Annotated in this window: 56 protein-coding genes, 1 pseudogene and 1 other annotated feature (2 of these 58 only partly in view); of the genes and pseudogenes, 13 read left to right on the top strand and 44 right to left on the bottom strand. The window is 43.8% G+C overall.

Translation table 11 applies throughout. From position 1 onward, the window contains the following. On the bottom strand, positions 1-2,088 hold the 5' portion of the coding sequence (dnaE, locus tag NFU07_RS12125; protein ID WP_251478787.1) for a DNA polymerase III subunit alpha. 969 nt of this gene lie to the left of the window's left edge; 2,088 of the gene's 3,057 nt are visible here — the first part of the coding sequence; the start codon lies at positions 2,086-2,088; its stop codon lies off the left edge, out of view. Positions 2,089-2,110: 22 nt separating this feature from the next. Further along, positions 2,111-3,049 carry a DHH family phosphoesterase gene (locus NFU07_RS12120; protein ID WP_251478506.1) on the bottom strand — a complete coding sequence of 313 codons (939 nt, stop codon included), beginning with the start codon at positions 3,047-3,049 and terminating at the stop codon, positions 2,111-2,113. Between the two features lie 94 nt (positions 3,050-3,143). On the opposite strand from NFU07_RS12120, the gene NFU07_RS12115 reads away from it, so the two are divergent. After that, a complete protein-coding gene (locus NFU07_RS12115; RefSeq protein ID WP_251478504.1) occupies positions 3,144-3,443 on the top strand; it encodes a YtpI family protein in 300 nt (99 codons plus the stop codon). Positions 3,444-3,634: 191 nt separating this feature from the next. Here NFU07_RS12115 and NFU07_RS12110 read toward each other — a convergent pair whose 3' ends face one another. Continuing rightward, on the bottom strand, positions 3,635-4,942 hold the full coding sequence (locus tag NFU07_RS12110) for a DRTGG domain-containing protein (RefSeq protein WP_251478503.1): 1,308 nt from the start codon (positions 4,940-4,942) through the stop codon (positions 3,635-3,637). A 118-nt stretch (positions 4,943-5,060) separates the two neighbouring features. Beyond that, a complete protein-coding gene (locus tag NFU07_RS12105) occupies positions 5,061-5,741 on the bottom strand; it encodes a metal-dependent hydrolase (protein WP_251478501.1) in 681 nt (226 codons plus the stop codon). 90 nt (positions 5,742-5,831) lie between these two features. On the opposite strand from NFU07_RS12105, the gene NFU07_RS12100 reads away from it, so the two are divergent. Next, a complete protein-coding gene (locus NFU07_RS12100) occupies positions 5,832-6,932 on the top strand; it encodes a M24 family metallopeptidase (protein ID WP_251478499.1) in 1,101 nt (366 codons plus the stop codon). A gap of 45 nt (positions 6,933-6,977) precedes the next feature. Here the strand turns inward: NFU07_RS12100 and ald are convergent, their stop codons facing one another. After that, the gene (gene ald, locus NFU07_RS12095; RefSeq protein WP_251478497.1) at positions 6,978-8,093 is read right to left on the bottom strand and encodes an alanine dehydrogenase; all 1,116 of its coding nucleotides are present in this window, start codon (positions 8,091-8,093) and stop codon (positions 6,978-6,980) included. 299 nt (positions 8,094-8,392) lie between these two features. On the opposite strand from ald, the pseudogene NFU07_RS12090 reads away from it, so the two are divergent. Further along, positions 8,393-8,836: pseudogene (locus NFU07_RS12090) on the top strand (universal stress protein); the annotation flags it as partial. A 204-nt stretch (positions 8,837-9,040) separates the two neighbouring features. On the opposite strand, the gene NFU07_RS12085 reads toward NFU07_RS12090, so the two are convergent. The 11 genes from NFU07_RS12085 to NFU07_RS12035 all read right to left on the bottom strand — a co-directional run bounded on the left by NFU07_RS12085 (position 9,041) and on the right by NFU07_RS12035 (position 18,889). After that, entirely contained in the window at positions 9,041-9,382 is a 342-nt protein-coding gene (locus NFU07_RS12085; RefSeq protein ID WP_235198901.1) for a hypothetical protein, read from the bottom strand. A gap of 194 nt (positions 9,383-9,576) precedes the next feature. After that, complete coding sequence (locus NFU07_RS12080; protein WP_251478495.1) at positions 9,577-10,305, bottom strand: alpha/beta fold hydrolase; 729 nt, start codon at positions 10,303-10,305, stop codon at positions 9,577-9,579. 29 nt (positions 10,306-10,334) lie between these two features. Next, on the bottom strand, positions 10,335-10,673 hold the full coding sequence (locus NFU07_RS12075; RefSeq protein ID WP_251478493.1) for a zinc ribbon domain-containing protein YjdM: 339 nt from the start codon (positions 10,671-10,673) through the stop codon (positions 10,335-10,337). Between the two features lie 100 nt (positions 10,674-10,773). Continuing rightward, positions 10,774-12,159, bottom strand: a complete 1,386-nt coding sequence (gene nhaC, locus NFU07_RS12070; RefSeq protein ID WP_251478492.1) for a Na+/H+ antiporter NhaC — start codon at positions 12,157-12,159, stop codon at positions 10,774-10,776. 409 nt (positions 12,160-12,568) lie between these two features. Continuing rightward, positions 12,569-12,952 carry a hypothetical protein gene (locus tag NFU07_RS12065; protein WP_251478490.1) on the bottom strand — a complete coding sequence of 128 codons (384 nt, stop codon included), beginning with the start codon at positions 12,950-12,952 and terminating at the stop codon, positions 12,569-12,571. A gap of 139 nt (positions 12,953-13,091) precedes the next feature. Then, positions 13,092-14,645, bottom strand: a complete 1,554-nt coding sequence (locus NFU07_RS12060) for an AMP-binding protein (RefSeq protein WP_251478488.1) — start codon at positions 14,643-14,645, stop codon at positions 13,092-13,094. Beyond that, the gene (locus NFU07_RS12055) at positions 14,642-15,490 is read right to left on the bottom strand and encodes an SDR family NAD(P)-dependent oxidoreductase (protein ID WP_251478486.1); all 849 of its coding nucleotides are present in this window, start codon (positions 15,488-15,490) and stop codon (positions 14,642-14,644) included. The genes NFU07_RS12060 and NFU07_RS12055 overlap by 4 nt, the downstream gene beginning before the upstream one ends. 14 nt (positions 15,491-15,504) lie before the next feature. Further along, entirely contained in the window at positions 15,505-16,398 is an 894-nt protein-coding gene (locus NFU07_RS12050) for a DMT family transporter (RefSeq protein ID WP_251478484.1), read from the bottom strand. A 55-nt stretch (positions 16,399-16,453) separates the two neighbouring features. After that, entirely contained in the window at positions 16,454-16,990 is a 537-nt protein-coding gene (locus NFU07_RS12045) for a GNAT family N-acetyltransferase (RefSeq protein ID WP_285835960.1), read from the bottom strand. A 27-nt stretch (positions 16,991-17,017) separates the two neighbouring features. After that, a complete protein-coding gene (locus tag NFU07_RS12040) occupies positions 17,018-17,509 on the bottom strand; it encodes a GNAT family N-acetyltransferase (RefSeq protein ID WP_251478482.1) in 492 nt (163 codons plus the stop codon). A gap of 129 nt (positions 17,510-17,638) precedes the next feature. Continuing rightward, positions 17,639-18,889 carry an MDR family MFS transporter gene (locus NFU07_RS12035; RefSeq protein WP_251478480.1) on the bottom strand — a complete coding sequence of 417 codons (1,251 nt, stop codon included), beginning with the start codon at positions 18,887-18,889 and terminating at the stop codon, positions 17,639-17,641. A 98-nt stretch (positions 18,890-18,987) separates the two neighbouring features. On the opposite strand from NFU07_RS12035, the gene NFU07_RS12030 reads away from it, so the two are divergent. Beyond that, positions 18,988-20,655, top strand: coding sequence for an ABC transporter substrate-binding protein (locus NFU07_RS12030; protein WP_251478478.1), 1,668 nt, complete (start codon positions 18,988-18,990; stop codon positions 20,653-20,655). Between the two features lie 103 nt (positions 20,656-20,758). Here the strand turns inward: NFU07_RS12030 and NFU07_RS12025 are convergent, their stop codons facing one another. From NFU07_RS12025 to ezrA, 15 genes are all read right to left on the bottom strand, one after another. Beyond that, a complete protein-coding gene (locus NFU07_RS12025) occupies positions 20,759-21,544 on the bottom strand; it encodes a nucleotidyltransferase domain-containing protein (RefSeq protein ID WP_251478476.1) in 786 nt (261 codons plus the stop codon). 51 nt (positions 21,545-21,595) lie between these two features. Then, positions 21,596-22,282, bottom strand: a complete 687-nt coding sequence (locus NFU07_RS12020) for a tetratricopeptide repeat protein (protein WP_251478475.1) — start codon at positions 22,280-22,282, stop codon at positions 21,596-21,598. 111 nt (positions 22,283-22,393) lie between these two features. Then, positions 22,394-22,990, bottom strand: a complete 597-nt coding sequence (locus NFU07_RS12015; RefSeq protein ID WP_251478473.1) for a histidine phosphatase family protein — start codon at positions 22,988-22,990, stop codon at positions 22,394-22,396. A gap of 153 nt (positions 22,991-23,143) precedes the next feature. Then, positions 23,144-24,139 carry an S-layer homology domain-containing protein gene (locus NFU07_RS12010; protein WP_251478471.1) on the bottom strand — a complete coding sequence of 332 codons (996 nt, stop codon included), beginning with the start codon at positions 24,137-24,139 and terminating at the stop codon, positions 23,144-23,146. A gap of 73 nt (positions 24,140-24,212) precedes the next feature. Continuing rightward, a complete protein-coding gene (locus tag NFU07_RS12005; protein ID WP_251478469.1) occupies positions 24,213-25,088 on the bottom strand; it encodes an alpha/beta fold hydrolase in 876 nt (291 codons plus the stop codon). Between the two features lie 166 nt (positions 25,089-25,254). Further along, positions 25,255-25,440 carry a hypothetical protein gene (locus NFU07_RS12000; RefSeq protein ID WP_235198884.1) on the bottom strand — a complete coding sequence of 62 codons (186 nt, stop codon included), beginning with the start codon at positions 25,438-25,440 and terminating at the stop codon, positions 25,255-25,257. Positions 25,441-25,515: 75 nt separating this feature from the next. Next, a complete protein-coding gene (locus NFU07_RS11995) occupies positions 25,516-26,439 on the bottom strand; it encodes a class I SAM-dependent methyltransferase (RefSeq protein ID WP_235198883.1) in 924 nt (307 codons plus the stop codon). A gap of 54 nt (positions 26,440-26,493) precedes the next feature. Next, positions 26,494-27,000, bottom strand: a complete 507-nt coding sequence (gene tpx, locus NFU07_RS11990; protein WP_235198882.1) for a thiol peroxidase — start codon at positions 26,998-27,000, stop codon at positions 26,494-26,496. A gap of 35 nt (positions 27,001-27,035) precedes the next feature. Beyond that, the gene (locus tag NFU07_RS11985) at positions 27,036-27,614 is read right to left on the bottom strand and encodes an RDD family protein (RefSeq protein ID WP_251478467.1); all 579 of its coding nucleotides are present in this window, start codon (positions 27,612-27,614) and stop codon (positions 27,036-27,038) included. A 14-nt stretch (positions 27,615-27,628) separates the two neighbouring features. Then, complete coding sequence (gene sppA / locus NFU07_RS11980; RefSeq protein ID WP_251478466.1) at positions 27,629-28,642, bottom strand: signal peptide peptidase SppA; 1,014 nt, start codon at positions 28,640-28,642, stop codon at positions 27,629-27,631. Positions 28,643-28,720: 78 nt separating this feature from the next. Next, positions 28,721-29,638, bottom strand: a complete 918-nt coding sequence (gene rarD / locus NFU07_RS11975) for an EamA family transporter RarD (RefSeq protein WP_251478464.1) — start codon at positions 29,636-29,638, stop codon at positions 28,721-28,723. Positions 29,639-29,857: 219 nt separating this feature from the next. Then, a complete protein-coding gene (mbcS, locus tag NFU07_RS11970; protein WP_251478462.1) occupies positions 29,858-31,432 on the bottom strand; it encodes an acyl-CoA synthetase MbcS in 1,575 nt (524 codons plus the stop codon). Between the two features lie 111 nt (positions 31,433-31,543). Continuing rightward, positions 31,544-32,746, bottom strand: coding sequence for a tRNA uracil 4-sulfurtransferase ThiI (gene thiI / locus NFU07_RS11965; protein WP_251478460.1), 1,203 nt, complete (start codon positions 32,744-32,746; stop codon positions 31,544-31,546). 62 nt (positions 32,747-32,808) lie between these two features. Then, positions 32,809-33,906 (bottom strand): cysteine desulfurase family protein, encoded by a 1,098-nt coding sequence (locus NFU07_RS11960; RefSeq protein WP_251478459.1) that lies wholly within the window; start codon positions 33,904-33,906, stop codon positions 32,809-32,811. A gap of 59 nt (positions 33,907-33,965) precedes the next feature. Next, positions 33,966-35,669 (bottom strand): septation ring formation regulator EzrA, encoded by a 1,704-nt coding sequence (gene ezrA / locus NFU07_RS11955; protein ID WP_251478457.1) that lies wholly within the window; start codon positions 35,667-35,669, stop codon positions 33,966-33,968. A 154-nt stretch (positions 35,670-35,823) separates the two neighbouring features. Between ezrA and hisJ the strand changes: the two genes are divergently transcribed. Together hisJ and NFU07_RS11945 are read left to right on the top strand one after the other, a co-directional pair. Continuing rightward, positions 35,824-36,615: a histidinol-phosphatase HisJ gene (hisJ, locus tag NFU07_RS11950; RefSeq protein WP_251478455.1), complete on the top strand. Its 792-nt coding sequence runs from the start codon at positions 35,824-35,826 to the stop codon at positions 36,613-36,615. Between the two features lie 45 nt (positions 36,616-36,660). Continuing rightward, positions 36,661-37,140: a GAF domain-containing protein gene (locus NFU07_RS11945; RefSeq protein ID WP_251478453.1), complete on the top strand. Its 480-nt coding sequence runs from the start codon at positions 36,661-36,663 to the stop codon at positions 37,138-37,140. A 331-nt stretch (positions 37,141-37,471) separates the two neighbouring features. Here the strand turns inward: NFU07_RS11945 and megL are convergent, their stop codons facing one another. Then, entirely contained in the window at positions 37,472-38,680 is a 1,209-nt protein-coding gene (megL, locus tag NFU07_RS11940) for a methionine gamma-lyase (RefSeq protein WP_251478451.1), read from the bottom strand. Positions 38,681-39,007: 327 nt separating this feature from the next. Here megL and rpsD point away from each other — a divergent pair, with 327 nt between their 5' ends. Beyond that, positions 39,008-39,610: a 30S ribosomal protein S4 gene (gene rpsD / locus NFU07_RS11935; protein ID WP_235198873.1), complete on the top strand. Its 603-nt coding sequence runs from the start codon at positions 39,008-39,010 to the stop codon at positions 39,608-39,610. Between the two features lie 99 nt (positions 39,611-39,709). On the opposite strand, the gene nadR is transcribed toward rpsD, so the two are convergent. The 3 genes from nadR to NFU07_RS11920 all read right to left on the bottom strand — a co-directional run bounded on the left by nadR (position 39,710) and on the right by NFU07_RS11920 (position 42,604). After that, entirely contained in the window at positions 39,710-40,750 is a 1,041-nt protein-coding gene (nadR, locus tag NFU07_RS11930) for a multifunctional transcriptional regulator/nicotinamide-nucleotide adenylyltransferase/ribosylnicotinamide kinase NadR (RefSeq protein WP_309296777.1), read from the bottom strand. 1 nt (position 40,751) lies between these two features. Then, the gene (pnuC, locus tag NFU07_RS11925) at positions 40,752-41,489 is read right to left on the bottom strand and encodes a nicotinamide riboside transporter PnuC (RefSeq protein ID WP_251478448.1); all 738 of its coding nucleotides are present in this window, start codon (positions 41,487-41,489) and stop codon (positions 40,752-40,754) included. A gap of 266 nt (positions 41,490-41,755) precedes the next feature. Next, positions 41,756-42,604: an STAS domain-containing protein gene (locus NFU07_RS11920; RefSeq protein WP_251478446.1), complete on the bottom strand. Its 849-nt coding sequence runs from the start codon at positions 42,602-42,604 to the stop codon at positions 41,756-41,758. 259 nt (positions 42,605-42,863) lie between these two features. Here NFU07_RS11920 and NFU07_RS11915 point away from each other — a divergent pair, with 259 nt between their 5' ends. Beyond that, positions 42,864-43,670 carry a cobalamin-binding protein gene (locus NFU07_RS11915; protein WP_251478444.1) on the top strand — a complete coding sequence of 269 codons (807 nt, stop codon included), beginning with the start codon at positions 42,864-42,866 and terminating at the stop codon, positions 43,668-43,670. Between the two features lie 47 nt (positions 43,671-43,717). Here NFU07_RS11915 and NFU07_RS11910 read toward each other — a convergent pair whose 3' ends face one another. From NFU07_RS11910 to NFU07_RS11880, 7 genes are all read right to left on the bottom strand, one after another. Continuing rightward, positions 43,718-44,299, bottom strand: a complete 582-nt coding sequence (locus tag NFU07_RS11910) for a general stress protein (RefSeq protein WP_251478441.1) — start codon at positions 44,297-44,299, stop codon at positions 43,718-43,720. Positions 44,300-44,404: 105 nt separating this feature from the next. Continuing rightward, complete coding sequence (locus NFU07_RS11905; RefSeq protein WP_251478439.1) at positions 44,405-45,688, bottom strand: FtsW/RodA/SpoVE family cell cycle protein; 1,284 nt, start codon at positions 45,686-45,688, stop codon at positions 44,405-44,407. 6 nt (positions 45,689-45,694) lie between these two features. Then, a complete protein-coding gene (locus tag NFU07_RS11900; protein ID WP_251478435.1) occupies positions 45,695-46,102 on the bottom strand; it encodes a PadR family transcriptional regulator in 408 nt (135 codons plus the stop codon). A 3-nt stretch (positions 46,103-46,105) separates the two neighbouring features. After that, positions 46,106-46,627 (bottom strand): sigma-70 family RNA polymerase sigma factor, encoded by a 522-nt coding sequence (locus NFU07_RS11895; protein ID WP_251478781.1) that lies wholly within the window; start codon positions 46,625-46,627, stop codon positions 46,106-46,108. A 161-nt stretch (positions 46,628-46,788) separates the two neighbouring features. Beyond that, on the bottom strand, positions 46,789-47,136 hold the full coding sequence (locus NFU07_RS11890; protein ID WP_251478433.1) for a hypothetical protein: 348 nt from the start codon (positions 47,134-47,136) through the stop codon (positions 46,789-46,791). Positions 47,137-47,160: 24 nt separating this feature from the next. Then, positions 47,161-47,778: an NUDIX hydrolase gene (locus NFU07_RS11885; RefSeq protein ID WP_251478430.1), complete on the bottom strand. Its 618-nt coding sequence runs from the start codon at positions 47,776-47,778 to the stop codon at positions 47,161-47,163. Between the two features lie 134 nt (positions 47,779-47,912). Further along, positions 47,913-48,554, bottom strand: a complete 642-nt coding sequence (locus NFU07_RS11880) for an FMN-dependent NADH-azoreductase (RefSeq protein WP_052652054.1) — start codon at positions 48,552-48,554, stop codon at positions 47,913-47,915. 183 nt (positions 48,555-48,737) lie between these two features. Between NFU07_RS11880 and NFU07_RS11875 the strand changes: the two genes are divergently transcribed. Then, entirely contained in the window at positions 48,738-49,232 is a 495-nt protein-coding gene (locus tag NFU07_RS11875) for a hypothetical protein (RefSeq protein WP_251478429.1), read from the top strand. A gap of 53 nt (positions 49,233-49,285) precedes the next feature. Here the strand turns inward: NFU07_RS11875 and tyrS are convergent, their stop codons facing one another. After that, entirely contained in the window at positions 49,286-50,551 is a 1,266-nt protein-coding gene (gene tyrS, locus NFU07_RS11870; RefSeq protein ID WP_251478426.1) for a tyrosine--tRNA ligase, read from the bottom strand. Positions 50,552-50,603: 52 nt separating this feature from the next. Then, positions 50,604-50,795 (bottom strand) — a binding site (T-box leader). A gap of 107 nt (positions 50,796-50,902) precedes the next feature. Between tyrS and NFU07_RS11865 the strand changes: the two genes are divergently transcribed. Then, positions 50,903-53,866 (top strand): transglycosylase domain-containing protein, encoded by a 2,964-nt coding sequence (locus NFU07_RS11865; protein WP_251478423.1) that lies wholly within the window; start codon positions 50,903-50,905, stop codon positions 53,864-53,866. 221 nt (positions 53,867-54,087) lie between these two features. Here NFU07_RS11865 and acsA read toward each other — a convergent pair whose 3' ends face one another. Then, a complete protein-coding gene (gene acsA, locus NFU07_RS11860; RefSeq protein ID WP_251478421.1) occupies positions 54,088-55,806 on the bottom strand; it encodes an acetate--CoA ligase in 1,719 nt (572 codons plus the stop codon). Between the two features lie 170 nt (positions 55,807-55,976). Between acsA and NFU07_RS11855 the strand changes: the two genes are divergently transcribed. The 3 genes in view from NFU07_RS11855 to NFU07_RS11845 are tightly spaced (at most 21 nt apart) and all read left to right on the top strand, a layout consistent with a single transcriptional unit that may run on beyond the window. After that, positions 55,977-56,609 carry a GNAT family N-acetyltransferase gene (locus NFU07_RS11855; protein ID WP_251478417.1) on the top strand — a complete coding sequence of 211 codons (633 nt, stop codon included), beginning with the start codon at positions 55,977-55,979 and terminating at the stop codon, positions 56,607-56,609. Positions 56,610-56,630: 21 nt separating this feature from the next. Beyond that, positions 56,631-57,275, top strand: a complete 645-nt coding sequence (locus NFU07_RS11850; RefSeq protein WP_251478414.1) for an acetoin utilization AcuB family protein — start codon at positions 56,631-56,633, stop codon at positions 57,273-57,275. Next, positions 57,272-57,671 carry the 5' end (the start) of an acetoin utilization protein AcuC gene (locus NFU07_RS11845; RefSeq protein ID WP_251478779.1) on the top strand. It continues 752 nt past the right edge of the window, so the window shows 400 of its 1,152 coding nt (coding positions 1-400); it begins with the start codon at positions 57,272-57,274; its stop codon lies off the right edge, out of view. Before NFU07_RS11850 ends, NFU07_RS11845 begins: the two co-directional genes overlap by 4 nt.

The raw sequence follows: 57,671 nt of genomic DNA, 5'->3' as shown, positions 1-57,671 counted from the left end.
CGGTTCAGTAAACCCTTTCTTCACGGCACCTTGTGTAAAATGGACTCGTTCTTCATCCAGTATTTCCCGCTTTTTCTTGCTGACTGCCCGTCTCAGCAAATCCGCTTCGCCAAGTGAAAACCCAGCGATGCGGGAAGCAATCTGCATGATCTGCTCTTGATACACAATGATGCCGTAAGTTTCGCTTAAAATCGGCTCAAGCATCGGATGGATATAATCCACTTTTTCCTGGCCATGTTTCCGTCTCGCATATAAAGGGATAAATTCCATCGGACCTGGACGGAAAAGCGCGTTGACTGCCACGATATCACCAAAAGCAGTCGGTTTGATCTGCCTTAAAGCACCGCGCATGCCATCCGATTCCAATTGGAAGATCCCCGTCGTATCCCCTTGCGCCAAAAGAGCATAGGTTTCTTTATCCATCAAAGGCAGCTTGCGGTAGTCGATCCATTTTTTCGTATCATGATAAAGCAAGCGCCGGATCTGCTCAAGAATCGTCAAATTGCGGAGTCCGAGAAAATCCATCTTCAATAATCCGACGGCTTCAAGTTCAGCCATTGGCCATTGGGTGATATAAATGCCTTCGCTTCCTTTTTCAATCGGCACATGGTCGACAAGCGGCGTCGGGCTCAAAATCACTCCAGCAGCATGGGTAGAGGCATGGCGAGGCAGCCCCTCCAATTTCAAAGCTGTTTTAAACCAACTTTTGCGTTCTTCCTTTTCGACGATCCAATCATTCAAGCGCTGATTTTCTTTCAAGGCGGACCGCAATGTAGTTCCCGGCCGGTTCGAAATCATTTTCGAGATGGCATCGAGCTCTTCCGGTTCAAAACCAAATACGCGTGCCGTATCGCGGGCTACCGCTTTTGCTGAGAGAGTACCGAATGTAATGATTTGGGCAGTCCGCACTTCTCCGTATTTTTTAGCGACATATTCCACGACTTCATGGCGCCGATGATCGGCGAAGTCAATATCGATATCCGGCAATGTTACCCGTTCCGGATTCAAAAAACGTTCAAATAGCAAATCGTGTTCCAACGGATCAACATCCGTAATCCGCAAGCTGAACGCAACAAGTGAACTGGCTGAAGAGCCCCGGCCCGGCCCTGTCAGAATTTCGTTGTCCCTTGCGAACTTCATAAAATCAGAAACGATTAGAAAATAATCAATAAAGCCCATTTTCCGAATGACTGAGAGTTCGTATTTCAACCGCTCAATGTAGTGTTCACCATAATTCGGAATTCGCTCGGACAATCCAGCCATACAAAGATCCCAAATGTAGACTGAGCGGTCTGTACCGTCCGGCAATGGAAATACCGGCAGCAGCTGCTGATGCAGAGGAATTGTCACTTTGCAGCTTTCAAGCATATTTTTTGTTTCCTCAAGCCATTCGGGCCGCTCTGAAAACCAAGAGGAAAATTCTGCTGCAGAAGGAACGTACGCTTTTTGATGCTCTGGCCGCTTGCGTTCCGGATCGTTCATTTTCTGTCCTTGGCCGATTGCAGAAGCGACTTCGTAGGAAAAGGCGTCGCTTTCGTGCAAATAGCGGCTTTCTTGTGTTGCCATGATGCGCAATTTTTCATTTTCGCATAAAGCGATAAAGTTCTCTTCTTGCTCCATGCGCTGTCCTCCGGGCCGCTCGATGCTGCCATAGCAAAAGCTGCCGAAGATTTCATGGAGAAAGTGGATCGCTTCGCTTCTATCGGTCATCACCCATTCCGCTTTACTCGGAATAACACAGATCAAGCCTTGCCGGTAGGCTTTCAGCCATTGTTCCGGTATCGCCGCTTTGTCCCGAGTTGATAAAGCGGACGTTATTTTAAGCAAATTTTTATAGCCGATATTTGACTGGGCATACAGCACCGCTGGATACTCCTGCCCTTCAAATTCGATAAACACAGAAAGGCCGACCACCCCATGGATGCCGGCCTTATGGCAAGCTTCCCAAAAGGGGAGGATGCCGTATAATTTGGAATTGACAATCGCTGCAGATGCCGTTCCCTGTTCTTTTAGAAAAGGGAAAAGTTCATCAAGGCGAACCGTACTTTTCAGCAAATCTGCCGAGGTGCTTATATGCGGGTATACCATTGACAATCCAATCCCTCCTTTATTATGAAGCGCAAATTTTTGTTAAACGTTCGATGACTTGTTCGGCTTCTTCCCATGAATAAGCTGTTGCTCCTGAAGCCATCGGATGTCCTCCGCCGCCGAATTCTTTGGCAAGGCCATTGATGACCGGCCCTTTTGAACGCAGGCGAACGCGGATTTCTGTATCTTCTTCGATAAAGATGACCCATGCTTTCAAGCCTTTGACATTGCCAAGAGATCCAACTAATAAAGAAGTTTCTGATGCCGTTACATCAAATTCGCTTAAAACGTCTTTTGTGATTTTCACATACGCGGCACCGCTTTCGTTCATCACGAAATTCTGGTAGATATAGCCTTGCAAATGAAGCAGTTTCCGCTCCATTTCATACATGCCGTTATGCAATTCATCGCGGTTGAAATTGTATTTGATCAATTCTCCGGCAATTTTAAACGTTTTTTCTGTCGTGCTCGGGAATAGGAACCGCCCGGTATCCCCGATGATCCCAGCATATAAAAGACGGGCAGCCATATCCGGCATTTCCCAGTTTTCCTGTTCATGGCCGTATGTATACAATTCGTAGATCAACTCGGATGCTGAACTCGCATTCGTGTCCACATGCAATAAATCGCCGTATGCGTCGTCATTTGGGTGATGGTCGATTTTTATGATTTTCTCGCCAGTTTTATAGCGTTGATCGTCGACCCGCTCCGTATTCGCAGTATCCGTCACAATGACCAAAGCTCCGTTAAAATCGGCGTCTTCCACTTGATCCGGAAAATCCAAAAAGTCTAAAGTGAAGTCATGCTCCCCCGCAGCCAAAATCCGCTTTTCCGGAAAATTGTGCTGTAGCAAGTATTTCAATCCTAGCTGCGAGCCGTATGCATCTGGGTCCGGCCGTACATGGCGATGGATGATGATGGTTTCGTATTGTTTAATTGTGTCGATGATTTGACTATACATTTTTCAGTTCCTCCGTTTTTAAGGAAATCCATTCGCATTTTTGTCCATTTCTCAGTACAATAGGAGTGAGTTATGGAATACAGGAGGTTCTCCAATGATCGTATTAGTAGGTATGATAATTATATCATTTGTTTTTTATTTTTATTATAAAACAAAACAATTCCGTGCAACTTTGCCAATCCGGAAGAAATGGTATGCTTCTATCGCTTCTGTAGCGCTTGGCAGCTTTGTGATGTTTTTTGGCATCAACCAAATGTTTGTTTTCCAATCGGTCGTGACTTACATCATTTCCGGCATCTTCATCATTCTTGGCCTGGCTTTAATGGTTTACAATTACAAAGCGGCTAAGCATTATCATTCATTCGTAGCGGAAGAAGCACGTTTGAACCAATAAGAAACCTCTCCTGAAAAGGAGGGGTTTTTTCTGTCGCTTGTCGGGGCTGAACGGGCGCTTGCGCTTTTCTAGTGTCTAGTCTCCAGCGCCCAACCCCTCGAGTCGCTTCAGCCTTTCCGCCAATGGCAAAGAACGCCATTTCCGGCAAGGCTTCCAGCGCTTGTCGGGACTGAACGGGCGCTTGCGCTTTTCTAACGGTCCAGCAATTGGAAAGTTAACAGTGCTTTTCCGACGATCTTATTTTCAAAGCTAACTTCGACGTCAACTTTTGCGGATTTCCGGCTCATGTCCAGAATCACCGGTTTGATCAATACGGTTGAATCCAGTTGAACAGGATTCAAATAATAGACCGTCATGTTTTCAAGCGCACTGTCTTTCCGATTTTTTGTTTTTAAAGCCGTTGAAGCTGCTTCTATTAATATGGCGGAATAGGCGCCATACGAAATTGAACCATATGCATTCGTCATTTGCGGTGTGACCCGGAAATTCAACGTCACTTTGTCTGTTGACTGAAGATGCATTTGGCCCATGATCAAATCATCGATCGTTTCGCCTTGCTGAGGCTGGCGCTGGGCCGTTTGAATGGCTTTCAATACATCTTGCCGGCTGATGACGCCTTTCAGTTTGCCGTGGTCATCTGCCACCGGCAATAGATCGATGCCTTCCCAGATCATCCGATGCCCCGCAGAAGCAACGCTTGTCTGCATGGAAACCGTAATGGGGTCTTTCGTCATCACTTTCTCGATCAATTCGGTATCCCCGTGGCCGATAACATCGCGTGAGGTGATAATCCCGACCAATTTTCCGTTTTCATCGACCACCGGAAATCCGCCATGTGTGGTTTCTTTGTTCAATTCGTGGTAATTCCTGATGGTATCTTTGTCCTGCAGGAAATTTGTATTTTCCAAAGGAATCAAAATATCTTCGATTAGCAAAATCTCTTTTTTGATCAATTGGTCGTAGATGGCCCGGTTGATCATCGTCGCTACGGTAAACGTATCATAACTTGTTGAAATAACAGGCAGCTCGTATTCATCAGCTAATTTTTTCACCGTTTCCGAAGCTTCGAAACCACCAGTCACAAGAACCGCAGCACCCGCCTGCAAGGCGTATTCATGGGCTTTGTAGCGGTTTCCGACAATCAACAGATTCCCCGCTTCCGTATAGCGCATCATATCGTCCAACTGCATGGCTCCAATGACAAATTTGTTCAACGATTTATGCAGTCCGGTTCTTCCGCCCATCACTTGGCCATCAACGATATTGACAATTTCCGCATAGGTGAGCCGCTCGATATTCTCTTTTTTCTTCCGCTCGATCCGGATGGTTCCGACTCGCTCAATTGTCGAAACAAGACGCTGGTTTTCAGCTTCCTTGATCGCCCGGTAAGCCGTTCCTTCACTGACTTGAAGGTCCTTTGCAATACGGCGTACGGAGATCTTTTCGCCGACCGGGAGCGTTTCGATATACTCCAGTATCTGTTCATGTTTCGTCGCCATAATTTCACCTGTTCTTTCTCGCATTCTATACTCTCAAGTGTATCATAAGTCATAGAAAAAACAGACTGAACCGGCAAGCAATAAAATACCCTTGAGAAAATTCTCAAGGGTTGCCGTTTTAATATTCGATTACATCGCCGGGCTGCATGATATTGACTTCAGCGCCTTTGACAAGCCCTTTGAAATACTCAGGGTCCTGCTTGATCGGCGGGAACGTATTGTAATGGATCGGCACCACGGTTTTCGGATTGATCAATTCCACAGCATAAGCTGCGTCATCCGGCCCCATCGTGAAAAAATCGCCGATCGGCACGAATGCCAAATCCACTCTATTGCGTTTGCCGATGATTTCCATGTCGCCGAACACTTCCGTATCGCCTGCATGGTAGATCGTCTTGCCTTCCGCTTTAAAAAGGATGCCCGCTGGCATTCCGCCGTAAATGGCATCGCCTTCTGGTGTGGTATACGAAGAACTGTGGAAGGCTTTTGTGTATTTGACGGTGCCGAATTCGAATTCTTTAGCGCCTCCAAGGTTCATGCCAACCGTTTCGACTCCTTGGCCAGCCAGATAGTTAGCGAGCTCTACCGGTGCCACTACTTGCGAGCTATTCCGAAGCGCTAGTTCGATCGTATCGCCGACATGATCGTTATGCGCATGCGTTAGCAGAATGACATCCGGCTTTTCTTCACTTGCCGTTAAATCCGTCAAACTGTTTCCGGAAATGAATGGATCAATTAATATAACTTTACCTGCTGTTTGAATTTTCACTACAGAATGGCCATGGAATGATACCTTCATTTAATCCCCTCCAGCTCTTATTATCAATCTTTCCAAGCTGTATTATACCCTGAATTTTGATATGCTACACTTATACAAGGAGGAATACATATGAATAAAATCAAGCAATTGCAAAGTTATTTGAACGAAATGGAAATCGATGCGGCGTTTATTACCAACCCCGATAATGTATTTTACGTCAGTGGTTTCAAGAGTGATCCGCACGAACGCCTTCTTGGTGTCATGGTTTTCAAAGATGCGGAGCCCTTCCTCATTTGCCCGCAAATGGAAATTCCGGATGCGAAAAGTGCCGGCTGGTCTGGCGACATCGTTGGACACGTGGACACTGAAAATGCGATGGAAGTCCTTCACCGGACCGCTGCAGCAAAATCTGCTTCCATCCAAAAGCTCGCGATTGAAAAATCCCATATGACAGTGGACCGTTACGAAGCATTGAACGGATTCTTCGGCAATCCGACCTTCTTAGCCTTGGACGATAAAGTAAACGCGATGCGCGTTATCAAAGATGAGGCAGAATTGGAAATTTTAAGAGAAGCAGCGGCACTTGCCGATTACGCAATCGAAGTGGCTGCAAATAATTTACGTGAAGGCATCACCGAAATCGAGTTGATGACGGAGATTGAGCTGGCACTGAAAAAACGCGGAGTTACTCATATGTCATTCGATACAACCGTTTTAGCCGGTTCTAAAGCAGCCTCTCCCCACGGCAAGACAGGAGACCGAAAACTCCAGAATGGCGACCTCGTGCTGTTTGACCTGGGCGTCGTCCATAAAGGCTATTGTTCCGATATCACACGTACTTTGGCTCTCGGCGAACCTTCTGCAGAGCAAAAAGAAGTCTATGAAATTGTCAGACAAGCGGAAGAAGCGGCATTGAACGCAGTAAAACCAGGCGTCACTGCTGCTGAACTGGATAAAACTGCCCGCGACGTAATCGAAAATGCGGGTTATGGCGAATACTTCACTCATCGCCTTGGCCACGGCCTTGGTATTTCCGTCCATGAGTTCCCTTCACTTCACGGTTCCAATGAGATGGAAATGAAAGCTGGGATGGTCTTTACATTAGAGCCCGGAGTTTATGTGCCCGGTAAAGTCGGCGTCCGCATCGAAGATGATGTCGCAGTTACTGAAACCGGTGTAGAAGTGTTGACGAAGTTTCCAAAAGAATTGCAGATTATCCATCATTCATAAAAGCAAAAGGCGGTCCAGGATTTTTTCCCTGGACCGCCTTTTCAATTATCCGATCAATTCATCGATTGATCGGTACTCTTCGCCTTGATCGTCTGCCACTGCTTTATAAGTAACAAAACCATTAAACGTGTTGACGCCTTTTTTTAATGCTTCATTTTCCAAAATGGCTTTTTCAAATCCTTTATTTGCTATTTGCACAGCGTAGGGCACGGTGACATTTGTCAAACCGATGGTGGAAGTTCTCGGAACCGCCCCGGGCATATTGGCTACTGCGTAATGAACGACGCCATGCTTCATATAGGTCGGATTGTCATGTGTTGTAATCCGGTCGCTGGTCTCAAATATGCCGCCTTGGTCGATGGCAATATCGATGACTACTGACCCCGGTTTCATCGATTGAATCATTTCTTCCGTCACCAGTTTTGGTGCTTTCGCTCCCGGGATCAATACAGCGCCGACAACGAGATCCGCTTCTTTCACCGATTCTGCAATATTCATCGGATTGGAAATCATGGTTTGAACGTCTGTTCCAAACAAATCATCCAATTGACGAAGGCGATCGGGATTCAAGTCAAGGATGGTCACGTTTGCCCCCATGCCAATGGCCACTTTCGCAGCATTGGTTCCGGCCACTCCACCACCGATTATCGCGACTTTTCCGCGCGACACGCCCGGGATGCCACCTAAAAGAATCCCGCCGCCTCCATGGATTTTTTCAAGAAATTGCGCTCCAATCTGCGTGGACATTTTGCCCGCCACTTCGCTCATCGGCGTCAGCAACGGCAAAGAATTATTCGGCAATTGCACCGTTTCATAGGCAATGCCTGTCACTTTTGCTTCTAGCATCGCTTTCGTCAATTCCGGTTCCGGCGCCAGGTGCAGATACGTAAAGAGAATCATGCCTTCTCTAAAGTATCCGTATTCTTCAGGAGTCGGTTCTTTTACTTTCATGACCATTTCCTGGCTCCACGCTTCTTCTGCTGATTGCACAATTTGCGCTCCAGCCGCTTGGTAATCTGCATCCGTAAATCCAGATCCTGTCCCTGCTTCCGTTTGGATCACAACATCATGGCCATGCATCGCCAAATTGACCACACCGGCCGGGGTCATCGCTACCCGGTTTTCATTATTCTTAACTTCTTTCGGTATACCTATTCGCATATCAAACCCTCCAATTGGAATAAATTACACTTTTGAAGCATTTCTTGAAACTGCTAACTAAATGGCCTTGCTCCATCGGCCTTCATTACCTGTATTACCCTTTTACTGTCTTTAATGCATCTTTTCCGTTTATTCTTCTTGGAGTACTGAATTTCTTTATTCGCTAATGCGATAAAGTTATTGTACTAAAACATTCGTTTCACAAAATAGCCATTTTTCTGTATAAAATTCTGATTAATATGAAGGAGTTTCATATACCTATAGCGAATTAAAACAGTATAGACAAGGAGGAATGCAATATGACACTTAAATACTCACAAATTTTAGTAGCAGTTGATGGCTCCAAAGAAGCAGAATGGGCATTTAAAAAATCGGTCGGGATTGCGAAGCGGAACCATGCCACATTGAACTTGGTGAACATCATCGACACCCGTTCATTTGCAGCAATCGAAGCTTATGACCGATCCATTGCAGACCGTGCCCAAAAATTCGCGGAAGATCTGCTTGGCGGATATAAAAAAGAAGCGCAGGCAGCAGGTGTTGAAAAAGTAAACGTTCTGGTCGATTACGGTTCTCCAAAAACGATGATTTCCCGGGAACTCGCAGGAAAAGTAACTGCCGATTTAATTATTTGCGGTGCTACTGGATTGAACGCAGTTGAACGTTTCTTGATCGGCAGCGTTTCTGAACATATTGTCCGTTCTGCTAAATGCGATGTATTGGTCGTGCGCACAGAAGATGTCGAAGACAATGATATCGATGCCAGCACATACCGTACAAGCGACGAATTAGAAAGCAATAGCCCCAATGATTATATTGTCGGCGATAAAACACCGCTCCAAGATTCCCGGAAAACGGATGTCGGATCAGATATCGGACGCCGGTAAAAGTTCAAAAGCTGTATCCAGAAGTTCTGGATACAGCTTTTAATATGTCTACGCAATATTTTATTGGATTCGGATCAAAATTAAACGATTTGTAGCTGAAATAACATCTATTTGTTCTTGGCCTTTCGTGTAGCGTACAGAAGCGCCTTGCCTTGAACCTTTTTCCCATCCGTTCGCTTTCAATACCACTTCATAGCCCAAAGGAATCCCATTTTCCTCAGATGCCCGGTTCCACTCGTACAATTTCGCCACTTCATTTTCTTCTGTCAGCTTTGCGCTTTTCGGCACGGGAAATCCTGATAATGCGGCCGACGATGCCTCATAAGAAAAGAAGGTAGTAAAGTAAAAAAACAAACCGCTAAACAATACGATTCCTAAAACCCATCCCCAAGTGTGTTTCACAACGCGCCTCCTCAATTGAACCTCTTATGTATATCAATAATGAGAACTTCCATATATTCTATGTTTTTCCTATTAGTATATACGAGGAATCAAACTAAAAGGTTTCAGAAAATGAACAATTATTGAATATTTGTCTAATAAATTACGAAAAGAAAAAAGAAGCGGATGATTTTAAACGAATCATCCGCTTCTGCTTATCCAAGAAATTTTTCTTTTTTATCCAACCATTTCAGAAATCCTGCAATTAACCGGATAAAGTTTTCCTTATCGGGCTCCCAAAGTTCGTGCCCTGCATCTTTTACTGTCATGAATCGTACGTCTTTTAGGTGCTTTTGGTAAAATTCCACGTCACTGTCTTTTAACAGCGAGCCATCCTTTTCTCCCCGAATAATTAAAACCGGAACATCAATTTTTGCCAATTGTTCTTCTAGGCTGAGCGCTCTTGATTCTCGTTGGATTCCTTCAGGCACATGGAAATTTTCCTCGCCGATAAAACCAGCGACTTTTACTCGAGCTGCCCACTCTTCTGGAAAAGCGGGATATTTGGCGGGATAATCGCAAAGAATCATCCCTTTTATATGTGGATTCTCTGCAGCGAAATCAATGGCATAAGGAACGCCCATAGAATAAGCGAGCAGGCAAAATTCTGTTACGCCGCTTCTGTCTACTACCGCTTCAATGTCTGTTACATGGTCTTTAAATGCATAGCCTGAAAGCGGCGCTTCGCTCTTGCCTCTTCCTCTCAAGCTCATGCTGATCCGTCTTCTGTCTTCAAAATAGCCCAATAGCTCAGTTGCTTGTGCCGCATGGTTCAAAGCTCCCGGCACGTAGACTAAAGGAGTCATCATATCGTCGAAAATAGCGGTTTCCATATAGTGCAATTTCACACCATTTGCTTCTGTCCATCTGTCTGTCCAGTACATTGAAACTCCCCCTAACTTTCAGGTGCCTTTTATCCTTTTTTCACAAACTCCGATTTCAGTTTCATCGGACCGAATCCATCAATTTTACAATCGATGTTATGGTCGCCCTCTACAAGGCGGATATTTTTCACTTTCGTTCCGATCTTTAACACCGAAGAACTCCCTTTTACTTTTAAATCCTTAATGACGGTCACAGAATCCCCGTCTGCTAATAGATTGCCATTGGCATCTTTCACTTTCGTTTCGTCTTGGATTTCAATTTCTGGAGCCGGATTCCATTCATAACTGCATTCCGGGCAGACAAACAAATTGCCGTCTTCATATGTATAAGGAGAATTGCATTTTGGGCAATTCGGAAGTTCGTTCATCAGGCGTTCCTCCATTTTCAGTAGATTTGCTAAAAGCTAACTATTTTTTCATTATAACTTTCCATTTAATTTCCTGATACTTTTAACTCTTTTGAAAGAATCAAATCTTATCCATATAAGTCAATGTTTTATTGGTCAAGCCGAACAAGACCGTTAAAATTGGCGAAAGCAGGCAGAAAAAAGCAAATGGCAAATACTCGAGCGTAGAAATTCCAAGGACGGAGGTAATGAAAATGCCGCACACGCTCCACGGCACTAGCGGATTTACAACTGTCCCAGCATCCTCCATGACCCGGCTCAAGTTTTTGCCTGCAAGTCCGAGCTTGGCATAGGACTCCTGGAAAGCCTGGCCTGTCAAAAGAATGGATAAGTATTGTTCGCCGATTAAAATATTGACGCCAATTGCTGTCATTGCGGATGCTGCAATGACGGAGGAAACTTTTCTTAATAAGCTTTCAATTTTGGCAAGCAAGCATTGAATGATGCCCAGTTTGAAAAGCATTCCGCCCATACTTAAAGCAAGCAGCACCAATCCGATTGTAAAGAACATGCTTTGCATTCCGCCGCGGGTAAGCAATACATCAATTTGCTCTACCCCTGTTTTAGACACATATCCACCGAATAAAGTTCCGAGCATTTTAGAAAACGGAATGCTTTGGTGAATGAAAGACAACCCGACGGCACTTATCGAACTGACGGCCAATGTCAGCAAAGCTGGCACTTTCGCTAAAGTTAAGAAAATCAATACAAGCAAAGGAAGCAAGGCGTACCAATGGATCAAGCCGGTTCCTTGAAGGCCGTTTTTGAAAACTTCAATGTTTGCCGTATCTTTCAGTTCCACACTCGGCGAAAGGATTGCAAAGAAAAGAAATGTCAAAACAAATGCCGGAATGGTCGTCCAGCCCATATTCCGAATATGTTCAAACAAATCGACGCCGACAATGGAAGCTGAAAGATTCGTCGTGTCAGACAGGGGCGACATTTTATCCCCGAAAAAAGCGCCGGATACGATCGCCCCAGCAGTGATCGCCAATGACAAGTCCATCGCTCCGGCTATCCCGATAAAAGCCACTCCTACTGTAGCAACAGTGGTCAACGAACTGCCAATTGAAAGTCCAATCAAGGAAGTCACCACAAAAACGATGGCGAAAAAGAATAAGGGCGTAACCAGATTAAAGCCGGTATAGATTAAGGTTGGGATCGTACCGCTCATCATCCAGCTGCTGATTAAAATTCCGATGAGGAAAAACAGGAAAACTGCACTCATCCCAGCTCCGGCACCTTCGACCAGCCCTTTTTCAAGTTCACGGTAAGGCACTTTCTTTGCCAGCCCGTAGCAAATCAACAAAAAAATTGAAAATAATAGGGGCATATGCGGTGCCGCTTCAAAAAAGATGATACAAACACTGATGATGGCCACAACCATAGCCGTTAGGGCAATTGCCTCTTTAAAACTTGGTGAAATGACCGCTTTGATCTGGAACATTGAAACGCCTCCTCATACTGATTTTTTACTAGATTATGCAAATAAAAAAACCTTCCATCCCCGTAAAGGGACGAAGGTTTTCTCCGCGTTACCACCCAATTTGATGCCTCGCTTTAATCGATGCATCCACTTCATTGTTTGCCGAAAAGACAGATGGTGTAATTCATTCGATTTGCTGCCTGAACTTTCACCAACCGCTCAGTCTCTTTCTGCTGCACACAATCAAACTACTTTTTCATCATTCAACAATTTCTATCGCATTTCTAATTTCTTTAAATCTTATCATGTCTTTTTTACAAGTCAAGCCTCCCTTTTATTCTAGCCCCTTTTTATTCACTGCTCTGATATAAAAAAAGGAATAAAAAAACTTCAAGCCGGAACCAACCGATTCCACTTGAAGTTTTGATGGCTATGAGATGGCTTGTTCAGTAGACCCTTTTCCTTTTGAAGCTGGTAATGCTTCCTGAATAGCCTGATCGGCTTCATTCGCAAGGCGCATTTTTTCAAATCGTGAAATTTCCTGTAGACTCGCTTGCATTTTTTCGGCGATTTCGTCTTTTGCATAAGAAGGAATAATGGATAGATGCTGGACTTTAAACTCATCGGCTTCTTTGGCGACTCCAATTAAACCGACAATTTTTTCGTTTTCTTTCCAAATATATAATTGATAAAGCGGATCACTTTCATATAAATCGATTAATTGCTGAAGGCTTCTCAATTCTTTTTCTTTCACTACCAAAGCGAGAAGACCCATTGCTATTTTTCTATAGGATTTCTTGTATCGGCTTAACATTCTGCTACCCCTCTTTTTCAGGTGATGTCAAATTCATGCTGTGATGCGTTTCATAACTCCCAACTATGTATACACTTTTCCCTTCTGCTTTAAACCTCTTTTCATTAAAAACCAATAAAAAAAGACCTGAAAGTTCAGGTCAAATTTCGCTTTTCGCTTCTTCATTGCGTAAAAGCATTTTTTTATTGAGTTTTCCGATTGCTGTGTAAGGAAGCTGATCGACAATTACCAGTTCTTTCGGCATCTGGAATCTGGCAGCCCTGCCTTTAAGCCATTGTTTAATTTCTTCCGGAGTTTCTTTCACACCGTTTTTCAGCTGGATAAATGCTTTTAGCCGCTGTCCAAAGACAGGGTCTGGAACACCTACTACCGCCAAATCTTCAATGGCGGGATGCAAGAAAAGGATGGCGGCTAAATCATGGGGATAAACGTTTTCGCCCGCCGATACAATTCGATCATCCGTTCTTCCGGCCAAAAAATAATAATTTTGCTTGTCGCTATAGCCAAGGTCTCCTGTCGCGATCCAGGAACCGGAGGAAGCGCTGACTGCGCCACCATTCTTTATATGTAGTTGTCCGATTTCACCAATAGGCATGTTCCTGCCAGCTGCATCCATTATCCGTATGGTTACTCCGTCAATCGCCTTGCCGATGGTTTTAGCAGACATCGCCAAATCTTCCGGGCCAGCAATCGTGTTCAAACCGGTTTCAGACGTCCCGTATAGATTAAAAAGCACAGGCCCTAATTCGCCAGCAACCCTTTTTACAAGCTGCGGATTGAGTTCCGCGCCGCCGGAAGCAATGCATTTCAACGACTGCATCGCTTCCGGATTTTCTTGCAGCATTTTATGAACCATCAATGGCACTGCTGTCATCACTTCCGCCTGATATTCATCGACCAGCCGGCAAGCCTCTTTTTCATGAAACTCCTTTGTGATGATGGCATGTTTGCCAAGGGCGAAAAAGACCAGGAGCACTGCAATGCCATAGCCATGATAAAGAGGGGTCGCGATATAAGCTGTCCGGCAGGATAATAAATTCAATTGTGTAATGATCGCAGCAAACGGATGTAAGTAAGCAAAGAGCGAAATCTTATGCTGTGCCTCTTTCGCATGCCCTGTCGTCCCACCGGTCATTAAGACCAATTTGCCCATAAACGTCCGTGGAACTCCATTCAAATCGCACGGATCAGGGGACAAACTCGCCACCAGTTTTTGAAGCTGCAAACAAATCACATCCATTTCCTCCAAAGCTTGACTAATCGTTTCTTCCAGTTCTTCGCCGTAGATCAACAAATCGTAATTGTGGTGATCGATCAATCGGAGGAATTGTTTCCGCCCTAGCTCTGCATTCAATAAATACAAATCTGCTCCCAGACGTGATCCTGCAATCAGCGACGGAATCAAGGCGTCGTCGTTTTTGCACAAAAAGGCAATTTTCTTTCCTTTTTTGATTCCATAAGATTGATAGAGGACAGTTGAAAGTTGTTGGCTTCTCGTAAACAGCACTGAATAAAGCGTGGTTCCTTTGTCAGAAGTCAAGACGGGTTTTTGGCCATATAGTTGATTGGCAAAATCGGCCAGCATCATTAAATTGACGCCTTGGCGATAAAAAGCGGTTAACAAATCGAACAAATTACGCGGGCTTAGCAGCTGGATTTGCTTCAGCACACGGACTAGTTTAAAGATGTTCAAAGCCTTTCTCCTTTCCTGATGATCCGAGGAAGTGCCGTTTCAAAGAAACTCCTAAAAATAACTGAGAAAAGCTGTCCAAAAATCAGCCACCACGGCATATGCCGCTTTTTCTTCTTGTAGATAGCCGTACCGATCAGCTTAGCGACATGGTCCGGCTCCATTGCAGCCGCTTTTTGATAAGCGGGAGTCGGCAGGATCATCGGCGTTTTCACTAAAGGCAAGTAGATAGTCGTCGTCGCAATGCCCATTGCGTTCATTTCCGGTGAAGCTGAGCGGAACCATACATCGAATGCACTTTTGGACGCTTGATAAGCAGCCCAAAAAGGAAACGGAACGAGCAAGGCATTGATCGTCGAAACATTTACAACGTGGCCGCTGTTTTTCTTCAACAGCGGAATGATGGAAAGCATCAATTCGATAGGTGCAAAATAATTGATCGCCATTGTCCTGGTGAAATCATGGAAGCGGTCTAAAGAATCTTCAATCGGACGATAGATGGAAATGCCTGCATTGCTGACCGCTATATCCAATCCTTCGGGCAGCTCATGAAGAAACTTGAGCAAACCCGCCAATTGTTCCCGATTGCGCAAATCCGCACCGAATACACTAACCTCAGTATGCGGAGATTCAATTTCCTCTTTGATCTCCAAAAGAACGGCTTCCCTTCTGGCCACTAAGATTAAATGGCAAGGGATATCCGCCAGCAAATAAGCTAGTGAACGGCCAATGCCAGAACTCGCTCCCGTGATCAAAATGGTTTTGCCGCTCAATGCCTTCACCAGTTTTGGGCGATTGAATAGAACCGGCGGAAATAAAAAATGTTCCAGCAACGTGTAAGTTCCCATATTCCACCTCTTCATCATCTTACAACTTCAACCTCTCCTGATTCTTCGGCCTTTTTATCCGGCCAATTCACCAAGAAAATCCCTGCAAAAATTAAGGTTCCGCCAATTAAAAGGGAGATTCCAATTTTTTCATCCAGCAATAGCCAACCCGTAATGACGCCAAAAAACGGTGAAAGGAAAAGAAAGGCACTGACTTTTCCCGGATTGCCATTTTGAAGCAAATAAAACCAAACTGAAAATTGGACGATCGATGCCGGAATGGCCAGCCATAAAATAATTGCTACGGAAGCTGCAGTAAAGACAGGGACTGTATTTTCCAATAACAGGCTAGCTGCTAAAAGAAGGATGCCGCCAAAAAACATTTGATAAGCGGTCAATACCCACGTGTCAAATCGAAAGCCCCATTTTTTGATCAATAAAGTCCCGATAGCCCAGAAAACTGCGCTCGCAAAACCGAAAACAGTTCCGACTTCCAACTGGACTTGGCCGCCCATCGTGACGACCACCCCTAAAAAGCCTAAAAACACACCTGCCCATTGCATCAAACGATAGGAGATCTTCAAGGCAAGCGTACCGAAGATTACGACCAACAAGGGATTCATGAAAGTGAGAATGGCAGATTCCCCAGCTGAAATAGTTCGGAGGCTTAAAAATATGGCACCCATGACGCCTGTCGTTTGGAGAGCACCGATTAAAAGAATTTTCAGCCAGTCACTCACTTTTACAGGGTGCTTTTTCTTTAAAATTCTGACAATGACTGCCATCATAATGCCTGCTAACGTAAAACGCATCCCGACCAGCAACAGCGGTGAAATGTATTCCAAGCCGATTTTGCCGACCGCAAAAGAGGACCCCATCAAACTGGTGGTCAACACTACTAAAAAAGTGAAAATGACTTTGTTCTTCACCTTCAGGCCCCCTTCTTTAAACTTAAGAATCATCAGCCCGGCCATTAATTAGCTTTTACGGTTTGATGCATTCCATTAACCAGCAATCCCGCATTTCACCTTCATGCTGTTCATGCTTTTCCAGAAGTTTCACTTTGCGGTATCCGCATTTCTCGTAGCAGGCAATGGCCCGTTTATTTTCTGCCTGCGGATCCATAACAATGCGATCGGCTCCTAATGAATCGAATAAATAATGTTTGATCAAACCCACTAAGTCGGTGCCGATCCCTTTATTCCAATAATCCGGTTCTCCGATAAATTGATCGGTGCCGAAGATTTTCTCTTGGCTTCCGTAACCATAGATTTCCCGTTCTTCCGCCAAGACTGGATAGAATTGAATATAGCCAATCGCTTTCCCTTCATATTCCACGATGCACCTTATTGTTTCGTCCTGCCGATTGAGGAAATGGGACTCGACTAGATGTTCATCGTGGGGGTTATCCCGTCCTTCGTAATACTCGAGGACACGCGGGTCTGATAGCCAACGAACCATATTGTCTTTATCTTTTCGGGTTAATTCACGGATAGCAAGAAGTTCATTTTGAATAATCAAATTTCTATCTCCTTTTATTAAGTTGGGTTATCCAATAATTTTCGCCATATAATATTCATTGACGAATTGACCATTTATGAGGAGCGAATCTCTTTTCGTCCCTTCTACTTCAAATCCCATTTTCTTATACAATGCCAGTCCTGCAGCATTCGTTTCCATTACGGTCAATTCGATGCGATGAAGGCCTTTTACGGTCGCCCAACTTTCTAATGCTTTGAAAAGCTCGGTTCCAACGCCTTTACCTCTTTGCCCTTCGGCAATGCCTAACGCGATATATACGGAGTGCCGCTTCCGCCTCACCCCTTCACCCATGGCAAACAAATAACCGACAAGGCAGTTGGCATCTTCAGCTAACAAAATGGCAGAGTCTTCGCCTAGAGCTTCGATTCTTTTGCTCAATTGTTCCGGCTCTGTTTTTCGTTCTCCCGGCTCGAATAACATAAATTCCGACTGTTCTACATGCTTCATTAAATTTACTAATTTCTCTGCGTCTTCCGGTGCTGCTTTTCTGATCTGCATAAATTGCTTCCTCCATAAACCGAGCTGACTCGACAAAAAGGAAATAGCTTAAGTCAGCTATTTCCTCCTTGCTATTAATCAGAATTTTTTATTTCTTCCATTAATAGTACACTATTCTATTGCGTTCTACTAAGGTAATTTGGTAATTATTTCTTTCTGAACCGAATAATTTCTGACGAATAAACCTGTATAAACCAAGAATGTTCCGATCATCAATAAGACTCCGATATACACGGACATCATGGACGGCATAAGATAAGCGCCTATGATGATTGTCGAACGCGCCAACAAGTCCGCTCCACTGAACGAAATATTTGAAAAAGCGGAGTACGAGCCGCGCTTGTCCGCCGGAATCATATTCGCCTGCTCGGCATTGCGGACCGGCGAATAAATTAATTCTCCAAGTGTCGCAATTAAATTAAATACGATTAAGATATACCAGGCATCCGCTGATGTAATCGTGATATAGCCGATACTGTAGATGATGAGGCCGGTCAGCAAGACTTTCTGTTTTGAAAATTTATCTGTGATCCGGCTGACAAAAAACGTCAAGCACACGACCAATAGCATGTTCTGGATATTCAATATGCTGAGCATGCGCACCCCGACAATTTCAAAGCTGCCGATGCTGACAGCTTCAAACGTCTCCGCCAATCGGACACCGATGTAGCTGTTCAAAGAAAATTCAGCCGCAAAGATGAACATCGATCCAACCACGACTTTAACAAAAGGCAAATCGCGAAAAGCTACACGGTAATTTTGCAGCACATCCATAAAAACGTTTTTATGCTGCTGCTTCCGCTGTTCCACTTCGCCGTCTTTCAACCAGATTTGGAAAGCAACCGGAAGCCCTGAAGCCGTCACTGTCAAAAGAATGAATAATTCAATTTGATGATTAACGTACAGCAATCCGCCAAGCGCTGCCCCGATTGCCATCGAAAGATTCGTCAGCCAATACTCGATTGTGTAAACCGCTTTCCGGTTCTCGGGAGTAGTGGAATCGATAATAAGCGCGTGCATAGCCGGCCGCCCTAAACTGCTGGTGACTACAAAAAATAAGTATGCAGCAGCAAAAAGCAAGATCCAATTTTGATCAGGCAATAAGCTGATCGTCATTAAGAGGAAAAAGAGCGCACTCAATGCGGAAGTCCAAACGACCACTTGTTTTCTCGGAAAACGGTCCGAAACATAGCCGCCAATTAAATTGATAAAAAAACCGATGATGACTGTAAAGACTAAAAATGCCCCAGCCCAAATCTTTCCGACTTCTTGCGCGAAAAATAATGCCATGAAAGGCATGACCGCAGAAGATACCGCCCGGTTAAAGAAAGAGGTGATTAAACGGACTTTAATGTTTTGTGGATAATATTTCCATCTCATGTTGTCAACCTCCTTTGTCTTATGTATATTAAACTAGACAAAACAATTAGAAAATGGACATTTTTCAAAAATAATGTCCACTTTAAAAGGAGCGGCTCATGGATAACCAATTATTGAAGATGTGGCATGCCATTCCGTCAGGAGCAGCCAAAAAGCAAGATCTCGCTGAAATCCTCGATTTAAGTTTGAAGCAAACATCACGCCTTCTTCAAAAATGGAGCAACGAAGGCTGGCTTGTCTTTACGGCAGGGAAAGGAAGAGGGAAAGTATCCAAACTTGATTGGCTGAAAAACGTAGAAAAATACTTTGAGGCAGAATTGATGGAGATGATTGAACAGGAGTCGGCCGAAGTCAGCAGCAAGTATCTTTTATACGATTGGTCAGTGGAAAGCAAAATGCGCCTGATCGATAAATTCCGGTTGAGCTTCGGTTATTTTCATGACCTCAGTGAAGCCGATAAACTGATCATCCCAAAGAAAAATCCTTTGCTGACCAAACATCCATTGGAAGCTGCAGACATCTACAGTGCCAATATGATTGCCAATGTCTTCAATCGTTTGGTTTCCGTGGACAGTTTGGGCATTGTAGAACCGGAACTAGCCCATAGCTGGGAAATGGGTGATACAAGACTCGTCCTGTATTTGAGAAAAGATGTGAAATTCCATGACGGCTCCACGCTAACTGCTGAAGATGCTGCAACATGCTTAAACCGTTTACGTGAACACAGCCATTTCCACGAATTATGGAAACCGATCACTTCGATCAAAGCGGTTGGTCCGCTCGTTTTGGAAATCAATTTTCCGGAAGGCTGCAGTTATTGCCTTCAAATGCTCGGGATGATCAATTCCAGCGTATTCAAGGAAATCTCAGGAGACGTGATTGGGACAGGCCCTTTTTATTTTGAAGGGGACGGAAAGAGCAAGACAACACTTAGGGCTTTTAACGATTATTTCCGGGAACGCCCCTTGCTGGATGCCGTGGAATTCATCCAGGTACCGAAAGATTTCGATTCGATCATTTACCGATCGACGACTCAAGACGCAGCATGCGATACATTTATTGTAGAAAGTGATTCAGGTGTCGGCATGGTGATTTTCAATGCTTTTCGGGATTCAGCCATCCAACGTAAAGAAGTCCGCGACTATGTACATTTCGCGATAGCCAAGCATCGCCATAAAATCGAAGCCTATTACCCAAGGGCAAAAGCCAATCACCAGAGCATCCTGATTGGCGAAAACCCGAATTATGAAATTCCTAACGCAGCTCGCCCTGAATTAGATCGGCCGCTCGTCATTAAAACGACCGATTATTTGGAAGGTGCCACCGCATGGCTGAAAGAGGCGCTCGAAGAAGAAGGAATCCCTGTCGAAATCCAGCATCTCTCGTTTGAAGGCAAAATGGACGACAATGGCTTGGATCAACAAGCCGACCTTTTTGTCCATGGAGAAGTCTTTGAAATGAACCAAAGTTTTTCTTTCTATCATTTTTTCAGAAATGGGTATTCTCCCTTCGCATCCCTTTGCAAAACAGATGCTATTCTAACGAATCGATTAAATCGCTACGCTTCCACCCCATTTTCAGAATGGGCCAAGCTAAACTTGGAACTCGAAAAATACTTGGTCGAATCTTCCTTGATGGTCCCACTTTATTATGAAAGAAGGCAAATTCCGTTTTCTGCAGACTTAATGAACATTTCCATTAGCCATTTTGGCTATGTGGATTTCTCGAAACTTTGGGTACGCCCTTCTACTATTCCAACCGGTTAAAAAACAGCTGCCTAAAATTAGGCAGCTGTTTTGCGGTAGAGCATCCTTTTGGATGCAACTTAATTTGAAATACGATTTTAATCATAATAAGTATATTGTAAACTTAAATCTTCTCTTCGACTGGCAAATGCAATTCAACCATCCTTCTGAGGAGCTCTTCCGTTTGTTTGTCGCCTTCGAGCTTCCCGATGATCCATTCCATGTCGTTATGGAGCAATTTGCTTAAATCGATTACCGCTTCCCGGTGGCGGCCGGGTGTGATGGTTTCTAATATTGCCATGAGCCTGTCCATGATTCTATTCGGCAAAGCATCACTCATCGCTTTCAAACCGAGCTGTGCCCGTTCCGGTTTGTACTTATGCATTAACACTCGTGCAAGATGGTCCGTCGAATTGGTCAACATGCGGGAAGCCCATACATCATTTCCCCGGCCAGCCGCTTTTTTGTATTGGAACATAAACCAAGCCACATCGATCACCGCATCTTTGAATTCTTGCGGGCTGATTGTTAGGGATTGGCTTTCACCAAATTCTTCCATAGCCCCATGTGGATCATACAGGACCTTGAAGAAGTCTTTTTTTGTAAAAGATTCAGCAGTCACGGTGAAAAGGTCCATATGCAAAAGATCATCATATACCGCAATGAGCTGTGGGGCAATGATAAAGATGTCATCTTCAAAAATAATTGGACGATACGATTCAAGATGGGCTTTCCTGTTTTTGAGAAACGCTTTTTCGTCCTTTTGTTCAACTAAGCAATAAAGATCGATATCCGAATGTTCATCATGCTCGTTTCTTCCCATCGAACCTTTTAAGAATACCGCTTTTACGAATGGATCACTTGATAGACTTTCTGTTATCTTCTGGACTGCTAATTCCTGTGGCAGCATGTTTTCACCTTCCTAAATCCCATTGTTAAAGCGTATCGTTATGTGCACCTTCTATAAAAGTTCACTTTTGCGGTTCTCTGTGGAGTTTGCATTTTCCAATTCCGCAATAATTGCCTGCACTTCCTTGATCGCAAGCTTTTCTTTGGCCTGCCCAAACATTTTGTTTGCAGTAGCAAAAGACTTCACCGCTTCTTCTTTTCGCCCGATCGCTTGCATCACTGCACCGTTGCCTCTATAAGAATAGCCGATGCTTACCAAGTCATCTGATTTCAGGGCATAATCCAGTGACGTCTGCATCATCTTTTTAGCTGCTTTCAGCTTTCCTTCACTCAAGGCAATAAGTCCATGCTCGTAGTAATTAGCCGCGAATAGGGCATTAGAGGAAGGCATATGCTTTTGCAGGAGGTCATATTCACGGATAAAGGTTTCTTTTGCTGTTTTCAGCTTTCCAGATAAACGCTCCGCTGACCCGAGTTGATGCAGCGCAACTGCACTGTATTCCCAATCGTTTTCTCGAGACGCTGCATCAAAGAGCTGCTGATAGATTTCTTGCGCTTCATCAAATTTCCCTTGAGCGCTTTTCACATTGCCCAATCCAAGAAGCGCCGACTTGAATAAATCCGGATTGCCCTCCCGGCATTCTTCCATGCATTCCCTGTATAAAAACTCAGCCTGACCTAAGTTTTTCTTCTCCAACTGAATAAAAGCTTCCGCTACCTTCTCCTTTAAATCGTCCATGCCGTCCCTCCTCGCTTGAACTCCTCTTATCATACTTTCATTATAATGTAAAACTTATGTAATTGAAAAAATATTTAGAAAAGAGAAGGGACGACGGGCTAGCTTTTTCTTTTAATCTGCTAGTTGAAGCGTTGTTAAATGCTTCGTGCAATTATACAAAGGGCATTGCCAAATCCCTTCTGCATATTCAAGCAGCGTAATCGACGTATTTTCCAAATCCGTCTTCTGGAATTGGTCCGGCAAGAGCGCTTTTAAGGTTAAGCCGATCAATGCCCCATGGCTGACCATCAAAATCCGCTTTCCAGAATAACGCGCGGCTATTTCTTCAATAAACGCCGTCCCTCTGGCTGCAACATCTTCTGCTGTTTCCATTCCAAGGTCCAAACTTCGCCAATCCGCGCCCCATTTTTCCAGACGTTCAGCTTCGGTCGTCCCTTCAATTTGTCCACAGGAAATCTCACGGATTCGCTGATCAAAATGGGCAATCGGCATCTTCAGTTTTTTGGCAATAATCTCTGCCGTTTCTCTTGCTCGAGAAAGGTCGCTTGAAACGATAAGATCCCACGGGCTTTCTTCAGCAAGACGTTGAGCGATGGCCCCTGCTTGCTTTCGCCCTGTATCATTCAATGGCACATCTGCACATCCTTGGGAGATTCCTAGCCGGTTCCATTCCGTAATTCCATGTCTTACAATTCCGATTGTCGTCATCCGATGATTCCCCTTCCAACTTATGTATTCATTTAATTTTCCATTTATTCCGCTTTTTCTATTATAAGGCAAACCGTTAATGGTTCACAGCTGAAAGTTTTTTCCATATTAAAAGCCCTTGCTATTCGTTTTCGCAAGGGCTTTTCTTTTCTTTTATTCTTTTCTTTCAAGTGTTGTCGGCACAGAAAAAATTGTTTGGATATCTTCAGTCACTTGAATGCCTTCGCCTGCTGTCATTTCAGGAACCGTAAAATCGAACGGAATTTCAACGGTGCTTTCAAAATCGTCGATGACAATGACCCCTTTTTTCCCAGCCATGTCGTCATTTTTATGATTGATGACAAAGGTCTTGCGATCCGGCGAGAGCTGGAAAGAATTCGGCGTGAAATCAATCACGGTGCCATCATCCAGTCTAGCAGAATAGAAAAAGTAATAGCCTAAATCACGAGGGGTGAATTCGGCCGGCACTTCTTTTTTAGCCACTATTTGAAACGAGGTGGAAGAAGTGACTTCTGCACGTTCAATTTCAAAAAAGTAAATATTGTCGATGATATATGAAATGGTTTTATAAAGGAGATTCGCAAATTCACCGCGAGTGATATTCATGTAAGTTCCATAAGACGTTTCTGTTTTCCCATTGGTAATTCCAAGTCCGTATAACGAATTGATAAATGGGGTGAACACGCCGCCAACATCGGTAAATGGTGTTTCAGACTCTTCCTCTTCTTCCAATCCGAAACCAAGTACCAGGAATTTCGCCATGGCGCCTCGCGTCAAAGGATCATTCGGCTTGAATTGGGTATCTGTGACCCCAGCTACAATGCCCAGTTCAGCAAGTCCGTTGACAGATCCACGTACGCGGTCATTAAGATCGGTAAACCCGGCATCCGGCGCCAGTTCCGTATCCACCCCTAAAGTGCGGGCCATGATGACTGCTGCATCGCCTCGTGTCAAAGCTTGCTGCGTTCCGAACTGAGTGGACGTTTTGCCGCTGAGAATTTCATTTTCAAATAGAAAACTGACAGCTTCCTCGTATTTTGCCCCTACGTCTGTAAAAGGATGCGTAGACGCTGCACTAATAGGTGCGGCCGCGCTGGCGACTGCGATGACTGTTGCTGAAGCTGCCATAAAAAATTTATCTTTGTTCAACTCATTATTCTCCTGTCCAAATAACTCTATTTTTCCTGATTGTACCATCAAAGAAATTAACTGTATACAAATTTTAAATGTTAAATCGACCTTTATTTTGCGTATCTAATTCTTCTATAAATGACCGGGCTTCCTGCACGAATTTCGATTTTTCTTCTAAGAACGGGTAATGGTTGCTGTTGCTGAAAATTGCTAATTGCGAACCTGGAATCCTTTCATTCATCTCTAAGGAATAGAGGAGTGGGCACTGGACATCATGTTCACCGCACGCAATCCATGCCGGTACGGAAATGGAGTCCAATTTCCGGGTCACATCGAAAATCGGCAGCTCCCGGCTGAAGAAGTCCAATCGCATTGCTGAAATTGATTTTGTATGTTCGGCGTTGAAATAGTGAGGATAGCGATCTGGTTGATGCAGCGAAAGTTTCGTCCGTTGAATCGCCAACTCTTTCTTTTCTTCTGGATTAAGCTCTTCCCGTTTTAAGGCTTCCAGCAAATCTTGCATCTTTTGAAATTCGGGATGGGCTTCATTATAAATGCAGTCGCTTGAAAAAGCGGCATAATCCCTTGCCGCCGCCCCGACAAGCAATAATCCAGTTAAATTTTCTGCAGCTGCTATTCCATAGATAACCCCAAGCATGCCGCCTGTCGAATGTCCGGCAAATAACCATTGATCAAACCCAAGAGAATTGCGGACCGCCTCTAAATCAAAAATTGTTTCGAGCATACTTAATTGATAGGGCTGTTCCGCTTTTACCGATTGTCCCGCCTCCCTTAAATTGACTAAATAGACGGTGCAAAACGGCGTGAACATTTCCGCAAAATAGTCACCGGTTTCATTGAAAACCGAATAATGATGCGTTACACAAAGCGGTGGCCCTTCTCCTTTGGTGAACACTTCAAAAATCCCTCTTTCGGTATCGATTATCAGCTGTTTCCATTTCTCCATGTGGCCATACTCCTCTATTTTTCGTTTCTCTTTATTTCTGTAAGGGCATCGGCTTTTCCTGTACAATCCGCTTTTCTTCACTAAATCGCCTTTTTTTCTTGAATGCCATAAACGGCTCATCGAAATCCAAAAAGAAAAACCTCCAGCAACTGCTGAAGGTTCTCGTTTACACGCCCATTTTGCGGCGTGTGTTATTCACTTTTTTCGTTTGCTGGCTCTTCATTTTCTTCGTTTCCATTGAAGATCCGCCTCCGCCTTTATTGTTAGCGGCTTGGTTTTTCTTTGCTTCCAGTTGGCGTTTTACAGCCTCTTGCAAACTGACTTTTTTCGGTGTGTCATTCGATTCAGTCATCGTTCATCCCTCGTTTCTTGTAAAGATCCTATACTGTTGGACTATTGGCTTTTATTATAACACAAATACAGGAAATTAAGCTTTGTTTTCCTTAAACCAACCGCTGACTTGAGAGAAGAATTTCGCCATCGGCTCTGGCTTCGACATATTCGGTACTACTGCGAGCAATACTTCTTTCGGCGCTTTCACACCTTCTTTTTTCTTCTGAAGAATCAAAATGCCTTTTGCGTACGTAGAATTCTTGAATAAGGTACTCGGCAATTCCATAACCGATTGAATATGTGCATGCTTTTTCAAGAAATTATGCAGCTGTGCTGATTGCGGCGATTCAAAGAGCCCTTTTGGAATGACGAAGAACAAATAACCGCCATCCACCGTGTGCTTTAACGCTTGCTCGATGAATAAATGATGGGCGTACGACATGCCTTCTTCTGCTTTTAAGTCATATCCGCCGGCTGTTTCTTCATCCGGATAATAGCCGACCGGAAGATCCGCAATTACCGCATCCACCGGATCAATCAATAGCGGCTGCAAAGCGTCCTGGCGGTAAAAAGTCACAGGCTGTTCCACTAAATCAGCCGTAGAAGCTGCCAAGCGGATTAACAGATCGTCAATTTCAACACCGACTCCGGTCAATTGGCCGTCCAGATAGTTCATGACCGTCAACAGCAAATTGCCTGTTCCAAGCGCTGGGTCCATGATCGTCGCTTTTTGTTCTTTTATAAACAACTCAACCAAATAGCCCATCAAAAGTCCAAGTGCATCTGGCGTCATCTGATGGTGCGGCTGAACATGTTCTTTCATCCCTTTTAAAACTGCCAGCTGAATCGCTTTTCGCACATCTTCTTTTCCGGCTTCTTCTGCAGGCTGGATATGGCCATCAAGCCATGTCTCCGTCGTTTCAAGCAAGCTCTCCAAATACGAAAGGTCTTGTTTCTTCTGTACGTCCGTTGCGTGATTATCAATAAAATAAAATATCTTTTCCATTGCTGAATTCATGTTCTTAACCGTCCTCAATAAGGAAACCCACTCAATATGAGTGGGTTTCTTGTATTAGTTTGTCAATTCTTTTACTGCTTGGATCGCTTTGTCGTAATCTGGGTGATCCGTGCCTTCTGGAACGTATTCCACGTAAGCCACACGGTCATTTGCATCCACCACGAAAATAGAACGAGCGAGTAAACGCAGCTCTTTCATCGTTACGCCGTATGCTTCACCGAACGATAAGTCCCGGTGATCCGACAGCGCTGTAATGCTGTTCACTCCGTTGATTTCGGTCCAACGCTTTTGGGCGAATGGCAAATCCGCTGATACTGCCAATACCTCGACATTGTCGCCAAGCGAAGCAGCTTCTTCGCTAAACCGTTTCGTCTGATCGGAACAAACGCCAGTATCAAGTGAAGGGACTACACTGACTAAACGTACTTTACCAGCCGTATCCTTCAATGACACAGGGCTCAAATCATTTGCCAGAACCGTGAAATCCGGTGCTTGGTCCCCCACCTTAACTTCATTTCCTGGCAAAGTCACAGGATTTTTCTTAAACGTAATTTGTACCAACAAAAACGCCTCCTTTTTCTCCACTTCCAATCTTACTAGAACGCCTCGGTGTGTTGCAACTCAGACCCATCCGCCGCTTTTTTCTTCATCACCGTACTTTTGCGGTAAGCCTGTTCATGAATCACTGTCGTGTCTGCGATAAAATCATGGATCCCTTGTTTCAAAGGAGTGAATCCCACAATCCAATACAGCGGCAGGATTGTCACCGAAATAAAGCGGCCAATCCATTCGCGGAATAGCAAGGTGCTCCACGATAGCTTATCCGTTTTCAGCGAAACGACACGGATGCCCATAATCATTTTGCCGACTGTCTGGCTAAAGTATTTTGTCATTAACACGAAATAGGCATAAAAAAGAATCGCAGAAATGATGGCATATGGCGCATACCAAGGCGAATCGCTCGTTTCAAGCCCTAGCAGAAGGAAGATCGGTTTCACCAATATCGAAGTGACCGCTGAAATGAGCAGCAAATCGATCAAATACGCCCAAAACCGCACCCAAAACCCTGCAGGCTTACGCTCGTAAAATAGAACTTCTTCGTAACTCGGAGTTGAAGGACGAGCTACAGGTTCTTCTATTGCAGCATGATTTCCCTCGTTCAAATGGTCCGTCATCAATCGTCCCTCCTTTATTTTTCACCGTAAAGATACATCATCCGCGGTGAATTGTACTCTGAAAATAATTTGGCCATCATTTTTGTCTCAATATCATTCCCTAAAAATGAGTTGAGTTTAAATGAAAGCAAGGATCCAAGTCCATCAGATACGCCGTATTCGAAAACTTCCGCGTTCTCTAATCCGAAATCCTTTTTCACTGCCGCAATGACATCTTCTTCAAATCCGAAGTCATCTGCCAAATTCGCTTCCACGGCTTGGCGGCCATTCATGACGCGGCCATCTGCTACAGCTTTCACTTCTGCTTCTGACATGCCGCGGCCTTCTTCAATAATATCGACAAATGACTCATACGAATCATCCAGCATATCTTGAAGAATTTTCTTTTCTTCATCTGTCATATCACGGGTCGGGCTCATAATATCTTTATACGGCCCCGATTTGATGGTCACAAAATCAATGCCGTATTTCTCGGCAAGCTTTCCGTAGTTGACGCTTTCCATGATGACACCGATCGATCCAGTCAAAGTTTCACGGTTCACGAAAATCTTATCTGCCGGAGCTGCAATATAATAGCCGCCGGATGCAGCTGTTGCACCCATCGACACATACATCGGTTTTTCCGTTTCTTCCTGGATTTCTTTGATCTTATCGTAGATCTCAGCCGATTCGACCACTCCGCCGCCCGGTGAATTGACATTAAGGACAAAAGCTTTAATGCTGGCGTCTGATTTCACTTGTTCCAACTGTTCCATGAAAAACTCATGGTTATAGCCGGTACTGCCGAACAAAGACGAAGCTTCCCCGGTGTCTTGGATAACACCTTCTACATTCAATACCGCAATGCGCTCATCAAAATCGCCGGATTCAATCACATTTTCTGCAAAACTCGTTTCGCCTGTAGCCAACACTTCATCAAAATTCGCATTCATCGCCGACTGGAAAAATGCAAATGCGGAGTTAATGACAAGAGAAATGCCTAAAACAGCTGCGGCCGCCACCAGTGCGATCCATCTTTTTGTATTCATATATTCAGTTCCCTCCTTTAAGTCTACAATCCATTATACGGGTAACCCTAAAAAATGTTTCATTTCTGCTCTAAGTTATTAAAGCGGTGCATTGGCATTCGCCCGTTTTAAATTCCGGGCTTCGATGATTTTCGACCCCGTAAACAATGCTAATGCAAACCAGATAAACGAAAACGAAATCAAATCAATGCGGTCAAAAGCTTCTCCATATACCAGGACGCCGAGCAATAGCATCAAAGTTGGCGCAATATATTGGAGGAAGCCGATCATATACATCGGAATCAGCGGCGCACCCGTTGCAAACAGGAATAATGGCAGCGCAGTAGCCGCACCGCTTAAAATCAGCAGAATATCCGTTGTACCTGAATCATGCAGGAATACAGCCTGCCCGGAAGCAAACAAATAAACCATATAAGCCGCCGCGAGCGGCAGCACAAATAAAGTTTCAAGCGCCAATCCCCTTAGCGCATCCAATTTAATGGTTTTCTTAATAAAGCCGTAGAACGCAAAGCTAAATGCCATTCCAAAAGCAAGCCAAGGAAACTCGCCGTATGAAATCGTCAAGATCGCAACGCCGGTTGCCGCAAAAACAAAAGCAACTTTAACAGCCGGCGCCATTTTCTCTTTCAAGAAAAATACACCCAACAGCATCGACACGAGCGGATTGATGTAATAGCCAAGACTTGTTTCAACAATCCGGTCGTTCGTGACTGCAAAAATATACAAAAACCAATTGGCTGTAATTAAATACGAAGCCAGCATCAATGTAAAAAATGTTTTTTTCGATTTCCATAACGCTTTTAAGTCTGCCATCAATAGCCTGGCCCGTCCGATTAAAAATATGGCTGCCAAGGTAATTAGGAATGACCAGATGACACGGCCGCTTAAAATTTCATCAGACGGCACATGGTCAACGGTCTTCCAATAAATCGGCAGAAATCCCCAAATCGTATAAGTCATTATCGTAAACAGTATGCCTCTTTTTTCATCACTCATCTTGAAACGCTCACCATTCTCTCTCTATTTTGTCTCTCGAAATAATAGTCTAATTATATGCCCCGATAATTTTTAAGTAAACATTAAAAGCGGAAGCGGCCATTTAGATTCGCCGGGCATAAGACGAATTGGCGAAGCGGCTTGGTTTGAGGAGAGTAAATTCGGTAAGGACCAAACAAAAGAAAAATAAAAAGCGGCCGAAACATCGGCCGCTTGCTGCTACGATTTATTTTTTTCTTTCTGGCGAAGCTCCACTCGCCGGATTTTGCCTGAAGCGGTTTTAGGAAGTTCTGCCAAAAAATCGATGGCTCTCGGATATTTGTACGGTGCTGTCAGTTCTTTTACATGATTCTGCAATTCTTTGACTAGTTCGTCTGACGGTTCATTGCCCCCTACGAGAACGACAAATGCTTTCACGATGGTTCCGCGAATCTCATCCGGTGCTCCGATGACCGCACATTCCTGAACGGCTGGATGTTTGACAAGGGCATCTTCCACTTCAAAAGGTCCAATCGTATAGCCGGAAGAAATGATGATGTCATCGCCTCTTCCTTCAAACCAGAAATACCCATCATCATCTTTTGATGCTTTATCTCCGGTGACGTAATAATCGCCGCGGAATTGCATTTTCGTCCGCTCATCGTCTTTAAAATAGCCTTTGAATAAAGCGGGTGTCGAAACATGGACAGCGATATCGCCGACTTCCCCTTCCGCTGCCGGCTGGCCGTTTTCGTCGATGATTTCCACGCGATTGCCCGGAGTCGGTTTCCCCATGGAACCAGTGCGGATTTCCATCCCTTTCATGATTCCGACCAATAATGTATTTTCGGTCTGGCCGTATCCATCACGGACTTCTAAATTGAAATGCTCTTTAAACACATTGATGACTTCCGCATTCAACGGTTCACCTGCTGAAACCGCACTGTGAAGAGAAGACAAATCAAAAGATGCTAAATTTTTCTGTTTCGCCATCAACCGGTACTCAGTCGGCGTGCAGCATAGCACATTGATTTTTTGCCGTTCTAAAATCTGCAAATAGACTTCCGGATCGAATTTGCCGTTATAAACATAGCCTGTAGCTCCGCTTCCAAGTGTCGCAAGGAACGGGCTCCAGATCCATTTCTGCCAACCAGGGCTTGCTGTTGCCCAAACAAGGTCGCCTTCTTTTGCGCCTAACCAATGTTCAGCGGAAGTGCGAAGATGTGCATAAGCCCACCCGTGGCTATGGACAGCCCCTTTTGGATTGCCGGTAGTACCGGATGTATAAGATAAGAAAGCCATATCATCATTCTTCGTTGCTGCAGCTTGATAGTCATCAGAAGCCGCTTCCATCTCTTCAGTCAAGGAAATCCAGCTGCTGTCCGATTTTCCGATGACGAATTTCGTCACCTTCTTCATTTCCTCAACTTCTTTAAACTGATCCATGAACGGTTCATAAGCGATGACCGCTTTCGCATCACTATGGTTTAATCGATAAGAGATATCTTTTGCACGAAGCATTTCAGAACTTGGAATCACGGCAAGACCCGCTTTAAGAGCTCCGATATAGGCAATATAAGCTTCGATTAAGCGAGGGACCATAACTAAAACGATATCCCCTTTTTTAAGGCCTGCTTTCTCAAAGCTATTCGCTGCTTTATTGGCTTGTTTGATCAATTCATCATATGTAACTTCTTTCTTTTCCCCTTGCCCATTTTCCCAAATGATGGCAATTTTGCCGTTTCCAGTCGCAAAACGTTCAATTTCTTCGGTTAAATTATAAGATTCCGGTGCCAATAAATCTTCTCTGTTCACGATGTATTCCCCCTTGGGTGCTAAAAAAATATTATATCCCTATCATTATAACTCAAATATTTTATTATTCAAAATAATTATAATAAAAGAAAAACTGCCTATTTAGGCAGTTTAAAGAAGGTCTTCGAACTTATTCTCTTTCTTCCGTGGAAATTTAATGATTTCCCTGTTCTGTACAGCTTGCTGGATCAACTCATCAAACGATACAAAGTTCTCATAGTATTCCACCTTTTCCAGTTTCGGCTTTGTTTTCGGATTGGCTGGTGTAAAAATCGTACAGCAATCTTCAAATGGGCGAATGGAAATATCGTAGGTACCGATTTTTTGAGCCGTTTCAATGATTTCTAATTTATCCGCTGCAATTAAGGGACGCAATACCGGCGAATGGGTCACGGCGTTAATAGCGTTTAAGCTTTCAAGCGTTTGGCTCGCTACCTGCCCTAAGCTTTCTCCTGTAATAATCGCCTGGCTTTTCGTTTCGGCTAAAACCAAATCAGCTATTTTCATCATCATTCGACGCGTCGAGGTCATTGTAATATTGTCCGGTACTTGCTTATGCACTTCCTGCTGCAATTCGGTGAAAGGAATTACGTGCAGATTCACTGAAGATCCGAAATGGCTGAGCTTTTCTGCCAAATCAAACACTTTCTCTTTTGCGCGGTCGTTCGTGAAAGGCGGGCTGAAAAAGTGGATCAGTTCCAGGCGTACCCCACGTTTTAGCATGTGGTACCCTGCTACTGGACTGTCGATCCCACCTGACAGCATCAATAAAGCCTTGCCTCCAGCTCCGACCGGCAGTCCGCCGGCTCCTTGAATGACTTCAGCCATTAAAAATGCACCATTTTCCCGAATATCAACTTTCAATTCGATGTCCGGTTTTTTCATCTGCACAGTGAGTTCTGGAAAATTGCGCAAGACGCTTGAACCGATTGCTTGCATAATTTCCAGCTTTTCATGCGGAAAATCTTTATTGGCACGATTGACATTCACTTTAAATGTTTTGCCTTCCCGCTTGATTTTATCAACCACTGCAATCGCAACCGCTTGCATCGCTTCAATTGTCAAAGCCGTTTCTGTCACCGGGCTGAATGATTGGATGCCAAAAACTTTTGGCAGCCTTTCCAAAATTTTCTGCATATCTTCTTCGCTATCCGTAAAGATGAACATCCGATCGCGTTCTGCCTTGACCCGAATGCTTTCTATATCTGCGAACATCTGGCGTATATTATCACGCAGCCGGCCAATGAACGAACTCCGGTTTTTTCCTTTAGTTGATAATTCCCCGTAACGGACGAGGATTTGATTTGTTTTCATCCAATAAATCTCCTTTTTTAGCGAAACTGATAAATTTAAATTTCTGGCTGTCAACTAGCCGATTATTTTATGAGCTTATACGTTTTTATGAATGCTTCTTTTAAACTGGCAATGTCTTCTTCCGTTGTAAATGCACCGAAACTAATTCGCATTACACCGTCTTTATACTCACGCGGCAGTCCGATGGCTTCAATCACATGGCTTGTATTTTTGCTTTTTGAAGAACAGGCGCTTGAAGTCGAAACGATGACGGATTCTGCCTGCAGTCCAGATACAAGAATTTCCCCTTTAATTCCTTTTACAGCAACGGCCAAAATATGCGAAGCCGCTTTTTCAGGACTCACTATTTTGACTCCATGAAATCCTGAGAAAAACGTCCTCAATTCCTGATTCCACTTGGCAAATGCAGGATTGGGTTCAGCCAGCCGGAGTGCTTTCGCCAAAGCTGCTGCATGCGGCACTGATACCGTTCCACTTCGCAAGCCGAATTCCTGCCCGCCCCCAAACTGAACCGCTGCCAGTTCAAGTTGATTGAAAGCCAATACCCCGCTGCCTTTCAGTCCATGAATTTTATGTCCGGAAATGGTCAATAAATCAGGCATTGCCTCGGCACTTAATTGGATCTTCCCAACGCTCTGTACGGCATCCACATGAAATAAAACACGCGAACCTTCTAACAAAGCCTTTACTTCAGCAGTCGGATGGATTGTTCCGATTTCATTGTTTACATGCATCAAGCTTACAAGAATCGTATCGCTTCGGAGCACATTCTTCAACTCATCCAAACTGATCTCGCCTGCGGCATTCACTTTTAAGAGCGTGATTTCAAATCCCTCTTTTTCCAATTCTTTTAAAGAATTCAAAATTGCAGGATGTTCGGTTTCAGCTGAAATGATATGCTTGCCGCGATGCCGATTGGCACGGGCAACGCCAAATAAGGCTAAATTATTGGATTCTGTTCCCCCTGATGTGAAAATTACGTTCTCCATATTTAGAATGCGCTTGATTTGCTGTCTTGCGTTTTCCAGCAAATCTTCGGCTTCGTTTCCCATTTGGTGCAAAGAAGCCGGATTCGCATAATACTGTTCATTGACCTTTAAAAATGTTTCAAGCACTTCTTTTCTCGGCTTGGTTGTTGCACTATTATCCAAGTAAATCATTTAAGGCACCTCCGAAAAAGAAACCACCAGCTCAAATGGCTGGTGGTTTCTTTTTGTATTTACGTACGCCAAGCGTCTTCTTTGACCAGCACTTCAATGCGCTTCATTGAACCAGGCTCAAAGTTTTCAACAGCTGTAGCGGCTTCTTCCAATGCCTTCGTATAACGAAGCTGGCGGAACGACTCCTCCGCTTCCATTAACTTTGCATTCATTTGCGGATTCGTTTTACGGTAACGGTTGCCGTACTGGATAATGCGTTCAATCAATTGAACATTCTCCACCATCTCAGTTGCTTTATCGTCTACCTCATCGATGCACTTCTCAGCTTTCACCAAGTAGTTATCGACCAATTTCATATTTAATGGAACTTCCTGCAACCCTTGCATTGCAACGAATAGATGCTCTTCCGCTTCTTCTAGGCGGACATCCATTTCTTCCGGAATGCCAGGCATATTCGCTTTGTGGAGCATACGATCGGTTTCCTGCAATTGCCGCTTAAGGTTTTCCAATTTCTTGCGTGCCGCATTTTCATCGATGCGCAAGCTTCTTAACGAATTAGAGAAATCATTTTGGGTGATATCAATTCTTGTCAATTCTTCCCGGATATAAGCGAGCTCTTCTTCTAAGCTTGAATAGGCCGATTGCGCTTCTCCTGTACGAGACTCTAATAGATCGAAGCGGCGCTGCAATTCTTCCAATTTGTCGAGGCAATCGATTGGAATTGAAGCTTCGCTCTCTGGAATCTTATAGCTTTGCTGGACAATCGCACATTCTTCCGCCATGGCATTTGTTTCGCGGGAAACGATCTCCAATTGGCGCCCTGTCTCCACTTTATATTGATCCACATAATGCTTCGCTTTTACTTCTTTTTCAAGCAATTCATAGAAAGAATCGATTTTGTCTTTCATCAATTCTGCCTCTTCTTTTGCTTCTGCAATGTTCAGTTCCGCAATATTCTGTTTCAATACAGCCAGTTCATCTTCCATTGCATTCAGCTGGTCAGTCAACTCCAAATGGTTCAAATAATAAGATTGAGATTCCATTTCCCGTTGACCACTGCGCAGTTCGTTTATATAAGAAGGAATTTTGGATTGGACATCCGTCAGCAATGGCGGAATATCATCAATTAACGAAAAGACATAATCGCCTTCAACCGCTAAGTTCATGACGATTTCACGAGCTTCCAAGTAATTTCCTTGTTCAGTCAGCTCATCGTATTCATTGAATAACGGTGTGAACGATTCGAGTTTCTTCTCGAGAGGACCGGCGGCGGCACCATAGGAATGTTGATGGGCCAATAAATTCTTGCGTGCTTGGCGATACTGCTCTTTCATCAAATCCATTTCACTGCGGTTTTTTTCTTCGCTGCCAATCAATTCTTCCAATTCAACCAAAATATCGTTCATTTGCTGATCCACATTTTCAATGCGGGCCTCAATGTCTTTTTCAATCGATGAAGCTTTTCCGAATTTAAAACGGTCGATGGCATCTTCAGCGTCGAAAAGAGAAGCATCGATTTTCGGAATATGTACATCCATTACTTCCGTCCATATGTTGCGCCAGCGTTCGAACATTTCCTCTGTCTGGCCATTCATATTTAATTGCTTTACTTTCGTTAGTTCTTCAAGTATCGGTTTATTTTGTATTTGCAGTTTTAACTGTTCTAAGCGTTCAATTTCCGCGCTGTGTTTCTTGCGAAACAAAAAGCCGACGGTAATTGCCGCTAATAGAATGATGACCGCAATGATGATATACTTCATCATAAGTCATATAGCCCCCTGTTCCAAAATCACATTTGCTGGTCTATGTAAATGTATTTCATGATTCTACTATTTTAACATGTATTCCATTCTTTTGTTTGTCAAATTAGAGAAAACGGATAAATATTTTTCATCCCGAAAGAAAGCTGGTGTTTTTATGAAAAGAGATGGGCATATCCATACGCCTTTCTGTCCTCATGGCACGCAAGATCCACTCGATTCCTACATAGAAAAAGCGATTAAATCCGGCTTTACAGACATTTCATTTACAGAACATGCTCCCCTCCCCTTCTCATTCGTTGATCCAACGCCTGAGAAAGACAGCGGAATGCGCCTAGAAGAGATGCATTCCTATATAGACGCCATTCAACAGGCAAAAGATGCATATAAGCGTGATATTCGCATCCGTTTAGGCCTGGAAATTGATTATATCAGCGGCTATGAAAAAGAAACACGGGCATTTTTAGATGAATATGGACCTGTTTTGGATGATTCTATCTTATCGGTGCACTTCCTTGAAGCCGCTGGCCAATTTTATTGCATGGATTTCAGCAAAGAGGTTTTCATGGAATTATCACGGCAAGCCGGTTCAGTCGAATCCGTCTACAGCCAGTATTATCATACTGTAGAAGCTTCAGTTTTCGCAGACCTTGGAGCTTTCAAGCCCAAACGGATTGGCCATCCTACCTTGGTGCATAAATTCCAACTCGCCCACGGGCAGCAAATTGATGACAGTTCGCACATAAAAGCATTATTCCAACAAATCAAGAAAGCAGACATGGAAATTGATATGAATGGCGCAGGATTCTCTAAACCCGATTGCCAAGAATCCTATCCGCCGCTTTCTTATATCGACTATGCGAAATCGCTTTCTATTCCACTCGTTTTTGGCTCTGATGCCCATAGTGCGGATGGCTTGCATAAGCATTACGAGAAATTCTATACTTAAAAAAGCAAAATTTTAGATCACCCTTAAACGAAAAGAGGTTTTTGAATGTTTACTCAAACAGATTACAGCGGCACTCGTGCAGACCAGTATGCAATGCTCGGCAAGCAGCTGGATGCATTACTCGAAGGCGAAACAAATACCGTCGCCAACTTAAGCAACGCTTCTGCCTTATTAAACCAATTTTTAGAACGCATCAACTGGGTCGGGTTTTATTTGATGGAAGACGGCGAATTGGTTCTCGGGCCATTTCAGGGCCTTCCGGCGTGCGTACGCATCAAAGTTGGAAGAGGCGTCTGTGGCACGGCCGTATCTGAAAAGAAAACAATGCTGGTGGAGGATGTTCATGCCTTCCCTGGACATATCGCTTGCGATGCCGCGTCTCAGTCTGAAATCGTCGTGCCTTTGATCAAAGATGGCACAGTAATCGGTGTTCTTGACATCGACAGCCCAGAACTTAGCCGCTTTACAACAGATGACCAAGCAGGCCTTGAACATTTTGCAGAAGTTCTACTAAAACATCTATAAGCGTGAAAAGCCTGGATCTCATAAAACGAGATTCAGGCTTTTTTTTAATGCAGAGCTATGCCGTCGAACTTACATGGCTGCTTTCGCTTTTCTTGTCCAGACTCCGGCGCCAAGCTCCTCCAGTCTTAAGTCAATCCACTACGGAAATCAAGATTTCCTTCGTGTTCTGCCTTAAGCTTTTCGGAGCTGAACAGGCGCCTCCGCTTTTCTTTTTGTCCAGACTCCGGCAGCCAAGTTCTCGGGTCATAAGTCGCCTCGCCTGTGCGGCAAAGAACGCCGCTTCGGCAATTCGCTTTATGCCCGTCGAACTTACATGGCTGCTTTCGCTTTTCTATGCTTCCTGCAGTTTTGGTTTTACTGTCTCAAACGCTTTTGTTAAGTCTGCGATTAAATCGTCGGTATGTTCAAGCCCGACAGAAAGACGCATTAAGGATTCGGTAATTCCCATCGCTTCCCTTTCTGTTTGTGGAACAACCGCATGGGTCATGGATGCCGGATGTTGGATCAAGGTCTCCGCATCTCCTAGACTGACTGCGATTTTAATTAAAGACAACGCATTCATGAAAGCTTGCGCTTCTTTTTTGCCGCCTTCAATTTCAAACGAGATCAATCCGCCGCCGTCTTTCATTTGCGCTTTTGCAATTTCCACTTGCGGATGTGCATCATCAAATGGATAATAGATTTTTTTCACAAGCGGTTCTTCTTTCAGGAACGCTAAAACTTTCTTCGCGTTTGCAATATGGCGATCCATCCGGACATGCAATGTCTTCAATCCACGGATGATAAGCCAAGCATCGAAAGGCGACATGATTCCTCCTACATCCTTTTGCACCGTCATGCGGATATTTTGCATCTCTTCGCCGTCTTTCCCGACAAGAATGCCGCCAATTACATCACCGTGTCCATTCAGATACTTTGTGGCACTATGCAGAACGAAATCCGCTCCCATTAAAATCGGATTTTGAAGATAAGGCGAACTGAAGGTGTTATCTACAATAACCCGCAAGTTATGCTTTTTAGCTACAGCCATAACCGCCTCGAGATTAACAATTTCCATCGTCGGATTGATCGGCGTTTCCAAATAGATGCATACGGTTTCCGGGCGAAGCGCCTGTTCGATTTCCTCTTCCGTTGTCATGCTGACAAGGTTGTGGGTAATCTTATATTTCTCTTCCATCATTTCCAGCAGTCCGAACGTACAGCCATAAATGCCGCGTGAGCATAGAACATGGTCTCCTGCTTTCGTGGTGTGGATTAAAATCGCACTGACTGCAGCCATCCCTGATCCGAACGCAAGCGCTCCTTCGCCGTATTCAATCTCAGCCATTCGCTCTTCCAAAATGCGCACAGTCGGGTTTCCAAGTCGCGAATATATATTGCCGGCCTTCTCCCCCGCAAAACGATTTTCCCCTTCTTCTGCCGTTTCAAAAGAAAAAGTCGAAGTCTGGTACAGCGGCGCAGCTAAGCTGTCGTGATGAACAGCACTGTCATACCCCTTATGAATTACCGCCGTCTCCATATTCATCCTTGATTTCTTCATTTCCCTACACCCCTTAATTGTTTTTGAAAACGCTTACATTACTTCTCTTTTCATTCTACATGGGAAAATAAAAAAAAGAAAGCCATTGTTTTGCAACCTGCTTTCTTTTCATTGACTTCTGGATTCGATTTCAGTTATACTAGACTTTGTGTAAAATAATCGCAGCAGTTGTATGTGCGTGTTTGACCATTTTGTTCCTATATGAATAGGTGTATCGCGTAACTCATGGCTGCAGAGCGAAGGTACATGAAAACAAAATGGCTTACAGCATGAATGCATCTGGTTTTTATTTTACTTCAAAAACCAAAAAAAGAGGAGGAGACATATATGTCTCGTTATACAGGTCCATCATGGAAACTGTCACGCCGCTTAGGAGTTTCACTAACTGGCACAGGTAAAGAATTAGAAAAACGCCCTTACGCACCAGGTCAACACGGTGCTAACCAACGCAGAAAAGTTTCTGAGTATGGTTTGCAACTTCAAGAAAAACAAAAACTTCGTTTCATGTACGGTGTAACTGAACGCCAATTCAAAACTCTATTCAACAAAGCTGGCAAAATGCCAGGTAAACACGGTGAAAACTTCATGATCTTGCTTGAAGCTCGCCTTGATAACGTTGTTTATCGTTTAGGTCTTGCGCGCACTCGCCGCCAAGCTCGTCAATTAGTTAACCACGGTCACATCCTTGTTGATGGCAAACGCCTTGACATCCCGTCATACAGCGTAAAACCAGGACAAACAATTGCTTTCCGTGAAAAATCTAACAACCTTGATGTAGTTAACGAAGCAATCGAAGTAAGCAACTTCGTACCTGAATATGTAACTATCGATACTGATAGCAAAACAGGAACTTTCGTACGCCTTCCAGAGCGCAGCGAATTGTCTGCTGAAATCAACGAACAGTTGATCGTTGAGTACTACTCACGTTAATTGTTTAAAAACCTCGATCCGGTTCGCCGGTTCGAGGTTTTTTATGGAAACAAAATGGCTCCCTTTTAAAGGAAGCCATTTTTTGCTGTTTAATCCAGATTATGAATAGAGTTTTTCTTCCAGCACTTCGTCCACGAGTTCGATCGCTTGTTCCAAACGTTCGTTATAATCGCCGTTAATCGAATGATAGCGGATATTGCGTTTATCCAGCAGCCGTTTAAGATAGGCATTGTTCTGTTCCCGTATGGATTGGTCTCCGAAGGAACGCATGCCGTCATCCACCCATTTTACATCCGGCTCTAGGAATAGCCATAAATCATAATCTTGGAGATCAGCCACCTGATCTAATACCGGCTGCTCATATCCAAGGTAAGCCCAGGAAAAGTATTGAGTCACGTTTGCTTCTGTATCAATGAAAAGCAATTTATTGGCTCGTTTAGCCTGTTCTTCTTCATGGTATTTATGTTCGAACGCTATTTTAGGAAAATCGGATTCGATGGCAACTTCAGCGCCAATGTGTTCATAAAACTTCCGTCCGTATTCTTCTACATAACTCGTGTTATACAGATTCGCCAAGTTTTTTACTAAAGTTGATTTCCCAGCACTTTCAGTTCCCACTACTACAATTTTTCGGACGAAATACGGTTGAACTACATGCGGGATGATTCCCCAATGTTTCATCGCCCCTTCTTCCCGGATTTGCGTAGCGGATACCGGATATGTGCGCCGCTCTGCATCCAGAATAATGTGTGCGGCTTTGGGATAAAGCTTCTCGAAATGCGCTCCATACTCCGGCTCCGAACTGAACACCGCATCAATCTCTTTTCCAATAGCTTCTTTAATGCTTTTGGCTCCTTGTTCCCAATCCGAAAATTCACCTGTCTGCTTTTCTGAAATCGCATGCACTTTGACATGCGGCAAGTCTTTTGTCAGTTCATTCCACCACCGAAGACGCTGATGGAATGGAATGGGTTTCATTGTCGTGCCTTTAAAGTAAAATTCCTTTTCGTATTCTTCGTCATGCGTAATCATGACATGCAATTCTTCGACCATTGTACTGGCACGAATCATCGCGCTGACATGTCCTTGATGTACGATCAGGAATTTGCCTCCATACATCCCGACTTTTCCCATTGGCATGTTAAATGCTCTCCTTTTCTAAAACCTGTTTCTTAGCCATTTTTCTCCAATTGAAATAGCCGTAAATCGAGTTGAACAAAAATGCGGTCCACATCACGACCAGCGTATAATCATTGCCGCCTGATGCATCGAGCGTGATAACCCATAGTGCAATGGACAAAACATTTACCAAAATCCAAATAAGCCATTGTTCAGCAAATCGTTTAAGCATCAGGATTTGTGCCATAACAGATAGAATCGTCGTCGCAGAATCCAAACCGACAGTTCTTCCGCCAATCAGCTGAAGCAAAATGGCATATAAAGCCGTACCGGCAATTACCGCAATAATTGAGTAGACCCACGATTTGATGCTCATTAGTTTGACGGCTACGTCTTCCCCTTGTACGCTGTCTTTATTTTTGATGCTGTTGCGGTGCCAGAGATATAATCCGATAAACTGTACCGGGAAATAGAAAAGCCCATTCAGCATGGCTTCTCCATACAATCCGTAAGTGAAAGAAATATAAGCGTATGTAGATGTCTGGATCATTCCGAAATAATAATTGCTAATTTTCCCTTTTGCCACTAGCAGTACACAAAACATTCCGGTCAATGAACTGATTAGACCGAGGAGTGTATCATCCCAGGCAAAAAATAAATAGATGTTGATAGCAGCGAAAATAACCAACCAACTTTTTTCAAACAGACTCCAATCTTCAAAAAACTTTTTCCTTTTTGAAAGTGCAGCAGTACCGACCATTCTTTAGTCCTCCTATTTGTACAAGCTAGTAACTTCACTTACAGATTGCTCAAGCTCCAAATTTTCAACTGCAATTGTTTCCATTCCATGCCGCTTGATGTGTTTCTGCTCCCTCCCCACTCATCAGTATACTTCTTCAAAAAAGTAAGATGCATTATTTTTTTAGAATAATTTTACATTTCTTTCATAAAAAAAGATGATAAAAAAACGTCGCCTTCGTTGTTGAATTCAACTAACAACGAAGGCGACGTCTTAAGAAATCGTCCTTAACCATCTATTAACGAAATGCCATTTTCTTTTAATGCCTGTGCCAATGTATTATAAACTTCAATGTCGACAAACTTAATCCCCAGATGGACTGCTGTTTGAGCAATCACCGGGCTTAATCCGGACAAGGCTGTTTTGACTCCGATAATTTTCAACCCATTGATTAGCTGGAAAACTTGCTGCGCAACCATCGTATCGATGATTGGCACTCCTGACAGATCAATGAACAGTTTTTCGATATTGTGTTTAGCGCTCTGGCGAAGCGTTTTTTCAAAAATGATTTGCGCACGGTGTGTCGTAATTTCACCGATAAGCGGAAGAAAACCTGAATGTTTTGTTAGCAAAATGACCGGTGCACTCATCTCAATGATCATCTGCTGTTGAGCGTATAGACGCTCTTGAGCGGCTTTTGTATTTTGAGAAGTGAATTCGAGAATGACCGAACTGATCGCATTCACTACCGCGATATTCCATTCATTTAATTGTCCGATCGTGACTTTGTCTTCATTTTCTTTAGCGTAAGCTCCGATCATTTCCAAGTATTGTTCTTGCGTTCGGAAAAATTCGCCAAGTACACTTACGACAGGCGTTGAAAGATGGTCTTCATCTTTTGCAATCGTTTCAATCCAATCTTGGAATCCTGCAAAAAACTCATCTTTGTCTTTTTTGAACATTGCACAAAAACGCACGTGGAATTCATGGTTCTGATGCTTTAAGTTTTCAATTTTCTCAGGGTCTATAGAGCTGTAGACTCCCCCTTTGTTCTTATCCAACCCTTCATACCATTTTTCAGTTAGTTCCCACGTACGTTCAGTCAAATAATGATACAAACCCTGATGTTTGAGCATATGTCTCTCCCTTTGCTACCAGAGGCATTTTCAGACAGGCTTACTTGTCTTGAAAATCACCTTAGTTTCTAAATTAAATAGCCTTACTGTAATAATATACGATTCTATATACAAGTGCATAATTATAGGCGAGACATTTTCATTCTTTTTCTTTCCAGCTGTTTATTGCAGTCCAAGTAACGATGCTGCAGAATTCGCTTTGCCTGTTTGGCAGAGGGATTTTTTTAATGGTAGACTGGTTAAAACGGAGGTGCAGATAATGCGAATTATTTCAATTTGCCCAAGCAATACAGAGCTGCTCGCTTTCTTAGGAGGAGAGGATTTGCTTGTAGGAATCGATGACTATTCCGATTGGCCTGGTTCGATTACGCATTTGCCTCGGCTTGGCCCTGATTTATCGATTCGAATGGATGAGCTCGAAGCATTGAAACCAGATTTGGTCCTGGCTTCTCTTAGCGTACCTGGAATGGAAAGAAATGTGGAAGAATTGGTAAAAAGGAAGATTCCACACCTGGTGTTGGATCCTCAAAATTTAGAGGAAATTGGCCATGACCTTTTAACAATTGGCGAAGCTTGCGGCATAGACGCTGTTCCCATTCAACAGGAATTTCTATCTGTTGTCGCTGATTTAAAAAAGCGAGCGGCAACTGTTGCTTCTCGTCCTTCCCTTTACTGGGAATGGTGGCCAAAGCCCGTTTTCACGCCAGGCCGCATCAATTGGCTGACTCAAATCAGCAAGCTAGCCGGCGGACAAAATGTTTTTGAAGACATTGAATCTGCAAATATCCAAACTGATTGGGAAGATGTGCGCACACGAAACCCTGATTATATTCTTCTCGCCTGGGTTGGCATCATGACCTCCAAAGTTAAACCGGAACTTGTCCGCAAACGCCCTGGCTGGGACGAACTGAAAGGCTATGACAACATTCATGTAATGGAAGAAGAGTTGTATTGCCGGCCTTCTCCCCGCTTAATCGAAGGAGCAGTAAAGCTCGGAAAACTGCTTCATCCGGATCAGTATGGTGATATGGAATTGCCGCAATTCATCAAAGCGAAACAAATGTAAAAACGAGCAGCCGCAAATCGGCTGCTCGCTTTCATCTATTTCGTTTTTTAAAGTCCCGCAGGTCCACGTTTTTCAATTGAACGCGCGTCATCTAGGCCTTGATCGCCTCTAATGGTCGTCGAAGAATTTCCGCCGATCAATGGATCTTTATTATCCACAAAGCCATCTCGGTCATTGTGGTCTGGAATGAAATCTTCCTGGTCTTCCACTAAAACCAATATGTTGCCTTCATTAAATTGTGATTCGTACCGCTGCGCTTCGTCTTCCGGAATGCCCATCCCGATTAAAGCGCCAGCTAAACCACCTATGCCCGCTCCAGCTGCAGCTCCAGTCAACCCAGCGACAATGGGTCCAGCTGCCACGATCGGACCGATTCCGGGAATGGCCAAAGCACCTATCCCAGCGAGCACACCGCCAAGGCCACCCAAAGCGCCGCCTGTTAAAGCCCCTGCCGCTGCACCTTCTTCGACATGCGTATCGGTTTCTTCCATAATGTTTTCAGCTTCTCTTTTATCTTTGCTCAATACGGAGATATCTTCTGAACGATAGCCTTGCCGCTTTAAATCCTCTATCGCGGCAATTGCTTCATTTTCTGTTTGATACGATCCTGCTACTCTTTGTTTTGCCATTCTGAACGCCTCCTCTGGATTATGTTCTGCCATAGTGACAAATTACCCGCAGATAGAGGAGGTAAACATTTTCCTTTAGATCCAACCATTATACAATTTCAATACTTAATTCAAAGACTTCGGTTCAGCTCTTACGTTAAAGTTTTTACGGCGATAAACACTCAGGAAAATGCCCACTACTAAGGCACCAAGCATAGTCGGCCAGAATCCGTAACTGAGAAGCGGCAATGACATGCTGATCAACGGCAGCACTCCAAAAATCATCCCGATATTATAAATAGCTTGAACTACAAATAGGGCTACTCCTCCGCTCAGCAACATTTTTCCATATTGATCTTTTAGTTGGCGCGCCATATAGACCATGCGAACGGCCACTCCAGTTAACGCAATTAAAAGAAGCAACGCAGCTGCCCATCCAAAATGATAAATGATATTTAGTAAAATGAAATCGGTATGCGCAGAAGGGATAAACTGCATGTCGCTAAGATTGCCAAACCATGTGGATTCGCTTACTATTTGGTTAATTTGAATATACATATATCCGGAAGTTTCACTATACATTTCAGGATTCAAAAACGCATAGAACCGCTCTAATTGATACTCTTTCAGAGAAGTGAATATGATAGCCAGTATAGAAGCGATTAAAGCCAAGCAAAATGCTGCAAACCCGAATATTTTCTTGTTGCTCAAGGAGCTGGTTATCAGCATAATAAAAACCATTACACTATAAATCATGAACGCAGCTATTCCGCCTGCATTTAACATTAAAGCGGAAGTCAGGAGAAATAAAAGAGCAGCTTTCCAGAATACTGTTTTTTCCTGCACCAAATAAGAAGCCCAAAACAGAAAGAAGATTGGCAAGGTGTGAAGAATCTGAAAAGATAGCGGACCGAAATCGATAATTGGATAACCGTTTATCATTCCAGTAGGCAGGAAATTCAAGAGAATCAGCGATATAATCCCAAGTCCAAGAAAAAGCTGATGCAGATTTTTTAATTTCCGGTAATCAAAAAACATTAACCCTATAGCAGCTGTAACTCCAAGCACCGCCATGACAATTTTCTTCCCGGTATAATTGCCAAGATCTGCTACATTCATCGCTACAAGAGGCATAAAACTGAATCCGATAATCAACAAGAACAGCGTTAGCATGGCCCAATCCAGTTTTGGTCGGTAAAGCGAATTCAGCTGTATCCCTAGATGAACTGGACTTCCCATTTGCTCAATTGCCCTTTCTTCCGCTTGCATCTCATTGAGTCCTTTATCAAGCAATGCCTTTTGGGTTTCTCTTAAATGATAAGTTAATTCAGCTTCAACCTGTTCTTTCGCTTCTTTTGAACAAACTTGCTCAGTCACTTTCTTCACATAATGGTTTTTTCTATTCCCCACAGCTCTTTACACCTCCAGTATCTCTTTTAAATAAGGCTGTTTAACGGCATATTTCTTTTCAGCTTTCCTTAATATTTTCTGGCCTTTATCAGTTAAACCATACAACTTTGCTTCATTCTCTTCCCATTTGCTGACCAAAAGACCATTCACTTCTAAACGATGCAATAAGCTATATAGCAATCCCTCATTATCTTCAAACTTTTTAATGCCCCTGCTTCGAAGGTACATTATCAAGACAACTCCTGTTTTTTCTTGCACGAGCAGTTGCAGCACAGATAAGTAGATATATTCATCATTCTCCGCCTGCTTTCTTATTTCCATGTGGATGCTGTTTTTAAGTTGATCTGTAAATTCCAATTGGGTGAATACTTTTTTCTTCATCACTTGTCTCAGTTTTTTTAAACGTTCTTCCATTGTTCATCCCTCCAAACTTTCTTTAATAAGTTCTTTAGCCCTCTTTAATCTTGTTTTGATGGTATTTTCATTCTTCACTAAAGTTGCAGCAATTTCACGGATTGAGAGCTCTTGAAAATAGTAGAGATAGATTACTTCCCGATAGATGACGGGTAATTTCATGACAACAGCAGCCAGTTCCTCATCTTCATCTTTTTGGATAATTGATTTTTCCAGCGCAATGTTGCTGTCCTCATGAAGGAATGGCTCTTCTATAGCGAGAACGATATTCTTGTAATGCCAGCTTTTCAAATAATCTTTGCTATGATTGATAGCAATTCGCCAGAGCCACGTTCTGAATGTCGATTTCTGTTTGTATGTATGCAGTGATTTATAGCACTTAATGAAAATTTCCTGTGTTAAGTCTTCTGCCGCCGCCCGGTTTTTTACATAAGAATATACGAGCTGCAAAATTTCCTGTCCATATTCTTTCATAGCTTCGTTAATAATTTCCTCTGAACTTGCTGTACTGATCTGGTCAAACATTATTTCATCCACTGTTTAGCCTCCTGTCTTAAATTTAGACGACCCAGACAAAAAGAAAGTTTGGAAAACGCCGTAAAACTTTTAGGCTTTGGAGCCGAAAAGAAAACACCGTTTAGATCATAAACGATGTTTAGCCAACCTATTCACTTTCATCCCCTTTTTTATTCTCCACAAAAATCTTCAAGTTCTGAACGGACATAATATCCTTCAATCACCGCATGCCCTGAAGGATAAAACGTCATCTCCCATTCACTGCCATCATCAAATCGCAATATTGCAGTATGGCCTTCCGCCAGTTCGAACTCTTCTGTTCCTTCTCGTTTGCTTGAATTGATTTCCTCTTTTACGGCCTGTAAACGGACCGGATCTGTGATTTCAATCAGAGCCTCCGTTTCCAGACAGCGAATATCGATTTTTTCTATTTCTTTCTCGATAATCGGGCTTGTAGGCATACAAGCTGTCAGTGCCGCTATTATTATTATTCCCAAACCCGCATGCTGCCGCTTCATCAATATCCCACCCTACTTTTAAATTCAATCCAAAATCGCTGCTTTTTCTGGATGATGTAAAAACGAAAAAAGCATCTCGATTTGAGCTTCTGTGTTCCGATTCAAAGAAAGTTCAGGCAATGCAGCAGCTGAGAAAAATTCGACTCCGTCCGTTTCTACTCCAAATGATGCCCTACCTCCTACAATTTCACATTGAACAAATAATTTATAATAATGATAGGGCTGCGGCGGATGTCCGTGTTTATTCATATCCAAAAGAGCCAATAGTTTTACTGGAACAGCTTGAAACCCCGATTCCTCCCTTATTTCTTTCACAATATTCTCGCTTGGCGATAGGCCGATATCACAAAAGCCGCCTGGAAGCGCCCATTTATTGTCGACTTTCTCTTTGACCAATAAAATTTTCCCATCCCGAAATACGGCTCCTCGGACATCCATCTTGGGGGTTTGGTAACCTTTTTCACTCGCAAATAAGTCTTTGATCTTTTCCATTTCCACTTCGGTATGTTCAGCCATAATTTCTGTACTGATAGTGCGCAATTCTTCAAAACGCTCCATATCGTATACATCTTTCGAGTAAGTTAACCCTGCTTGAGATAGAGACTGAATGCGTTTAGCCCATTCCAACCATTTTGTACTCATTAAATCCCTCGATTCAACTAATAATATCCTCTTAACTGCATTCTCTGCGGAATGCCGCTATTCCTCTTTAAAATAAAAAAAACCGCCTACCAAGCAAAATTGCTCGATAGACGGTTAAGCGCTTCTCTAGTAGATTATGCGTTTTGGTGAACCAATTTAGAAGCTGCCTCTTTCACTCGCTCAAGGCCTTCTTCGATAATCTGTGCCGCTTTGTCAGGTGTTGCGTTATGGCCTTCGATGATGACTTCATCAACAATCTGCATGCCGAACACGCCGCCGAAAACATTGCGCATATAATTAACAGCCATTTCCATCGGTGCCGCTTCTGGTGAAGAGTAAACGCCTCCGCGTGCATTCAAGAAAATCGCTTTTTTGTCTGTCATCAATTGAATCATATTACCTTCTGCATCGTATTTGAATGCAAATCCAGCGGCATACACATAGTCGATAAATGTATGCAATTTAGCAGGAATCGTCAAATTCCATAATGGGAATGCAAATACCACAAGGTCAGCTGCAGAAATGGCATCCATTGCTTTTTGCTTCGCTGCTAATAGACGTTGTTCGATATCTGTCAATTCTTCTTCATTTTGCAATTTGCCGAATGCATTGAAAAGATCTTGGCCGAAATAAGGCATATCTTCTTCGTACACGTCATAAGTTGTTACGTTCAAGTCTTTATTATCTTTCACCGACTCCATGAAAGTTTCGTACATCTTGCTTGAAATACCTTCAGTTGCCGGACGATTGTTCGCTTTTACTACTAATACATTCATTTGTTCAAATTCCTCCAATAAATTATATTCACATCCCCTATCATATAATGAATACGTATTTTTTTGTTGTGAGACGACTTATCCTGACTTCAAGATATTCATTTCGTGAACATTTTATGACTTTTTCCATTTACTGGTGAAACCTTTCGATTCTAGCTCCGTATTAAGACCAGGAGGGATGGCATGATTTCATTTGTATTGATTTATTTGGTGGGCCTACCGATTGCAGTCCTTCTTCATGAAGTCGGCCATGCTATTGGCAGTGCTTTGTTATCCAAAGAAAAAGTGAGCGTCTATCTAGGTCCGTTGGATGACAGCAATAAAGAAAATTTTCGATTCGGAAAAGTTTCGTTTCATATCCGGTGGGCTTATTACGGATTTTGCGCTTTGGTGATGCCAAAAGAAAAACGATCAAAAATTCAACGATTCTTATTCTTAGCAGGAGGTCCTGCTGCTTCATTAAGCCTTGCACTTTTGTCTTTCGCCGCTTTAAATCAGCTGACGAATTGGGACCTGCAGAATTTCACGAAAGGTTTCATGTATCTTAATCTTTGGTTATTTGCCGGCACGTCAATCCCGGTAGTTTATCCGAAATGGATGGGTCCATACGCAGGACACTCATCTGATGGCTATCAGCTCATTCAATTAATGAAGAAAGAAAAAACAATCGCTTCATAAGTGAATTAAAAAACGCGGCCTCCCAATGGAAGCCGCGTTTTTTTATTTCCTTATTAACTAAATTGAACCATATGGTATTTTTTCTTGCCCCGGCGGATGATGGAAAACGCATCTTCCAACCGGTCTTTTTCATCGATGATGTAGTCAAGGTCGGTGACTTTTTCCCCGTTTACCGAAATTGCGCCGTTTGTGACATCTTCCCGCGCTTGGCGTTTGGATGAAGAAATGCCGGCTTCGACGATCAAGTCGACAATCGACTTCGCTTCTTTCGCGAGTTCAACTGATGGCACATCTTTAAAAGCAGCGCGCATTTCCTCTGCTGATAAAGCCTTCAAGTCTCCGCTGAACAAGGCTTTCGTGATGCGCTGCGCATCTTCAAGCGCTTTTTCGCCGTGGATCAATTTGGTCATTTCTTCAGCTAAAACCGTTTGCGCTTTACGCAAATGCGCTTCCGTTTCCACTGTAGTTTCAAGAGCTTCAATTTCTTCGCGGTCGAGGAATGTGAAAATCTTCAAGTATTTGATGACATCTGCATCCGCTGTATTGATCCAGAACTGGTAGAACTCGTAAGGAGAAGTTTTTTTCGCATCGAGCCAAACAGCGCCGCCTGCCGACTTCCCGAACTTCGTTCCGTCCGCTTTCGTCACTAACGGAATCGTGATGCCAAAAGCTTTCGCTTCTTCATCATGTGTTTTGCGAATCACTTCAAGCCCTGATGTGATATTCCCCCATTGATCAGAACCGCCGATTTGAACGCGGCATTTGTAATGGTTGTACAAGTGGTTGTAGTCAATTGCCTGAATCAATGTATATGAGAATTCCGTGAAAGAAATTCCTTGTTCCAAACGTGATGCAACCGAATCTTTTGCCAGCATGTAATTCACGGAAATCAATTTTCCGTAGTCTCGCAAGAATTCAATAATGCTCATCTGCCCTATCCAGTCGCGGTTGTTAACCATTTTCGCACCATTTTCAGAAGCAAAATCAAAAATTTGTTCCATTTGGACTTTAATGCCTTCCACGTTCTTATCAATCTGTTCCGTTGTCTGCAGTTGGCGCTCTTCATTTCTTCCAGAGGGATCGCCGATCATGCCGGTAGCTCCGCCGACTAAAAGAATCGGCTGATGGCCGTGCGTCTGAAAACGTCGCAATGTCAATAGCGGCACGATATGGCCGATGTGCATGCTATCCGCTGTCGGGTCTACACCGCAGTACAACGAAATCTTCTGTTCATCTAATAATTTCTCCATGCCTTCTTCGTCGGTTTGCTGGTAAAGCAAGCCTCTCCATTTTAAGTCTTCCAATAATGCATTTGCCATTTCCATTTCCTCCTTGTTTCAGCTAATAAAAAAAGCCCCTGCATGAAATTCATGCAGGGACGCTTTTGCGCGGTACCACCCAGCTTGGAGAATCTGATTCTCCCGACTCAATATGTGCCGTACGGGGCACTTCCGTAAACTCCAAGCCTGTAATTCAGCTGCTGCGCTTTGACCGGTTTGCACCAACCACCGGCTCTCTCTACAAAGTTTGCAACGCCTACTTCGGACTCTTCATCGTTTGAATATGAAAATATATTAGTTAGTTTACTTTATTATGACATATTGTCAATCTTTTTAGTTGCTTTTGTGTGAATATGCTATAATAAAGCGAGATTTTAGGAGGTTGATAAAGTGCTTGAAAAGATAAGGGACGGCCTTAGGAAAACCGAAGAAACTTACAATCGATGGACTTCCGCAAAATGGGCAAAGCGACTGAGCATCACTAGTGGTGTACTTTGGAACTTAGCTATTTTGCTTGCAATTATATTTGTCGTCGGCGGTGTATTTGCCGCTTCCGTTGGAGCCGGTTATTTCGCTTCCCTGGTGGACGAAGAAAAACTTCGTACGCCGGATGAAATGCGCGGTGAAATTTACAGCTATGCCGAAACCTCTGAGATGTTTTTTGACAACGAAGTCTATATCGGAAAATTACGCACCGATTTAGAACGAAAAGAAACAAAGCTCGATAAGGTTTCAAAATTTGCAATTGACGCGGTTCTTGCGACAGAGGATGAATACTTCCTAGAACATGACGGAATCGTGCCAAAAGCGATTTTCCGTGGATTGTTCCAAGATGTTTCAAACTCCGACAGCCAAACAGGCGGATCGACATTGACACAGCAGTTGATCAAGAACCAAATTTTAACCAATGAAGTATCCTACGAACGAAAAGCCAAAGAAATTTTGCTTGCGATGCGCCTCGAAAAATTCATGTCGAAAGATGAGATTTTAGAAGCCTATTTGAATATCATCCCTTACGGAAGAAACTCATCCGGCGCGAATATTGCCGGGATTGAAACTGCAGCAAACGGTTTATTCAACGTATCTGCCAGTGAGCTGAATTTGCCGCAAGCAGCCTTTATCGCCGGGATCCCGAAAGCGCCTTTCCGCTATACGCCTTATACATCGAACGGTGATCCGAAAGACGATGAAGGATTGCAGCACGGAATTGACCGAATGAAGACGGTGCTATTCCGGATGAAGGAAACAGAATACATTACCCAAAAAGAATACGATGAAGCAATCGCTTATGACATCAAAAAAGATTTCCGTTTGGACGAACAGCGTTCTTATGAGAAATACCCTCACATCACAGTGGAACTTGAAAAACGTGCTTCCCGCATCATTATGGATGTACTCGCTGAACAAAATGGAATCGACCCTGCTACATTAGAAGAAAATGATAAATTGTACGATGAATATGCCATTTTGGCAGACCGTGCCGTGCGTTCGAATGGCTACCGCATTTACTCTACGATCAACAAGGAAATGTTCGATGCACAAAAAAAAGCGGCCCAGTCCTATGAATCCTATGGGGCGACTTTGACAGCTCCTGCTCTCAACGCAGAAGGAGAAGAGATCCAGAAGCAATATCCCGTACAAGTCGGCAGTATGACGATCGAAAACAGTACCGGCAAAATTTTAAGCTTTGTTGGCGGACGCGATTTTGAAATTGAGAAGTTGAACCATGCCACGCAGGCTTTCCGTTCGATCGGTTCAACAGCTAAGCCATTATTGGTTTATGGACCTGCGATTGAACTTGGAAAAATTGGAGCTGGCAGCCCAGTTGTCGATGTGAAATTCACGCAAAACATTCCTGGCCAAAAGCCATACAAACCGAGCAACTTCGTTCCAACGAGCGAACAAGGCATTATGCCGGCCCGCAATGCTTTAGCAGAATCACAAAACTTGCCGGCACTTCGTCTATATTCGCAAATACAAGGCCAAGATCCTAGCAGCTATATGAGAAAAGCTGGGATGACGAGAGTGGTTGAAAACAAAGAGAAAGTTAATGCCTTCTTGACTTCGGCCCTTGGAGGCGGTGTCGAAGCTTCAGTTGAACAATTGACGAGCGCTTACTCCATGTTTGCTGCTAATGGCAAACACAAGGATGCCTACATGATTCAACGCATTGAAGATGCAGACGGTAATATCGTATTTGAACAGAATACAGAAGACGGCGAACAAATATTTTCACCACAAACTTCTTATATCCTTACCGATATGATGCGTGATGTCTTTAAAACGGAACGTGGTACTGGTAACCGTGCAAACAGTTTACTTAAATTCAGCTCAGACTTTGCCGGCAAAACCGGAACCACCCAAGATGCAAAAGATGTGTGGATCGTCGGCTTAAATCCGAACGTAACGATGAGCGTATGGCTCGGCTATGGAATAGAGAAGTTCCAATTAAATGACCGGCCAAACAGCGAATTACAGCCTTCTGTCCGGGTTAACCAGTTATGGGCGCGCTTAATGAATGCCGCTTATGACACTAACCCTGAATTAATCGGTACTAAAGAAACGTTCAAAGCACCTGAAGGCGTTGTCACCCGCTCATTCTGCAGCATTTCAGGGCTTGCCCCAGGCGGTGCATGTTCGGGTGCAGGCTTAGTGAAAGCCGACTTGTTCAATGCCAACGTTATGGTTCCGACAAAAGCAGATGACAGCTTGACTTCAGGATCTTATACGACTGTAAATGGTTCCCGTTACTTGGCACTGGATAGTACGCCAAGAGAATTTGTCAGCAGCGGCGGTGCCGGTGTTTCCAAAGCTTATATTGACCGCATGCTCGGTACATTGGGCGGAGACGCAAGCAAGCTTTTCCCTGGCAATTCACGCTTCTCTAACATCGTTTCAGGTTCGACTTTGAACCATGATGGCATCGCTCCATCCGGCGTCCAAGCATCGCTAAACGGAAGAACTCTTACTTGGAGCAATTCCGCTTCAAATGACGTAGTCGGCTACCGTATTTACCGGAGCGGCGGAGGCAATTCTTTAGTCGCTTCCATATCGGAATCTCGCGGGAACTCTTATACCTTGCCGGGTCCAGGCAGCTATTTTGTCGTAGCTGTTGATATCACAGGCCAACAATCGCCTCTATCTAATACAGTAGGCATTGAAGCACCAAAACCGGCAGCTCCTGCTCAACCGGAAGAAAACACAGCTCCTCCTGCAGATGAAGAGGAAGAAACCGAAACTCCCCCTGCAGATGACGAAGCAGATGAAGAAGAAACTACTCCACCGCCAGCAGATGGCGGTACCACTCCTCCTCCGGAAGAACCAACTGAACCGGAAGAAGGCGACGGCGAGTAATAACAACAGTAACCAAAAAGGCACCAGCTGAGAATTTCTCAGCTGGTGCCTTTTCTTTTTAAACTTGTGGAACCTGAACGGCTGTTTCCGCTTTTCGATTGTCCAGACTCCAGCGCCCAACCCCTCGAGTCGCTTCGGTCTCTCAGCAAATGGCAAAGAGCGCCATTCCCTGAAAGCCCTCCAGCGCTTGTCGGGGCTAGACGGGCACTTCCGCTTTTCCGTTAATCTTCCATCGTTGACAAATCGCCTGTTGGCAAGTCGAGTTCCCATGCCTTCAAGACGCGGCGCATGATTTTACCGCTGCGGGTCTTCGGCAATTTGTCTTTGAATTCGATTTCTTTTGGTGCTGCATGGGCAGCCAATCCTTTTTTGACGAATTGCTGAATGTCTTGGATTAATTCATCTGATGGTTCATAACCTGTATTCAAAGCGACAAACGCTTTGATGATTTCTCCACGCACCGGATCCGGTTTTCCGATAACTCCTGCTTCTGCTACTGCCGGGTGTTCGAGTAGTTTGCTTTCTACTTCGAATGGACCAACGCGTTCGCCGGAAGTCATGATAACATCATCTACACGGCCCTGGAACCAGAAATAACCTTCTTCATCCATATAAGCCGAATCTCCAGAAACGTACCATTTATCATTCAGGAAATACGATTCGTATTTTGACGGATTGTTCCAAATTTGGCGCATCATTGACGGCCAACCTTTTTCAATTGCCAGATTCCCCATCTGGTTAGGAGCCAGTTCATTGCCTTGGTCATCCACAATTGCTACTTTTATGCCTGGCACCGGTTTTCCCATTGAGCCCGGTTTGATCGCCATCGAAGGATAGTTGCAGATTGTCTGCGCACCCGTTTCAGTCATCCACCACGTATCGTGGATTCGTTTGTCGAATACTTGCACACCCCAACGCACTACTTCTGGATTTAACGGCTCCCCTACGGATAAAACATGGCGAAGCGTTGAGAGATCATACTCTTTTACTAACGCATCTCCTGCACCCATCAGCATACGGAAAGCGGTTGGCGCACTGTACCAAACCGTAACACCATAATCTTCAATGGCTTTGTACCATCCATCTGGAGAAAAACGGCCGCCTAAAATAACCGTCGTTGTTCCTGTCAACCAAGGAGCAAAAACGCCGTACGCCGTTCCAGTAACCCAACCCGGATCGGCTGTACACCAATAAATATCTTCTTCTTGAAGATCCAATACCCATTTGCCGGTCTGATATTGCTGGACCATGGCATATTGGGCATGAAGAACGCCTTTCGGTTTCCCAGTTGAACCGGATGTATAATGCAAGACTAGACCGTCTTCTTTATCCAGCCATTCGATTTCAAATTTATCGGAAGATCCGTGAAGATGCTTCATGAAATCGACCGTATGATCATTTTCTTCAATTTCCTCACCTACGAGGAAAACGGTTTTAAGATTTGGCAGCCGGTCAAACGGCACACGCGGCAATAATTCCGGCGTTGTAATGATCGCTTTCGCATCGCTGTCATCTAACCGGTCGTATATGGCTCCTTCCATAAATGCTTCAAATAACGGCCCAACGATCAAGCCCATTTTAAGTGCACCGAACATTGCAAAATAGAGTTCCGGAGAACGCGGCATGAAAATAAACATGCGGTCGCCTTTTTCCAGTTCCGAATGGGATTTCAATAAATTCGCCGCACGATTTGTCATACGCTTCATTTCATAGAACGTATAAGACTCGTTTCGCGATGAGTCTTTGTAATAAAGAGCTACTTTATTCTTTCGATAGGATTCAGCGTGGCGGTCGATTGCTTCGTACGCCATATTTACTTTACCGCTTTCATACCAACTGAATTCTTTTTCAACTTCAGTCCAGTCGAAATTTGCTGCGATGTCTTCATAATTATGTAGATGATGCTCCCCTTGTCTTGCCGGTATCGCTTCCACTTTCATCCAAATCATCCTTTCCCAATTGTATCTCTTATATTCTACAACATTCTGACAATTGAATGCGAATAATTTTAACTTTTTAGAAAACAATGGATGATTTCTATCTCCATCTCCCACTTCCATTTTCTTTTCATGTATAATGTACCTAATTGTACCCAATAGGCGGTGAAAAGATGGAACATCAGAAGGAATACCATTCAATGAATTTAGAGACAAAGAACGGTCCGTTGCTTCTTGAAGGACCCGTTCCTTCGAATGAACTGAAAGCGCTTGAATTTCATGAAGACCTTGTAGCGTTTAGGCAGCCTGCCCAGCAGCATAAAGCCATTACCGAAATTGCCGATCTTCCGGAAGGCCGCATTCTTATTGCTCGGGCAGAAAATACCATTGTCGGCTATGTGACTTTTCTCTATCCCGATCCACTGGAGCGATGGTCAGAAGGAAAAATGAAAGATTTGATTGAACTCGGGGCCATCGAAATCATTCCTAAATACCGCGGTGGCGGCGTCGGAAAATCTTTGCTGCGTTTATCGATGCAGGATGATTATTTCGAAGATTTCATCGTCATCACAACCGAATATTATTGGCACTGGGATTTAAAAGGCACCGGATTGAATGTTTGGGAGTACCGAAAAATTATGGAGAAAATGATGCAGGCCGGCGGGTTGGAGTATTTCGCCACAGACGATCCTGAAATCAGTTCCCATCCTGCGAATTGCTTGATGGCCAGAATCGGCAGCCGCGTCCCGCCGTCATCTGTCCAGCAATTTGACCAGCTCCGTTTCATGAACCGCTATATGTATTAATCGAACAAAAGGGGTGTATTTATGTTAATAGAAGAAATTATGAAAACCGATATTCAAACTTTAACTCCGGAGCAGACCGTACAAAACGTTTTTGAACTTTTTGAAGAAAAGCGAATCCGCCATGCACCCGTGGTCGAAAATGGAAAAGTCGTTGGCATCGTTTCTGACCGTGATTTAAAAGATGCTTTGCCTTCTCGTTTCACTGTTTCTCCTAAGAAAGATGCTTATGAGAAAAAAGTTAAAGATATCATGACCAAGAATCCGATCACCGGCCATCCAATGGATTTCGTAGAAGAAATCGCAGTGATTTTCTACGATCAGCAAATAGGCTGCCTTCCCATTATCAGCAGCGGCAAGTTAGTCGGCTTTATCACGGAGACGGATCTTTTATATAAATACATCGAATTGACTGGCGCACACCAGCCAGGTTCTCAAATTGAAATCAAAGTGCCCGACCGTTCCGGTGTTCTTTTCGATGTTTCCAAAGTATTTCATGATAAAAACGTCAATATCCTAAGCGTGCTCGTATACCCCGATAGCAATAACCGCGCGAACAAGATATTGGTTTTCCGCGTTCAAACAATGAACCCACTAGCTCTCATAGATGACTTACGAAAAGAAGGTTTCGATGTCCTATGGCCGAGCGCGCCGCAAATGAACGAATGAAACATGCTGTCTTCATTTTTTCAGAAGATCAATTGGGGTATAAATTTTCTGATACACATCCATTCAATCAAAAAAGGCTCGTTCTGACAATCGATCTTCTCCGCAAAATGAATGCGCTTCCAGAAGATTTGATTGTGCCTGCCCGAGTCGCTACAGACGAGGAACTTTTGCTTGCCCATGATGAACGTTATATTGATATCGTCAAAAAAGCGAGCAGAGGGGAAATTTCATCGGAAGCCGGTGAAAGCTATGGCATCGGAACCGAAGATACCCCCATTTTTGAAAATATGCACGAAGCAAGTGCCCGATTAGTTGGCGGCACACTCACCGCTGTAGATTACGTTATGGAAGGAAAAGCCCAGCATGCGTTGAATTTGGGCGGCGGGCTCCATCACG

This window comes from Planococcus sp. NCCP-2050 (genome assembly GCF_023708025.1).
GTDB lineage: Bacteria > Bacillota > Bacilli > Bacillales_A > Planococcaceae > Planococcus.
Note: the sequence above shows the minus strand (reverse complement) of the source record. Positions and strands in the feature narration are given on the sequence as shown.

What these genes read in the sequence shown, in the direction of transcription:
- NFU07_RS12120 (WP_251478506.1), bottom strand. Translation starts at nt 3,049, where the DNA reads ATGTATAGTCAAATCATCGACACAATTAAACAATACGAAACCATCATC.
- NFU07_RS12115 (WP_251478504.1), top strand. Translation starts at nt 3,144, where the DNA reads ATGATCGTATTAGTAGGTATGATAATTATATCATTTGTTTTTTATTTT.
- NFU07_RS12110 (WP_251478503.1), bottom strand. Translation starts at nt 4,942, where the DNA reads ATGGCGACGAAACATGAACAGATACTGGAGTATATCGAAACGCTCCCG.
- NFU07_RS12105 (WP_251478501.1), bottom strand. Translation starts at nt 5,741, where the DNA reads ATGAAGGTATCATTCCATGGCCATTCTGTAGTGAAAATTCAAACAGCA.
- NFU07_RS12100 (WP_251478499.1), top strand. Translation starts at nt 5,832, where the DNA reads ATGAATAAAATCAAGCAATTGCAAAGTTATTTGAACGAAATGGAAATC.
- ald (WP_251478497.1), bottom strand. Translation starts at nt 8,093, where the DNA reads ATGCGAATAGGTATACCGAAAGAAGTTAAGAATAATGAAAACCGGGTA.
- NFU07_RS12080 (WP_251478495.1), bottom strand. Translation starts at nt 10,305, where the DNA reads ATGTACTGGACAGACAGATGGACAGAAGCAAATGGTGTGAAATTGCAC.
- NFU07_RS12075 (WP_251478493.1), bottom strand. Translation starts at nt 10,673, where the DNA reads ATGAACGAACTTCCGAATTGCCCAAAATGCAATTCTCCTTATACATAT.
- nhaC (WP_251478492.1), bottom strand. Translation starts at nt 12,159, where the DNA reads ATGTTCCAGATCAAAGCGGTCATTTCACCAAGTTTTAAAGAGGCAATT.
- NFU07_RS12065 (WP_251478490.1), bottom strand. Translation starts at nt 12,952, where the DNA reads ATGTTAAGCCGATACAAGAAATCCTATAGAAAAATAGCAATGGGTCTT.
- NFU07_RS12055 (WP_251478486.1), bottom strand. Translation starts at nt 15,490, where the DNA reads ATGGGAACTTACACGTTGCTGGAACATTTTTTATTTCCGCCGGTTCTA.
- NFU07_RS12040 (WP_251478482.1), bottom strand. Translation starts at nt 17,509, where the DNA reads ATGCAGATCAGAAAAGCAGCACCGGAAGACGCAGAGAAATTAGTAAAT.
- NFU07_RS12035 (WP_251478480.1), bottom strand. Translation starts at nt 18,889, where the DNA reads ATGAGATGGAAATATTATCCACAAAACATTAAAGTCCGTTTAATCACC.
- NFU07_RS12030 (WP_251478478.1), top strand. Translation starts at nt 18,988, where the DNA reads ATGGATAACCAATTATTGAAGATGTGGCATGCCATTCCGTCAGGAGCA.
- NFU07_RS12025 (WP_251478476.1), bottom strand. Translation starts at nt 21,544, where the DNA reads ATGCTGCCACAGGAATTAGCAGTCCAGAAGATAACAGAAAGTCTATCA.
- NFU07_RS12020 (WP_251478475.1), bottom strand. Translation starts at nt 22,282, where the DNA reads ATGGACGATTTAAAGGAGAAGGTAGCGGAAGCTTTTATTCAGTTGGAG.
- NFU07_RS12015 (WP_251478473.1), bottom strand. Translation starts at nt 22,990, where the DNA reads ATGACGACAATCGGAATTGTAAGACATGGAATTACGGAATGGAACCGG.
- NFU07_RS12005 (WP_251478469.1), bottom strand. Translation starts at nt 25,088, where the DNA reads ATGGAGAAATGGAAACAGCTGATAATCGATACCGAAAGAGGGATTTTT.
- NFU07_RS12000 (WP_235198884.1), bottom strand. Translation starts at nt 25,440, where the DNA reads ATGACTGAATCGAATGACACACCGAAAAAAGTCAGTTTGCAAGAGGCT.
- NFU07_RS11995 (WP_235198883.1), bottom strand. Translation starts at nt 26,439, where the DNA reads ATGAATTCAGCAATGGAAAAGATATTTTATTTTATTGATAATCACGCA.
- NFU07_RS11985 (WP_251478467.1), bottom strand. Translation starts at nt 27,614, where the DNA reads ATGACGGACCATTTGAACGAGGGAAATCATGCTGCAATAGAAGAACCT.
- sppA (WP_251478466.1), bottom strand. Translation starts at nt 28,642, where the DNA reads ATGAATACAAAAAGATGGATCGCACTGGTGGCGGCCGCAGCTGTTTTA.
- rarD (WP_251478464.1), bottom strand. Translation starts at nt 29,638, where the DNA reads ATGAGTGATGAAAAAAGAGGCATACTGTTTACGATAATGACTTATACG.
- thiI (WP_251478460.1), bottom strand. Translation starts at nt 32,746, where the DNA reads ATGAAAACAAATCAAATCCTCGTCCGTTACGGGGAATTATCAACTAAA.
- NFU07_RS11960 (WP_251478459.1), bottom strand. Translation starts at nt 33,906, where the DNA reads ATGATTTACTTGGATAATAGTGCAACAACCAAGCCGAGAAAAGAAGTG.
- ezrA (WP_251478457.1), bottom strand. Translation starts at nt 35,669, where the DNA reads ATGATGAAGTATATCATCATTGCGGTCATCATTCTATTAGCGGCAATT.
- hisJ (WP_251478455.1), top strand. Translation starts at nt 35,824, where the DNA reads ATGAAAAGAGATGGGCATATCCATACGCCTTTCTGTCCTCATGGCACG.
- NFU07_RS11945 (WP_251478453.1), top strand. Translation starts at nt 36,661, where the DNA reads ATGTTTACTCAAACAGATTACAGCGGCACTCGTGCAGACCAGTATGCA.
- megL (WP_251478451.1), bottom strand. Translation starts at nt 38,680, where the DNA reads ATGAAGAAATCAAGGATGAATATGGAGACGGCGGTAATTCATAAGGGG.
- rpsD (WP_235198873.1), top strand. Translation starts at nt 39,008, where the DNA reads ATGTCTCGTTATACAGGTCCATCATGGAAACTGTCACGCCGCTTAGGA.
- nadR (WP_309296777.1), bottom strand. Translation starts at nt 40,750, where the DNA reads ATGCCAATGGGAAAAGTCGGGATGTATGGAGGCAAATTCCTGATCGTA.
- pnuC (WP_251478448.1), bottom strand. Translation starts at nt 41,489, where the DNA reads ATGGTCGGTACTGCTGCACTTTCAAAAAGGAAAAAGTTTTTTGAAGAT.
- NFU07_RS11920 (WP_251478446.1), bottom strand. Translation starts at nt 42,604, where the DNA reads ATGCTCAAACATCAGGGTTTGTATCATTATTTGACTGAACGTACGTGG.
- NFU07_RS11915 (WP_251478444.1), top strand. Translation starts at nt 42,864, where the DNA reads ATGCGAATTATTTCAATTTGCCCAAGCAATACAGAGCTGCTCGCTTTC.
- NFU07_RS11910 (WP_251478441.1), bottom strand. Translation starts at nt 44,299, where the DNA reads ATGGCAAAACAAAGAGTAGCAGGATCGTATCAAACAGAAAATGAAGCA.
- NFU07_RS11900 (WP_251478435.1), bottom strand. Translation starts at nt 46,102, where the DNA reads ATGGAAGAACGTTTAAAAAAACTGAGACAAGTGATGAAGAAAAAAGTA.
- NFU07_RS11895 (WP_251478781.1), bottom strand. Translation starts at nt 46,627, where the DNA reads ATGTTTGACCAGATCAGTACAGCAAGTTCAGAGGAAATTATTAACGAA.
- NFU07_RS11890 (WP_251478433.1), bottom strand. Translation starts at nt 47,136, where the DNA reads ATGAAGCGGCAGCATGCGGGTTTGGGAATAATAATAATAGCGGCACTG.
- NFU07_RS11885 (WP_251478430.1), bottom strand. Translation starts at nt 47,778, where the DNA reads ATGAGTACAAAATGGTTGGAATGGGCTAAACGCATTCAGTCTCTATCT.
- NFU07_RS11880 (WP_052652054.1), bottom strand. Translation starts at nt 48,554, where the DNA reads ATGAATGTATTAGTAGTAAAAGCGAACAATCGTCCGGCAACTGAAGGT.
- NFU07_RS11875 (WP_251478429.1), top strand. Translation starts at nt 48,738, where the DNA reads ATGATTTCATTTGTATTGATTTATTTGGTGGGCCTACCGATTGCAGTC.
- tyrS (WP_251478426.1), bottom strand. Translation starts at nt 50,551, where the DNA reads ATGGCAAATGCATTATTGGAAGACTTAAAATGGAGAGGCTTGCTTTAC.
- acsA (WP_251478421.1), bottom strand. Translation starts at nt 55,806, where the DNA reads ATGAAAGTGGAAGCGATACCGGCAAGACAAGGGGAGCATCATCTACAT.
- NFU07_RS11855 (WP_251478417.1), top strand. Translation starts at nt 55,977, where the DNA reads ATGGAACATCAGAAGGAATACCATTCAATGAATTTAGAGACAAAGAAC.
- NFU07_RS11850 (WP_251478414.1), top strand. Translation starts at nt 56,631, where the DNA reads ATGTTAATAGAAGAAATTATGAAAACCGATATTCAAACTTTAACTCCG.